This is a genomic window from Rubripirellula lacrimiformis (assembly GCF_007741535.1).
GTDB lineage: Bacteria > Planctomycetota > Planctomycetia > Pirellulales > Pirellulaceae > Rubripirellula > Rubripirellula lacrimiformis.
In genome coordinates, this window is record NZ_CP036525.1 from 230,687 (window position 1) to 288,357 (window position 57,671).

At 58.3% G+C, this 57,671-nt stretch carries 46 protein-coding genes and 1 tRNA gene (2 of these 47 running past the window's edge); 25 read left to right on the forward strand and 22 right to left on the reverse strand.

The annotated features are described in order from the left end of the window. Nucleotides 1–462, reverse strand: partial view of an SHD1 domain-containing protein gene (locus K227x_RS00815; protein ID WP_145167610.1) — the start only. 1,197 nt of this gene lie to the left of the window's left edge; only the first 462 of its 1,659 coding nucleotides appear in the window; the start codon lies at nucleotides 460–462; the stop codon falls past the left edge of the window. A gap of 362 nt (nucleotides 463–824) precedes the next feature. On the opposite strand from K227x_RS00815, the gene K227x_RS00820 reads away from it, so the two are divergent. Further along, complete coding sequence (locus K227x_RS00820) at nucleotides 825–2,645, forward strand: sensor histidine kinase (RefSeq protein WP_145167612.1); 1,821 nt, start codon at nucleotides 825–827, stop codon at nucleotides 2,643–2,645. A gap of 150 nt (nucleotides 2,646–2,795) precedes the next feature. Here K227x_RS00820 and K227x_RS00825 read toward each other — a convergent pair whose 3' ends face one another. The 3 genes from K227x_RS00825 to K227x_RS00835 form a co-directional block, all read right to left on the reverse strand. Continuing rightward, nucleotides 2,796–3,935, reverse strand: a complete 1,140-nt coding sequence (locus K227x_RS00825; RefSeq protein ID WP_145167614.1) for a Gfo/Idh/MocA family protein — start codon at nucleotides 3,933–3,935, stop codon at nucleotides 2,796–2,798. Between the two features lie 100 nt (nucleotides 3,936–4,035). Next, a complete protein-coding gene (locus tag K227x_RS00830) occupies nucleotides 4,036–5,091 on the reverse strand; it encodes a sugar phosphate isomerase/epimerase family protein (protein ID WP_145177013.1) in 1,056 nt (351 codons plus the stop codon). A gap of 129 nt (nucleotides 5,092–5,220) precedes the next feature. Further along, nucleotides 5,221–6,471: a cupin domain-containing protein gene (locus tag K227x_RS00835; RefSeq protein WP_145167616.1), complete on the reverse strand. Its 1,251-nt coding sequence runs from the start codon at nucleotides 6,469–6,471 to the stop codon at nucleotides 5,221–5,223. Nucleotides 6,472–6,651: 180 nt separating this feature from the next. On the opposite strand from K227x_RS00835, the gene K227x_RS00840 reads away from it, so the two are divergent. After that, nucleotides 6,652–7,830, forward strand: coding sequence for an aldose 1-epimerase family protein (locus K227x_RS00840; protein ID WP_145167618.1), 1,179 nt, complete (start codon nucleotides 6,652–6,654; stop codon nucleotides 7,828–7,830). 153 nt (nucleotides 7,831–7,983) lie between these two features. On the opposite strand, the gene K227x_RS00845 is transcribed toward K227x_RS00840, so the two are convergent. The 4 genes from K227x_RS00845 to K227x_RS00860 form a co-directional block, all read right to left on the reverse strand. Next, the gene (locus K227x_RS00845) at nucleotides 7,984–8,568 is read right to left on the reverse strand and encodes a DUF3299 domain-containing protein (protein ID WP_145167620.1); all 585 of its coding nucleotides are present in this window, start codon (nucleotides 8,566–8,568) and stop codon (nucleotides 7,984–7,986) included. Between the two features lie 193 nt (nucleotides 8,569–8,761). Further along, on the reverse strand, nucleotides 8,762–9,577 hold the full coding sequence (locus K227x_RS00850) for a sugar phosphate isomerase/epimerase family protein (protein ID WP_145167622.1): 816 nt from the start codon (nucleotides 9,575–9,577) through the stop codon (nucleotides 8,762–8,764). A gap of 113 nt (nucleotides 9,578–9,690) precedes the next feature. Next, nucleotides 9,691–10,626 carry an aldo/keto reductase gene (locus K227x_RS00855; protein WP_145167624.1) on the reverse strand — a complete coding sequence of 312 codons (936 nt, stop codon included), beginning with the start codon at nucleotides 10,624–10,626 and terminating at the stop codon, nucleotides 9,691–9,693. Nucleotides 10,627–10,899: 273 nt separating this feature from the next. Further along, entirely contained in the window at nucleotides 10,900–12,573 is a 1,674-nt protein-coding gene (locus tag K227x_RS00860) for a sigma-70 family RNA polymerase sigma factor (RefSeq protein ID WP_145167625.1), read from the reverse strand. A gap of 1,074 nt (nucleotides 12,574–13,647) precedes the next feature. Between K227x_RS00860 and K227x_RS00865 the strand changes: the two genes are divergently transcribed. After that, nucleotides 13,648–15,063 (forward strand): sulfatase, encoded by a 1,416-nt coding sequence (locus K227x_RS00865; protein WP_145177016.1) that lies wholly within the window; start codon nucleotides 13,648–13,650, stop codon nucleotides 15,061–15,063. Nucleotides 15,064–15,135: 72 nt separating this feature from the next. On the opposite strand, the gene K227x_RS30125 is transcribed toward K227x_RS00865, so the two are convergent. Next, a complete protein-coding gene (locus K227x_RS30125) occupies nucleotides 15,136–15,309 on the reverse strand; it encodes a hypothetical protein (protein ID WP_218933668.1) in 174 nt (57 codons plus the stop codon). A gap of 519 nt (nucleotides 15,310–15,828) precedes the next feature. Here K227x_RS30125 and K227x_RS00870 point away from each other — a divergent pair. The 6 genes from K227x_RS00870 (at nucleotide 15,829) to K227x_RS00895 (ending at nucleotide 23,827) form a co-directional block, all read left to right on the forward strand. Further along, nucleotides 15,829–17,295 carry a hypothetical protein gene (locus K227x_RS00870; RefSeq protein ID WP_218933669.1) on the forward strand — a complete coding sequence of 489 codons (1,467 nt, stop codon included), beginning with the start codon at nucleotides 15,829–15,831 and terminating at the stop codon, nucleotides 17,293–17,295. An 82-nt stretch (nucleotides 17,296–17,377) separates the two neighbouring features. Then, nucleotides 17,378–18,379: a hypothetical protein gene (locus K227x_RS00875; RefSeq protein WP_145167629.1), complete on the forward strand. Its 1,002-nt coding sequence runs from the start codon at nucleotides 17,378–17,380 to the stop codon at nucleotides 18,377–18,379. Nucleotides 18,380–18,654: 275 nt separating this feature from the next. Further along, nucleotides 18,655–19,797 (forward strand): GTPase ObgE, encoded by a 1,143-nt coding sequence (obgE, locus tag K227x_RS00880; protein WP_145177019.1) that lies wholly within the window; start codon nucleotides 18,655–18,657, stop codon nucleotides 19,795–19,797. Nucleotides 19,798–19,799: 2 nt separating this feature from the next. Continuing rightward, nucleotides 19,800–20,687: a type III pantothenate kinase gene (locus K227x_RS00885; RefSeq protein WP_218933670.1), complete on the forward strand. Its 888-nt coding sequence runs from the start codon at nucleotides 19,800–19,802 to the stop codon at nucleotides 20,685–20,687. 4 nt (nucleotides 20,688–20,691) lie between these two features. Next, nucleotides 20,692–22,416, forward strand: a complete 1,725-nt coding sequence (locus tag K227x_RS00890; RefSeq protein ID WP_145167633.1) for a hypothetical protein — start codon at nucleotides 20,692–20,694, stop codon at nucleotides 22,414–22,416. Nucleotides 22,417–22,648: 232 nt separating this feature from the next. Beyond that, a complete protein-coding gene (locus K227x_RS00895; protein ID WP_145167635.1) occupies nucleotides 22,649–23,827 on the forward strand; it encodes a M20/M25/M40 family metallo-hydrolase in 1,179 nt (392 codons plus the stop codon). A gap of 50 nt (nucleotides 23,828–23,877) precedes the next feature. Here the strand turns inward: K227x_RS00895 and K227x_RS00900 are convergent, their stop codons facing one another. Next, a complete protein-coding gene (locus K227x_RS00900; protein WP_218933671.1) occupies nucleotides 23,878–25,287 on the reverse strand; it encodes a 2Fe-2S iron-sulfur cluster-binding protein in 1,410 nt (469 codons plus the stop codon). Nucleotides 25,288–25,735: 448 nt separating this feature from the next. Between K227x_RS00900 and K227x_RS00905 the strand changes: the two genes are divergently transcribed. After that, nucleotides 25,736–26,002 (forward strand): hypothetical protein, encoded by a 267-nt coding sequence (locus K227x_RS00905; RefSeq protein ID WP_145167639.1) that lies wholly within the window; start codon nucleotides 25,736–25,738, stop codon nucleotides 26,000–26,002. A 194-nt stretch (nucleotides 26,003–26,196) separates the two neighbouring features. Then, nucleotides 26,197–26,781: a hypothetical protein gene (locus K227x_RS00910; protein WP_145167641.1), complete on the forward strand. Its 585-nt coding sequence runs from the start codon at nucleotides 26,197–26,199 to the stop codon at nucleotides 26,779–26,781. A 62-nt stretch (nucleotides 26,782–26,843) separates the two neighbouring features. Here the strand turns inward: K227x_RS00910 and K227x_RS00915 are convergent, their stop codons facing one another. After that, entirely contained in the window at nucleotides 26,844–28,841 is a 1,998-nt protein-coding gene (locus K227x_RS00915; protein ID WP_246146413.1) for a sigma-54-dependent Fis family transcriptional regulator, read from the reverse strand. A 185-nt stretch (nucleotides 28,842–29,026) separates the two neighbouring features. Here K227x_RS00915 and K227x_RS00920 point away from each other — a divergent pair, with 185 nt between their 5' ends. The 5 genes from K227x_RS00920 (at nucleotide 29,027) to K227x_RS00940 (ending at nucleotide 33,280) form a co-directional block, all read left to right on the forward strand. Beyond that, a complete protein-coding gene (locus K227x_RS00920; RefSeq protein ID WP_145167643.1) occupies nucleotides 29,027–29,842 on the forward strand; it encodes an enoyl-ACP reductase FabI in 816 nt (271 codons plus the stop codon). Between the two features lie 138 nt (nucleotides 29,843–29,980). Further along, a complete protein-coding gene (locus K227x_RS00925) occupies nucleotides 29,981–30,574 on the forward strand; it encodes a thioredoxin family protein (RefSeq protein WP_145167645.1) in 594 nt (197 codons plus the stop codon). Beyond that, nucleotides 30,571–31,506, forward strand: a complete 936-nt coding sequence (locus K227x_RS00930; RefSeq protein WP_246146414.1) for a prenyltransferase/squalene oxidase repeat-containing protein — start codon at nucleotides 30,571–30,573, stop codon at nucleotides 31,504–31,506. The genes K227x_RS00925 and K227x_RS00930 overlap by 4 nt, the downstream gene beginning before the upstream one ends. 12 nt (nucleotides 31,507–31,518) lie before the next feature. After that, nucleotides 31,519–32,205 (forward strand): ABC transporter ATP-binding protein, encoded by a 687-nt coding sequence (locus K227x_RS00935; RefSeq protein ID WP_145167647.1) that lies wholly within the window; start codon nucleotides 31,519–31,521, stop codon nucleotides 32,203–32,205. Nucleotides 32,206–32,320: 115 nt separating this feature from the next. Then, the gene (locus K227x_RS00940; RefSeq protein WP_145167649.1) at nucleotides 32,321–33,280 is read left to right on the forward strand and encodes an SHD1 domain-containing protein; all 960 of its coding nucleotides are present in this window, start codon (nucleotides 32,321–32,323) and stop codon (nucleotides 33,278–33,280) included. Between the two features lie 1,451 nt (nucleotides 33,281–34,731). Here the strand turns inward: K227x_RS00940 and recG are convergent. The 3 genes from recG to K227x_RS00955 form a co-directional block, all read right to left on the reverse strand. Then, nucleotides 34,732–36,900: an ATP-dependent DNA helicase RecG gene (gene recG / locus K227x_RS00945; RefSeq protein ID WP_145167651.1), complete on the reverse strand. Its 2,169-nt coding sequence runs from the start codon at nucleotides 36,898–36,900 to the stop codon at nucleotides 34,732–34,734. Nucleotides 36,901–37,005: 105 nt separating this feature from the next. Then, on the reverse strand, nucleotides 37,006–37,983 hold the full coding sequence (locus tag K227x_RS00950; protein WP_145167653.1) for a carbohydrate kinase family protein: 978 nt from the start codon (nucleotides 37,981–37,983) through the stop codon (nucleotides 37,006–37,008). Further along, nucleotides 37,944–38,504, reverse strand: coding sequence for a hypothetical protein (locus K227x_RS00955; RefSeq protein WP_145167655.1), 561 nt, complete (start codon nucleotides 38,502–38,504; stop codon nucleotides 37,944–37,946). Before K227x_RS00955 ends, K227x_RS00950 begins: the two co-directional genes overlap by 40 nt. Nucleotides 38,505–38,619: 115 nt before the next feature. On the opposite strand from K227x_RS00955, the gene K227x_RS00960 reads away from it, so the two are divergent. Continuing rightward, nucleotides 38,620–38,693 (forward strand) — tRNA-Ile (locus K227x_RS00960). A gap of 81 nt (nucleotides 38,694–38,774) precedes the next feature. Next, nucleotides 38,775–40,409 carry a sulfatase gene (locus K227x_RS00965; protein WP_218933672.1) on the forward strand — a complete coding sequence of 545 codons (1,635 nt, stop codon included), beginning with the start codon at nucleotides 38,775–38,777 and terminating at the stop codon, nucleotides 40,407–40,409. Between the two features lie 171 nt (nucleotides 40,410–40,580). Here the strand turns inward: K227x_RS00965 and K227x_RS00970 are convergent, their stop codons facing one another. Beyond that, nucleotides 40,581–41,120: an AlkZ-related protein gene (locus K227x_RS00970; protein ID WP_145167657.1), complete on the reverse strand. Its 540-nt coding sequence runs from the start codon at nucleotides 41,118–41,120 to the stop codon at nucleotides 40,581–40,583. 301 nt (nucleotides 41,121–41,421) lie between these two features. On the opposite strand from K227x_RS00970, the gene K227x_RS00975 reads away from it, so the two are divergent. After that, the gene (locus K227x_RS00975) at nucleotides 41,422–42,777 is read left to right on the forward strand and encodes a sulfatase family protein (RefSeq protein ID WP_145167659.1); all 1,356 of its coding nucleotides are present in this window, start codon (nucleotides 41,422–41,424) and stop codon (nucleotides 42,775–42,777) included. 201 nt (nucleotides 42,778–42,978) lie between these two features. Here K227x_RS00975 and K227x_RS00980 read toward each other — a convergent pair whose 3' ends face one another. After that, entirely contained in the window at nucleotides 42,979–43,359 is a 381-nt protein-coding gene (locus K227x_RS00980; RefSeq protein ID WP_145167661.1) for a hypothetical protein, read from the reverse strand. Nucleotides 43,360–43,770: 411 nt separating this feature from the next. Between K227x_RS00980 and K227x_RS00985 the strand changes: the two genes are divergently transcribed. The 4 genes from K227x_RS00985 (at nucleotide 43,771) to K227x_RS01000 (ending at nucleotide 45,608) form a co-directional block, all read left to right on the forward strand. Next, entirely contained in the window at nucleotides 43,771–44,205 is a 435-nt protein-coding gene (locus K227x_RS00985; RefSeq protein ID WP_246146415.1) for a CsbD family protein, read from the forward strand. A gap of 8 nt (nucleotides 44,206–44,213) precedes the next feature. Further along, nucleotides 44,214–44,591, forward strand: a complete 378-nt coding sequence (locus tag K227x_RS00990; RefSeq protein ID WP_145167663.1) for a hypothetical protein — start codon at nucleotides 44,214–44,216, stop codon at nucleotides 44,589–44,591. Between the two features lie 216 nt (nucleotides 44,592–44,807). Then, nucleotides 44,808–45,320, forward strand: a complete 513-nt coding sequence (locus K227x_RS00995) for a phage holin family protein (RefSeq protein ID WP_145167665.1) — start codon at nucleotides 44,808–44,810, stop codon at nucleotides 45,318–45,320. 45 nt (nucleotides 45,321–45,365) lie between these two features. Beyond that, entirely contained in the window at nucleotides 45,366–45,608 is a 243-nt protein-coding gene (locus K227x_RS01000) for a hypothetical protein (RefSeq protein WP_145167667.1), read from the forward strand. 906 nt (nucleotides 45,609–46,514) lie between these two features. Here K227x_RS01000 and K227x_RS30130 read toward each other — a convergent pair. Then, nucleotides 46,515–47,171 carry a hypothetical protein gene (locus K227x_RS30130; RefSeq protein WP_218934105.1) on the reverse strand — a complete coding sequence of 219 codons (657 nt, stop codon included), beginning with the start codon at nucleotides 47,169–47,171 and terminating at the stop codon, nucleotides 46,515–46,517. Nucleotides 47,172–47,638: 467 nt separating this feature from the next. On the opposite strand from K227x_RS30130, the gene surE reads away from it, so the two are divergent. Beyond that, a complete protein-coding gene (gene surE / locus K227x_RS01010) occupies nucleotides 47,639–48,376 on the forward strand; it encodes a 5'/3'-nucleotidase SurE (RefSeq protein ID WP_145167669.1) in 738 nt (245 codons plus the stop codon). A gap of 78 nt (nucleotides 48,377–48,454) precedes the next feature. On the opposite strand, the gene K227x_RS01015 is transcribed toward surE, so the two are convergent. The 4 genes from K227x_RS01015 to K227x_RS01030 all read right to left on the reverse strand — a co-directional run bounded on the left by K227x_RS01015 (nucleotide 48,455) and on the right by K227x_RS01030 (nucleotide 52,803). Next, entirely contained in the window at nucleotides 48,455–48,688 is a 234-nt protein-coding gene (locus K227x_RS01015; protein ID WP_145167671.1) for a carbon storage regulator, read from the reverse strand. A 392-nt stretch (nucleotides 48,689–49,080) separates the two neighbouring features. Continuing rightward, entirely contained in the window at nucleotides 49,081–50,109 is a 1,029-nt protein-coding gene (gene mtnA, locus K227x_RS01020) for an S-methyl-5-thioribose-1-phosphate isomerase (protein ID WP_145167672.1), read from the reverse strand. Nucleotides 50,110–50,299: 190 nt separating this feature from the next. After that, a complete protein-coding gene (locus K227x_RS01025) occupies nucleotides 50,300–51,289 on the reverse strand; it encodes a M90 family metallopeptidase (RefSeq protein WP_145167673.1) in 990 nt (329 codons plus the stop codon). Between the two features lie 68 nt (nucleotides 51,290–51,357). Next, nucleotides 51,358–52,803 (reverse strand): sulfatase family protein, encoded by a 1,446-nt coding sequence (locus K227x_RS01030; protein ID WP_145167674.1) that lies wholly within the window; start codon nucleotides 52,801–52,803, stop codon nucleotides 51,358–51,360. A gap of 246 nt (nucleotides 52,804–53,049) precedes the next feature. Between K227x_RS01030 and K227x_RS01035 the strand changes: the two genes are divergently transcribed. Beyond that, nucleotides 53,050–55,602 carry a U32 family peptidase gene (locus K227x_RS01035; protein WP_145167675.1) on the forward strand — a complete coding sequence of 851 codons (2,553 nt, stop codon included), beginning with the start codon at nucleotides 53,050–53,052 and terminating at the stop codon, nucleotides 55,600–55,602. 44 nt (nucleotides 55,603–55,646) lie between these two features. Here K227x_RS01035 and K227x_RS01040 read toward each other — a convergent pair whose 3' ends face one another. Continuing rightward, nucleotides 55,647–57,671: the 3' portion of an EAL domain-containing protein gene (locus tag K227x_RS01040; RefSeq protein WP_145167676.1), read on the reverse strand. 15 nt of this gene lie beyond the right edge of the window; 2,025 of the gene's 2,040 nt are visible here — the last part of the coding sequence; its start codon lies beyond the right edge, outside the window — the gene reads right to left on this strand; it ends in the stop codon at nucleotides 55,647–55,649.

Genomic DNA, 57,671 nt, shown 5'->3' on the forward strand with positions numbered 1-57,671 from the left:
GCTGGGGGCAGCGTCCGAAGGCGAATCGATCGGTGCCGATTCATGCGAAGTCGAATCGCCAGCGTCGTGCGTGTGCTCGCTTGGCATCGCGTCGATGATCACGCCTTCGTGATACACATCACCATGGATCATCGGTGATTCGATGATCGATCCGTCGATGATGACTTCGCCCATGGGGATGCCCATGTCGATTGACGAGGTTGCACCGCCACAGCACGAATCCGATTGCATCCCAGTCGCTTGGACGGGTGCTTCACAGCAGGCGGTCGGCGGTGGGCAACACGGAACCACCACAGGCGGGCACGCAGGAACAGTCGGGCAGGCTGGTTGGCAAGGCTTGGCCGCATGCTTGCACTTCAAGTGGCTTCGCAACCAACCGGCCGAAACAGGGCTGGCGCCGAGCATGACGGTCAGAACGCCGACGAGAGACCATTGAAAGGTTTGTCGAATCGTACGATTCATAGCTAATTTTTGGCTCCTCTGCAGTCTTGCTGCAGATTACTGGTCGGCGCTTCGAGGGATCGGCTCGAAGCACCCTGATCGAGTAGGGGAATTTCCGTGGGTTTGGTGCTTTACGCAGCCCTCATGCTAGTTGCACGAAAATCGGGCGGCAAGAAGCGAGGGCTGGCTAATATACGATGGTTGGGTTGTTGGGTTTCGATTTTGCCGATCGTAGCGACCGAATTCGGGTGCCGCCCAAGCGAGGAATCCGTCAAACTCGCCGTTTCGAGCCCGAACCAGACGGACTCGATTGTGATCAATGACCTGGACACCTTCACCACCGCGGCGGGGGGGTGGATAGGTTCTCCAACGGACCAATGCTGATGATTCGCCTGATCCAAGGCCTGTTTTCGTCGATGAGCTTAGAACGGAAGTGCCTTCTGTTCTTCGGTTCAGCGCTGATGGTTTTGATGTTTGGGGCGTTCTTGGTCGTAGAGATGTTGGGCCAGAAATTGGTCAAGAACACCACCCGAACGCGCGCGCGAGATTTTTACGCCAACGAGGTCCTGCGGCTTCACAACGACGCGATCTGGTCGGCCGACCTGGCCAGCGATCTGGTCCGTTCCAAACGAGAAGTGCTGACGGGACTGCGCGGGATCCTGTTCGACGAAGAGTACGAGAAGCTGGAATCGAACATCGATTTCGAAATCATGGCGCTCAAGGACCCGGTCCAGTACGTGAATCTACCGGCGATCGCCTTGCCGCACAGCGAAGAAGAAATTGCACGCTTGGATGATCTGGAAGCCAAATTTCGCAACCGGCTGGCCCAGCGCATCGCCGTCGATCGACCCGATGTGTCGACGCCTTTGGATCTTGCCGAAGACAAGCCGATGAACCAAATCGGGTCCAGCCTGATCTCGATGACCGAGCCGGTCTTTGACGAAGTCGGTCCGGTCGACGGTCGGTTCGTCTACTACACACCGATCTTCTTCACGCATGATTGCATGTCGTGCCATTCGTTGCCGGGAACGTTTTCGTTGGACAACGACGAAGATCCGGTCAAATTGGCCCAACAGTATCCGTTCCGCGTGATGAAGGTCACGATGCCTTATGAACTGACAAACCAGTTGACGACGATGATCCGCGCGATCGTCGTTTCATTGTGCATGTTGATCATCGCCGTGACTTTATTTGTGTTGCACGCGATCGTACGTCACTTGGTGCTGTACCCGATGTATCACCTTCGCGACGTCAGTGATGCGATTACCCACGGGGATACCAACCAGCGTGCGGTGATCGAAACCGAAGACGAATTCCGCGAACTGGCAGACGCGTTCAACCGGATGCTTCGTCACTTGACCGAGACTCAAGATCAAATCCAAGAGGTCAACAAAGAACTGGATGCTCGAGTCGATCAGTTGGCTCAGTTGAACCTGCAGCTGTACGAGGCCAACCGCTTGAAGAGCGACTTCTTGGCCAACATGAGTCATGAACTTCGCACGCCACTGAACAGCATCATTGGGTTTTCCGAAGTGCTGCAGGGCATCGATTCGTTGAACGACAAACAGCGACGGTATGCGTCGAATATCCAAAAGAGCGGTCGACTGCTGTTGGAAATGATCAACGACATCCTGGACCTGGCCAAGGTCGAGGCAGGCAAGATGGAAGTCAAACGCAGCGACTTCGATCTGGCCCGCTTGGTGTCGGCCCAATGCGACATGATCCATTCGCTAAGCGAAGACAAAAACATATCGCTGTCGGTGCAGGTGCCCGGGGGATTGCCGCAGGCACACCAAGATCCCAACAAATTGGGGCAGATCATCAACAACCTGTTGTCCAACGCGATCAAGTTCACGCCCGAAGGCGGCATGATCACGGTGTCGGTCACCAACCTGGATCGCGGCCGATTCCGTTTGGAAGTCACGGACACCGGCGTGGGCATCGCCGAAGAAGACCAGCCGATCATCTTCGAAAAGTTCCGCCAGAGCCGAAAGGTGCTCGACGGCGAAGGGCTCACACGCGAGTATTCCGGCACCGGCTTGGGGCTTTCGATCGTCAAAGAACTTGCCAAACTGCTTGGCGGCGAAGTCGACTTTCAAAGCGAACTTGGCCGCGGCAGTTCGTTCTGGGTCACGTTGCCATGGCAACTAAGTGACCTGCGAACGATCGAGATTTCGACGCCAGCGGAAACCGTATCGGCTTGACGTCTCGTCACTCGTCCGCTGTCGTTTAGCCGCGTGCCCAGCGGGCCGCGCGTTTGTTCGGATGCTCGCGCGGGGCGATGCCCACGCGGCTAAACGATCGGTCCGCAGATGCGGCTGGAACACAACGCATGGTAGATCGTCCGCTGTCGGCTAGACGTTCTTCCAGAGGCCTTCTTTGGCACTCGATAGCACTGCATCGCAGACCTGTTGAGTCTCCAACGCGTCGCGGAAGTTTGGATGCGCCGTTTCGCCCTTGTCCAACGCAGCGATGAAATCGGCGACTTGGTGCACGAAGGTGTGCTCGTATCCGATTTGCAAACCGGGGACCCACCATTTGTCCATGTAGGGTTGATCGCCCGAGTGGTCCGAAACATGGACCGAACGCCAACCACGAAGCCTGCCTTCGTCGTTGTTGTCGAAGATTTCCAAACGGTGTAGGTCGTGCAGGTCCCAACGCAGCGAAGCGTCGTGCCCATTGATTTCCAACGTGAAGAGCGCTTTGTGGCCACGGGCATAACGCGTCGATTCGAACAGTCCCAGCGAACCGTTTTGGAAGTGACACATGAACGAACAGGCATCGTCAATGCTGACGGGTTCAACCTTGCCGGTTTCGCTGTGCATCCGTTCTTTGACGAACGTTTCGGTCATGGCGGTCACGTCTTTGATCGACCCGTTCAACCACAGAGCTGCATCGATACAGTGGGCCAGCAAATCGCCCGTGACTCCGGATCCGGCCGCCGCAGCATCCAGACGCCATAGCGCCGCGCCACCCTGAGGCAGGTCTTCGCTGATCGTCCAGTCTTGCAAGAAATTGGATCGGTAGTGGTAGATCTTGCCCAGCCGTCCTTCGTCGATCAATTGCTTCGCCATCGTGATGGCGGGTACGCGGCGATAGTTGTACCAGACCATGTTGGGAACGCCGGCCTTCTCGACCGCCTCGCACATCCGCTCGCCCTGTTCAGGGTTCAGCGCCAGCGGCTTTTCGCACAGGATCATCTTGCCCGCTTCGGCTGCCGCGATCGCGATCTCGGCGTGCGAATTGTTGGGCGTGCAGATGTCGATCACGTCGATGTCTTTGCGTGCGATCAACGCCTTCCAGTCGGTTTCGATCGACTCGTACTGCCATTGGTCGGCAAAGGCTTGGACCTTTTCGGCGTTGCGTCCGCAGACGGCTTTCAGCACCGGGCGTTGCTGAAGTTCAGGGAAAAAGTCGTTGGCGCGTTTGTAGCCGTTGCTGTGCGTACGGCCCATGAAGCCGTAGCCAATCAATCCGATATTCAGAGGTTTCATAGTGTCTTGCAGAAATCAAATGGAAGTAGACGAGAGGCATCGCGAACCGAATCGATCGCGATGCACGAAAATGGGATAGGTCGTTGAAATCGAGAGCTTCCTACTCGTTCCAGCCGTGGGCGTCCTGGACCGACAACATGGCTGCCAGGATGCTGTTCCATGTGTCGGGTTTCGTCATCACTTCGTTGGGGAACATGCAGCCGTCCCAACAAATGTGACGACAGGTCTTCAACACATCGCCATGTTCGTCACGCAGCCAATGACCGGCATCGGTAGCGATGTCCAGCTTGCCGTTGGGATCGTTGGGCAAACAGTGTCGTCCGGTCTTGTCGTGCGACCCGGTACCGTGAACGGTTGCGTCGTTTTGGGCGACGTGGAAATCGATCGTCCAAGGACGCAGCGCGTGGGTCAGTTCCTTCAGCGCGGCGGCTTTCTTTTCCTTGTCGTTCCAATCGAAGTCCTGTGGCAGGATGGCGTCTTCGGGAGCGTTGTAGCCAAGCAGGTACAACAACGTGTGCGCCATGTCGGCCTGGAACCCGAATCGTTCCGGATGACCGACTCGTTCCAACAGGTCGACCATCTTGCGCCAACTTTGCATCCCGCCCCAGCAGATTTCGCCTTCGGCGGCCAAGCGTTCGTCGTACTCTTCGGCGATGTCGCAGGCGGCCTTCAACGTGTCGGCAATCTTGGATTGATTGGCATCGGGATCTTTGACCCATTCTTCGACCGAAGTGGCCGTGTCCAGCCGCACCACGCCGTAGGGGCGGACGCCCAGTTCACGCAGTTTTTTGGCGATCGTGCAGCCCTTACGCACCTGTGTCAGGAACGCTTCGACCTGATCGGAATCGCCTGCCGCTGGTCCGCCGCCGGTTGGTTCCCAAACCGGGGCCACCACGCTGCCGATGACCAGTCCGCGACTGCGAACCCGGTCGGCCAATGATTCCAGTTCTTTGTCGGTCGCGTCGATCGACACGTGCGGATCGAACAGGAAGATGTCGACGCCATCGAACTTGCGTCCATCGACTTCTGCAGCCGCCGTCATATCCAGCATGTCGTCCAACGGGATGCAGGGATCGTCGCCCTCGCCGCCTTTACCGACGACGCCTGGCCAAGCCGCGTTGTGAAGTTTCGGGAATTGGTTGGGATGGTTGGTCATAGGAATCATGTTGGGTTTCGAGGACGTTCGCCGCCGAAAAACACAAGGCTTTTCGGCGGCGCTGGGCTGCTGGGTAACAACGAGGGTGAAGCAGCACTCGGAGGGCTGCGAATCCTTCGACGACGAGGATCAGTTTCCTGCTTTGGGAAGTTTGGCGTGTGAATCGGGGCCAAAGTAACGCAATCCGACCAGTGGCTCTGAACCCAAGTTTTCAATCTCGACGCCCGCGGTAGCCGCGGTGTGCGAGATGAATACTTCGTCGGTCGTGTTTTCGCCAAAGTGAATCATCGCGGGCGTTTGAAGATCCAGTTTGCCGATCCGGCCGCGACCCTGGACGGTGATCCAACTGCTGGCTCCGCCATCCTTCAAGGTGCACTTTGCCCCGGGCTGGATGGTCAGTTCTTTGGCGCTAAACAGTTGGCGTCCTTCGACCGTGCCGTACACGATCCAAAGATCCTCGTACCCGTCGCCACTGCGTTCTTCATCACGCACCGGTTCGAGGTAGTTGCTGTTTTTGAAGTGCGTGTCGACGTTCTTGTCCCAGTCCAATTGCCCAACGATAAAGTCCAGGTCTTGGTGCTTGTCCTCGGGCATATCCTTGACCAATAGCGACCAAGGCACGTAGCGACCTTCGACGATCGATTGATACATACCGAACACGTCGCTGCCCCATTGGGGTTCATACGTGCACAGCGATCCGGGGGCGTGCAGAACGCCGGGTGGGATCAACCATCCGGTGCCCCGTTTCAGTCGGTAGGCGCGGCTGAGGTCCAGGATGCCGTTGTCGCCTGCGTTCCAGTTTTCTAGGCAACGGCGTACGTCTTCCGGTTGGGTGCCGGGTTCCAAGCCCATGAACGTGTAGGCAAAGTTATTGTCGACGTTGTTCAGTTGTGGTGGGAAGTAATAACTTTCCGGCTTGCCCTCTTGGCCAACCAAAGCGGCGTCTTCGAAACTTTGGTGCATGTGGTGGGGAATCGGGCCCATGTTGTCGAAGAACTTCGAATACACCGGCCAACGTTCGTATTTGTCGTAGATGCTTTTGCCAACCAGGTCGGCACCACGTTCGGCCACGGCATCACGCAGCAAGAATTTCTTTCCGTCGTGCAAACAGAAACTCAGCCCTTCGTGCCAAACACGGCCTTCGTTGGCCGCTTCGGTCGTGCTGCCGAACCAGCGTTCGTCGATCCCGCCCCGGTCGGCGCCAAATCGGTAATAGTCACCAGGGTGCAACTTGATTCGTCGGCCGGGGTGCAGGAACGACCGGGGCACCCAAGTGGGGGTCAGCCGCAGCAGACCGTCACCATCATTCATGGCTGCGTCCAAGAGGGCGGAAACGCTATCGCCCTGGATCAGGCCTTCATCAAGTTTGACGTTGCTCATTGCTGGATTGACTTTATTGAAAGGTTTGACTGAAGATGAAAGTTGTTTTCTTTGCCGTTCGGTAGCGTCAGGCGGTGGCAAATGTTTTATTACCTGTCCCTGGCTGGGGCAAGAATGCTCGATTGTCGCAGCGAGTCTGATCTAGATGTCCGTCGATTTCCAACTTGGTTGACCTGATTTATGCCCACGCAAACCGTTTCAGCCCGCAGCCACCGCGATCCCGCCCAATCGATTCATTGGTTTCCCGATTCGCCGCTATCGATGAAAATCGAAACTCGGTTGGGAAATATCGAAACCCGCTACGGGCGATTCGTAGGCGGGCCGGCGGATCAGGTCGAAGTCATCGAAATCGACACCGGCAAGGTCCGTGCCATGATTCTACCGACTCGGGGCATGTCCATTTGGCGTCTAAACGCCGGGGACGTCGCGTTCGGATGGAATTCGCCCGTCGCTGGGCCTGTGCACCCCGACCAGGTGCCGATCTTTGACCCCAGCGGCATCGGGTGGCTGGAGGGATTTGACGAATTGGTCGTTCGCTGTGGCCTGGAAAGCAATGGGGCCCCCCAACACGATGCACAGGGGACTTTGGTGTACCCGCTGCACGGCCGGATCGCCAATTTGCCCGCCACATCCTTGTCGATCGAATTCGACGAGGCATCCGGGCGGATCGAAGTGATTGGCGAAATGTTGGAATCGCGTTTGTTCATCAAGCGGCTGCGGCTGCGAAGTCGGATTCGGTTTCATGCCGGCAGTGCGGATATCGAACTGCTCGACGACGTGACAAACGACCTGTCGACGCCGACCAAGATGCAGTTGCTGTACCACATCAACGTCGGTTCGCCGGTCCTTGGTGACGGAGCCACACTGGAGGCCCCGATCGAAACGCTTGCACCAAAGGACTCTCTATCGGCAAGCGAAATGGATCAGTGGAATCAATTTGGCCCACCTCAGCAGGGTTACAGCGAAAGAGTGTATTTTGCCAAGCTGCGCAGCAATGAAAGCCGCATGACCTCGGCAATGCTCCGTGCCGCGGACGGGGAATCCGGACTGGGCGTGACCTTCAACACCAAAGGGTTGTCGCGATTCATCTTGTGGAAAAATACCGCTGCCCAAAGCGATGGGTACGTCACCGGGATGGAACCGGCCACCAACTTTCCCAACACACGCGAGTTCGAAGAATCGCATGGTCGCGTCGTTGAAATCGCCGGCGGTGAAACCGAATCGTTCCGCGTCACGCTGCACCCGTTGGTCGATGCGGAATCGGTCCGCGAGATGTCTGCCAAAATCGACACGCTACGCGGGCACGATCCACCCGAAATCAACGACATGCCAAAACCAGGTTGGTCGCCGGGCGCGTGATACCGACCGTAGTGGTTGACCCGAATAGCGGGGGATTTTCATCCGCTTGGTCGCGGCCGGACGCTTGAATCGGGCTGGCGGTTCACATCCAAAATCTTGGCGGCTTCGGCGCCGGCCAGGCTCTGGTTTTCATGCCTGCAAAAGCACTCGCCGTTATTTGACCGACATGCCGTCGATCTGGAAAATCGCCAAGTGGGTTGCCCCTTTGGGACCCACACCGGTCGGGTACTTGTAGGTTTCCGTGTCGATCTTGAACTTGCCTTCGACGGTGACCGGGCGGGTGACGAAGTCCGTGGTCCGGCCCGGCATCATCTGAACCATCACGCAGTCGAACAGGGCCGCACCCGGGCCAAAACAACATTCTTGGTTGTCTCGCACCAGCACAAATTGGTTGATGCCTTTTTCTTTGAACAGCGTCGCGGGCAAGATGTAGCCACGCAGCTTCACTTTCTTGCCGTCCAGGCTCTTCACGTCCGGGCTAAGCATCCGGGGGGCAAAGGCCGCGTCCTTTTCGATGTCGAACTTCAAATCATCAAAATTGATCTCGCCCTTGGCCTTCGACGCGGCACTGCTGGACTGATCGATGACTTTGACGCCGTTCCCGCCGCCGGTTTCGTCCTGCTGAGCCACGGCTAGCGACGAACATCCCAGCACGGCGATCGCGACTATCGCGACGCGGGGGACTTCGAAACAGCGGACCGCTAGACGGCCAATCGTTGGCAGGCAGATCACAGGCATGGTGGGCTCTCCGAAGAAAGATAGGGCAGGGCGTTCGTCTCGATTATACCCAGGCCCAGCCGACAGCCGACACATCAATTGACCCGCCAGCGCTCAATCGCCCGTGATGACACCCAAATCCGCTGATTTCGTGCCGTCGCCGTGACCGTTGCCGATCACGGCGATTCAGGTTTTGCCCCTTGCCGGTGCTGGACTAGCTTTGTGTCCAATACTTGAACGCACGCATGGTCTGGCGGGCTGCTTCGTGCGGGTCGGGGTAGGGGAACGCTTCGGCGCACAGATATCCGTCGTATCCGATCTGGCGTAAGGCTGTGATGATTGGCCCGTATTGCATGTGCCCCAGTCCAACCGGACGGCGGTTGCTGTCGACAAAGTGGATGTGACCGACCCATTTTCCACCGGCGATCAATGCGTCGGCGATGCTGGTTTCTTCGATATTCATGTGGAACAGGTCGCACAGCAATCGAACATTGTCGGTCGAAAGCGATTCCAACATCGATACACCATCAGCGACGGTACAACACTGACGCGTTTCGTATCGGTTCAGCGGTTCGTAGATCAGCGGTACGTTGTACTGGGCTGCATGCGATCCGCCGTCTTCCAACGCTTCGCACAAATAGCCTCGTGCGGTATCTGCGTCGCCGGTATGACCGCTGGGGCCTTGCATGGACCCGATGATCGCTGCGGCACCAAATTGACCGGCACAGTCGATGATCGTTCGCACAAACTTACGAGCTTCTTCACGACGACCAGCATCGGGGTCGGCCAATTGCAATTTGTGTTTGACCCAACCGGCACCGGTTCCCAAGGCCGCCAATTTCAAGCCAGCCTTGTCCAGCATCTTTCCCAAGGCGTCCGCGTCGATGACTTCGACACCGGGCGCGAAGATTTCGACGGCGTCGTAACCCAGTTCGGCCGCAAAGTCGATGGACTTTTCAAGACCGTCCCAAAGGACAAACGGGCCACCGCGAGCTTCTTCGACAAGACTGATGGTGATGCAGGATTTCATGTTGCTTCTTTACCGGTAAGCCGTCCAACGCAACTGCGCAGCACGGCGGGAAGATCAAAGGATGTTAGTGGTCCGACGCGTCGATCTCTTCCTGCGCAGGCCACGGTTGACGTTTACGCGTCATTGTTTTCGGGGCGGCCTTCGACGTAGACCCAGTTGTGAATCGGCTTCAAGATTTCCTTGACTTCGGCCACCAACTTCTCGTCCATCGGTTCGGCTAACCAATCGCACCACTGCGACACTCGATCAGGGTTCGCCGATCCTGTCACGCAGCTGGCAAAGGACGGATTGGCGCAGGAATACTGCAGTGCCAGTTTGGCGATGTCGGTTCCCGCGGCTTTGCAGTGGGCGGCTGCTTGGGCGGCAACTTCGCGGACTTCCGGCGTTGCTTTGTGCCACTCTGGAAGCGGTGCGCTGGTCAACAGACGAGCCGAGAATGGGGCGGCATTGATCAGGCCTACGTTCTTGGCTTTGCAGGGTTCGACCAACGACAACGCCATGTCGTTCTGAAGCGTGTAATGGTTGTAGGTCAGCACGACGTCGATGTCGGTGCGCTCGATCATCTCGGTGAAGATCTTCATCGGATAGCCGCTGACGCCGATGTAACGGACCTTTCCCTTGGCAACCTGTTCACGCAGTGCCGGCAGCGTTTCATCGACAATTTGGTTCAGGTCGACAAATTCGATGTCGTGACAGAACACCATGTCGATGTGATCGATCCGCATCCGTTCCAAGGACATGTCGATGCTTTCGGCCACGCGGCGCGCCGAAAAGTCAAAGTGGGCTGGGGCGAATCGGCCCAGCTTGGTGCTCAGCACGTAGGAATCTCGCGGGATCTCGGGCAGCACCCGCCCCAACATCAACTCGCTCATCCCCCGACCGTAATAGGCCGCGGTGTCGATGTAGTTCATGCCGCGATCCAACGCTACATGAACGGCCTTCAAGGCGTCGCCGAGATCGATCTGTCGAAACTCGGCACCGATCGACGAGGCTCCGAATCCCAAGACGGGCAATTCTAGATCTGTGCCGGCAAGTGGACGTTTTTCCATGGTTTCTGATCTGATCGAAAAGAGGCGAGTTCTGGCAATGGCGATCACGGAAGTGTGAAGGTCAGCTTAGCAAATGCCAGGTCGGTTGTCGGGGGATCTACATCCCCGCGGATTTCACAGGCAGATCCACAGGTCAGACCACAGACTCTCTATCGCTAGTTACCGACCCGGCCGGGATGGTTACCGACGGTCCACAAAAAAAGCCAAGCTGGAACAGGTTCCAGCTTGGCGTGATGTCGGATCCGAAGATGGCCGCAGGGTCGGCCCTTGGCCCTAGGCGCCCAATTCGATATCGATTTTCGCTTCGTCGGCTGCTTCACGCAGCTTCGTCAACGCACGGGCTTCCAATTGGCGGATGCGTTCCTTGGTAACGCCCATTTCTGCGCCGACTTCTTTTAGCGTCAACGGTTCGCTGCCGCGGCCCAGTCCGAAGCGAGCGGTGATGATCTTCTGTTCGCGTTCGTCGAGTCGGTTCAGGATCTTCGACAGTTCGCGTTGCCGCGTCTTCTGAACGGTTTCTTCGGCATAGGGATCCACCCGTTCGTCCTGACGCGACACGAACAATTCTTCGGTCGTCGTGCGGAATCGATCGCGATGCTTGAATTCGCTTGGAATGGTGCGAGCGAAGTTTTTCATGATCGCCCATGACGCATAGGTGCTGAACTTGTTGCCCCGCGAGTAATCAAATTTCTCGACGGCTCGGATCAACGACATGTTGCCGTCCGACACCAACCCAAAGAAATCATCCGTGCTGGCCACGTGCCGCTTGGCAATCGAAACCACCAAACGCAAGTTGCTTTGCACAATCTTGTTCTTCACCAACACTGCGGCTTCGTACAGATCGTTGATCTCGTCCATGATCGCCGTCTTGTTGCTGTCAGCCGAATCCAGGCTATCACGCAACCGACTGGCTTTGTGCTTGTAATAGTTCATCTGGCGGAACAAGTGGTATTCCTGTTCGCGTGTCAGCAGTGCGACGTCGTACAAGGCTGCCAGATAACTGGGCAAACCAGTAGGAACGCGAACCTTCCGCGGTGCCGTCGCTGGCTCGGGCAGCGGACCAAGGTATTCGGCTTCACGCGATGCATCGTCAAAGTCTTCGTTGAAGATGTAATCGAGTGGCAGTTCGGCGATCTGATCCAACCGCATGTCCAGCAAAATTCGTTGGATGCTGGTGCGGGCACGGTTGAAACGTTTGCACAAGTGTGGCACCGAAGCACCATGGGTATACAGCTTGAAAATCGCTCGCTTGTCGTCTTCGGTTAGTACGCCGCGGTGATTCGGGAAAATCGCCAACGACTGGTGATCGGCGTCAAAGTTCTTCAGGGTGTAACGGATCGTTTCGGGGCTGCGGCCCATTTGGGAGGCCAACTGTCGGGTCACTTCGGACAAACTTGCGCCGCCTTCGACCATCTGTCGAGCACGCTCGATCATCTCGCTTTTTTCGTCCTCGGACAGCTGGCTGAAACGCTCGCCACGACGAATCTTGTCCCGGTTGCTGGCGACAAATCGTTCCACACTGCTGTGCAGAAAACCGACTCGCTTGCGTCCACCGAACAACAATCGACGGCTGACCAAACCAGCGTCACGCCAACGGCTGATCGTCTTGGTGGAAACACGAAACATCTTGCTCAGTTCATCCACGGTATGAACTGGTTCAGCGACCTCGCCCACTTCGACGTCGGCGGAATCACTGAGGTCTTCGATCAACAAGCGAAGATCGTGCTTCAGGTCGGCTTCGGCAACGCTGTGGCGGCTCGCCTTTTCGGGGCGATAATTGGTGATCCGGAAACAGAGATAATCAAATGCGTATGAACGATCGGCTTCGATCTCGCCGTATAGTTTTTCAGTAAGCGAGGCCTGTTCCAACTTCTTTGCCTTCGGGGCAAAGCGAGTCAGTTGGTCTCGAAGTTCCTTGATCTTTGCGTCGCGATAGTCTTCGTGCATCGCCATCTCTCCCAGTGCTGGTTTGCGGTCGATTCCGTTTCCCTGCGACCCCGGCGGATCGCTCGACTGCTTGCCAAATGTTTGCCCGGGTATCGCTCAATCCGTAAAGCGATTTGTTTCAGGGGTGTGATAAACGAATCGGATATTGGCGTGACACGTCTGGTCACCCCCGTTACCAGAGCCTGGTAACCACCGATTTTGCCTTCTCACGCATGAGCGACTCCTTGTCGCCCACTCCATTGTCCACTACGCGTCAATCATTCCGCGTAGTTATTAACCAAGACCCGCCAGAAATCCACAAAGTTCACGGAAATTGTCGGTGTAAATCGTCGCATCGGTGTCATCGTCGATGACTTTGATGCCAGATTTACGCTCATCCGAATCCGTGAAAACCTCCCAGATGCCCAACTGACCAGCGGAGGGTAGAGGGAATTCCGCGCCAAACCCAGAAAAATCTCGGTTTTTTTGCTGCGGTAGAACCGTAAGTCTCGTCCGCCAAACAGTTTAAGTGTCGTTTTCCTGTTTGGGGGTGCCCGGCTGGCTTGCTGGAATTGACGGCACCGCTTGTAACATTTTCGCGCGATTGAAAATTTAGACTGGTCCAATCCGGCGCTCACCGGCCCATCCAAGACGAATGGGCCGAAGAATAGGGGGAATGGGTAGGATGGTTTGCGTCCGGCCACCCGGATCGCTGCGTGCCAGCGGGAGACTCGGAGTGGTTAACCTGGGGCTTCATCGAAAATCGGCTTTCAGGGCTGCCCCCACCGGAATTCCTGTCGGGGGCGCTGGTCCGCTTGCGTGTCCATGGATTTCAACGTCCCGGTCGCCTGGATCAGTACGAACCTGGACCCACACGCCCCCGAGTCGAATTGCGATGAATCGCTCGTTGATAGAACACCGCTTGGAAGTCTGACAATGCATCCGAAGTTGACGATGAAATCTGATCCAACACCAGCCGCAATCCACCAGGGCGTCGGGTCCCGTCTGGCAACCACGCCGGACGCCATCGGGGCGACGTGGATTCCAACCCGGTCGTCTTTGTGGTCGATGGGGATAACCCTGGTCGTCGGGCTGATGGTATTGGGTGGCGATCGGACCGCTGGCTTTGCCGCAGAGAAACCCAACGTGGTTGTTTTTCTGGTGGACGACCTGGGGTACATGGACATCGGCGCCAACAACGCTGACTGTTTTTACGAAACGCCCAACATTGATTCGTTGGCTGATTCGGCGATGCGTTTCACAGACGGCTATGCGGCCAACCCGGTCTGTTCGCCGACTCGCTATAGCTTGATGACCGGAAAGTATCCCAGCCGCGTCGACGCAACCAATTTCTTCTCCGGTGCACGTAGTGGTCGTTTTCGGCCGGCACCCCTGAACGATCAAATGCCGTTGGACGAAATCACGATCGCCCAGGCGATGCGTTCCGGCGGCTACGCGACCTTCTTTGCCGGCAAGTGGCATCTGGGCAGCAGTGAAGAATACTATCCCCAGCATCGTGGTTTTGATGTCAACATTGGCGGATACCATCGTGGCGGTCCCTACACTGGTAAGAGGTATTTTGCACCGTTCGAAAACCCGCAGATAGAAGTTGAGAGTCCAGCCGGCGACCATCTTCCCGATCGGTTAGCACGCGAAACCGCGAAGTTCATCGCTGATCACAAGGACCAGCCCTTTTTTGCTTACCTGTCGTTCTACTCGGTACACACTCCGCTGATGGGGCGTCCGGATCTGGTCGGAAAGTACAAGGCCAAGGCCGCTGCGATCAACGGGATCGAATTTGCGGACGAAGAACAAGTGCTGGGGGATCAGCCCCGGAAAGTTCGAATCCTTCAGAAACATGCGGTCTATGCGGCGATGGTCGAAGCCATGGACGAAGCGGTCGGAAAGGTGTTGAAGCAATTGGATGATTCCGGTGTGGCTGACAACACGATCGTCATCTTCACCTCGGACAACGGTGGTCTTTCGACCAGCGAAGGATCGCCCACCAGCAACCTGCCGTTTCGCGGTGGCAAAGGTTGGGTCTACGAAGGAGGGATCCGCGAACCTTGGATCGTCCGCTATCCGGGAATCACCAAGGCCGGTTCGATCAGCAGCGAACCGATCTGTTCGATCGACCTGTTTCCGACCGTCGCTGCCGCCGCAGGCGTTGCCCCGGATCATGAAATCGATGGAGTCAATTTGTTGCCCGCTTTGAAAGGCGAGCCGTTGGAACCACGACCGTTGTTCTGGCACTACCCGCATTACAGCAACCAAGGTGGAATCCCGGGCGGTGCCATTCGGGAGGGCGACTACAAGTTGGTCGAACGATACGAAGACGGCCGAGTCCATCTTTACAATCTGAACAGGGATGCGGGTGAACAAACCGACCTCGCCAAGCAGCAACCGCAGCGAGTCGATCAGATGCGCCAGCGTCTGCACGCGTGGTACAAAACCGTCGACGCCAAATTTCTGCAACCCAAAGACGGCGGCCCCGATCCTTGGCGACCATAGTTGCTTGGCGACCATAGTTGCTTGGCGACCATAGTTGCTTGGTGACCCGAGTTCTCAGTTGACCATCGCCCTTCACGCCCCCAATCCATCGCCACCGTTCGCTGCCCGGCGATGCATCCAAAACTGCAACAGTACCAATGATCCGCTAGCCGTGACGCCTCGGACAAGTCTGCCAAATGCTGCGGCAAACAGGTTGGCGAGGTCATGTCCCGAACTGTTTGCACCATTTGTTTTGTTTTCGCTCAAGTTGATCTCAAGGCAAAAGGTTATCCGGGGTAGCCCCAAAACGAGGGCGTCGATCAGGGATTGCCGAAACGACGGGCCCCAGAGTGAAGCTCATTCAGGCTTCATCCCTGCCACTCCCTTTTTCGATCGCTACAACCGTTAGAACCCGGCAACCAGACGCCATTTCGATCATCACGACGATTCCGCCTAACACACTCGCGTGCCGAATCATCTTCGCCGCCGCGACGATCTTCTGGTTCGGTCCGATTCCTTGGGGCGAAGTGCTCTTAGCAAGCGGTGGGCGTGGGATTTTAAAGTCGCCGGAAGTTGACGGATCGATGCACTGAATGATCGTTGGACCAGTCCGGAGAGACGGTTGAGATACAGGTTCCCCGAATATTCGATTCAACCGATTTGGGAGAAAGGTCGATGGAACCTATACCGTCGTTTCATGACTCTCACTTCGCCCGGTCGCCGATGTCCGTCCAATCGAATCGAATCTCGACAGATCGCCGTCGTTTTCTTCTTGCTGCCTCGGCCTTGGCCGCTTCGACCATGGGAGCTGGGCCGCTTGGCTTGGAATCCGCTTGTGCGGCCGGTGATGCCGGACGGACGGTCATGTTGCGGCCCACCGGCCGACACGATCTGTATCGGGTGCGCGTCGAACTGGAAGTCGAAGGCAACGTCAACGTGCCTAAAAATCCGTTGGTGTCACGCAAGAGTGACATGCAGTTGCCGATCACCAGCACGGCGACGATGGATTACGAAGAACGTGTGTTGGGCGAAGACCCATCGTTGGTGGGTGCGGGGCGGATTCGCGCAGCCCAACGCTACTATCACGTTGCCAAAAGTGAAAGAACTCTGAATCGAACACAGAAAGACAGCCAGCTGCGTGATTCGGTTCGCGAAACGGTGGTTCGCCGGGATGTCATGCCCGAAGTGGTCTATGCGGTCGACGACTACTTTGACCGCGACGAACTGGAATTACTGCGGCTGCCAGCGTCCAGTCTGGGCATGGACGATCTATTGCCAACCACCGCGGTCTCGACGGGGTCGAAGTATTCGCCATCGTCGGACGCCATGTTGTCGGTATTGGGTTTGTCGTCGGTGGACGCGACCGAAGTGGTCGGCGAAGTCGTCGAGATCACGCCCGATCAGGCCAAGATCCAGTTCACTGGCAATGTGCATGGTTCGGTCGAAGGTGTACCGACCATGATCCGCACCGTCGGCAAACTGACCTTCGATCGGAAATTGGGAGCCAGCACTTGGTTGGCGATGGCCGTCCACGAGACTCGGGAGATCGGCAAGGCCGAGCCTGGGTTCGATGTATCGGCGACCATCAAAATGCTTCGCAAACCGCTGGACAAGCCGATCGCGCTGGCGGCCAAGGCGACCACTTCCGTCGCCAATGGCCCGATTCCCGAAGAACGTTTGTACGTGGATCTGAAGAGCAACGAATTGGGCCTGGGCGTCCTGATGGATCGCCGTTGGCGGATGATGACGGACGTTCCTGGGGCCGCGATGATGCGGATGATCGAAGACGATCGCAGCATCGCCCAGTGCGATTTCCGGCCCTTGGCGTCGCTGCCCGCCGGAACGCAGTGGACCTTGGAAGCGTTTCAGGAAGACATTCGAAAGACGTTGGGCGAACAGTTGGCCGATCTGGTTTCCGCCGAAGAACGGGCCAGCGAGACGGGCCTGCGAGTATTGCGGGTGACCGCGACCGGAGCCGTCGAAGGGGTCCCGATCCAGTGGATGTTGATGCATTTGTCGGACGATTCGGGCCGCCGAGTGTTGGCGACGTTCACGATGGAGGCCAAAAATTCGGCGACGTTTGCCGGTTCGGATCACCAGTTGGGGGCCTCGCTTCGGCTGCTGGAACGGCGTTCACCGAAGCCCGAAGCGGTGACGAAAAGCACGGCGGCCGACCGACCTACGCGAATTGCCCGGGCAAATCAGCGCGATTCCAATCAGGTCGAAGTACAATCAGCGAGTGACTTGAAATAAACACGGCTCGCCCGTTTCGGCTGGCGGTGGCTATTTGGCTTTCCCAACGGCCGTTTTCGGTAATTGAATTCGACGGTATCAAATGATGTTTCTTGGACGATTCGCCCTATTCGTTGTGATCTCAACGCTAGTGACGCATGGACTGACACCATTGGTGCTAGCCCAGGATGTTACGAAGAAAGATCCGTCGACGACCGAGGAAAGTCGCTTTGCGCCCGGCGTGTTGCGGGTCATTCCGCCGGCTCCGGAGCCCGAGGAGACGTTTGACGGGCCACAGACGCTGCAGTCCTTGCTGGACAGCCATCCCGAGATCCAGTTTGGCGGTGAATCGCACCCCAACAACGAACCGCACTTTGACCCGCGCAGCCGAACCTTGGTCGAAATGGCCAAGCAAGTCATCCTGCGTCGCGAGATCTATGCTTTCGAATTCGCTTTCAAGCCACTTCGCCAGATCTATCTGGATGTGCCTCGGCCGGACGGCCGGATGCAGCGAAAATTGGTCTGGTACATGGTTTATCGTGTCCGCTATCGAGGCGGCGATTTGCGGCCCGCTGCTGACACCGTGGGCGGTGTGCCGATCTACAAACGGGTCGAAGAGATTCACTATGATTCGCGGCGATTCTTTCCCATGTTGACGCTGCGTGACCAGGTCAGTGGCAAGAAGTACGTTGACCAGATTCTGCCCACCGCCGTCGATAAGATCAAAATTCGCGAACAGATCACCGCACCTTTGTACAACTCGGTCGAGATTTCGCGAGTGAAGGTTCCCTTCGTCGGCGACGATGCGGGCGACGGAATTTGGGGCGTCGCGACTTGGGAAGATGTCGATCCCAACCTGGACTTTGTGTCAGTCGAAGTCTTCGGTCTTACCAATGCGTTCCAGCAGGACGGCGAGGGTGCCGAGGCTCCTTATCGCCGCAAAGCCCTGCAATTGAACTTCTATCGTCCCGGGGACACGATGAACCAAATCGATGACAAGATCATCTTTGGTGTGCCAGCCTATGCGGACGAACAGCAACAGAAGTACATCCTGGACCAGTACGGTTTGGACGAACGGTTGGATTATCGCTGGGTCTTCCGATAGGTCGACCAGGCGGGAGACCACGCGGTTTGCAAGCTATGTTTGACGCTGCCCATGGCATGGTCGCACCTGAAATCCTCGGGTTGCACACCCCAGGTGGCGGTCGGCAATCGCAGGTTCGTCGCTGGCATCAGGAAGGGACGGCTACGAATTCGCGTCCCGTGTGGCTATGATGAAATGATGAAATGGCAACGGTTGGCCTTCTAAGGTCGGCCGTTTTCCCTTTGCCAATCATGCATTTCCCCCATCACCTGTCTTTCCATCAGGCCATCGCCAGTATGTTCGTCGATCGAGTCCAAATTGAGTTCCAGGCGGGCAAAGGCGGCGACGGCTGTTCCAGCATGCGTCGCGAAAAGTACGTCCCTCGCGGCGGCCCCGATGGTGGGGATGGCGGCAATGGTGCCAGCATCATTTTAGAAGCCCGCTTGGGCGTCAACAGCCTCGCAGCACTGTCGAATCGTCAGTTCATCCGCGGCAAGAACGGGGGTCCCGGCCAAGGGTCGATGTGTTACGGACGGGGGGCCAAAGACGCGACCTATTATGTTCCACCCGGAACCGCGGTGATCGATGCTGCCGGCGGGTTTGTGATCAAAGACCTGAAGGAACCCGGGGATTCGTTTGTCGTCGCTAGAGGCGGCAAGGGTGGACGCGGCAACGCACACTACAAAACAGCGACCGACCGAGCGCCGCGACAATGCGATGCCGGCGATGCGGGCGAAATTCGGAAAGTCATCTTAGAGCTTCGGTCGATTGCGGACGTCGGTTTGGTCGGCATGCCCAACGCAGGCAAAAGCACTTTGCTAAGCCGAGTCAGCAGTGCTCGCCCTGAAATTGCGGACTATCCCTTCACGACCAAGCATCCCAATTTGGGGATCGTTGATGTGGGCGAACGATCGTTCGTGCTAGCCGACATTCCCGGATTGATTGAAGGGGCCAGCGAAGGCATCGGGTTGGGGCACGAGTTTCTGCGCCACGTGGAACGGGCTGGATTGCTGGTCCACTTGGTCGAACCGTTTCCGATGGATGGAACGGACCCGATCGAAAACTATCAAGCGATTCGAGCCGAACTAGCCGAATATGATGCGTCGTTGGCCGAGCGTGATGAGATCGTCGTTGTCACCAAAAGTGAACTCGATGGCGCCGGCGAAGTTCGGGACGCGCTACATCAAGCCTCGGGCAACGAAGTCTTTTTAATCAGTGCGGTTGTGGGATCGGGCGTGACCGAATTGGTCGCCGAGATTCTAAGCCGGGTCGAAAAGCGTCGCACCGCGATGATCGCTGCTGGCGAAGAAGTCACGCTGCTGCGCGAATCCGACGTGCAACCGGTCACCGAAGGTCGCCCCCGACGTGTGCCGCCACACTTGGCCGGACCGACGTCCGAGATGGATCACGAACACCAAGCCAAGGACATCGATCTGTGAGGTTGACCGCTTGTACCGTCGCGGTTGACGTTGGGAATACCGCGGTCAAGCTGGCTGTCCGGCAGGGTGATTCGATTATCGACCACTGGATCGCGATCAGTTGTTCGGATTGGCATCAGCGCACCGTCGAATGGGTGCGCGACCGACTGGGGTGCAAAGACACGCACTGGCGAATCGGTAGCGTTCACCGCGGCGCGGCCCAGCGGTTGATGGAAACCGTCGACCGGACCGCACCGGATGCGAAGATTGATCTGGTGACCTTTCGTGACGTGCCGATGGAAGTCGCCGTGGATTCTCCCGAGCGTTTGGGGATCGACCGTCTGCTAGGCGCCTACGCGGCCTACCAGACCTGGGGACGATCCGCCGCAGCACCGATGGTGGTGGTCGATGCGGGATCCGCCGTGACCGTGGACTGGGTCGATGCCAAGGGTTGTTTCTGTGGCGGAGCGATTCTGCCAGGGTTGAGCTTGCAGTCGCGGGCTCTGGCCACGGGAACCGATGCGCTGCCAGATATCCAGTGGTCCGATCGGGCTCTGCAAGGCGACGTGCCGCTGCCGGCCAAGAATACAGCCGATGCGATCTATGCAGGTGTCCTGATCGGCGTCGCCTCGGCAATCGACGGGCTGACACGGCGATACATCGATGCTGCGGCGGGCCATTGGATGGCGACGGCCTCCAGCAAGATGGCCCCCGGCAAAATGGGTGCCAGCGCGATGGATGCAGTCGGCGGCAAAGAGGTAGCGGAATCGGTTCCGCAGCCGGACGCCGGATCGGTGCTATTGGTCCTGACCGGCGGCGACTCGGCCACGCTGTCGCCTTATGTACAATATCGTCATCACCAAAAATCAAATCTTGTTTGTCGCGGTCTATTAAACTTACCCCATCTGTAGTTCCATGGCGGCCCAAAAACTATCGGATCTGTTGCCCATCCAAGAATCGGCGTCATCGCCGCACGCCTATCAGGTCTTTGGGTTGACCGCTGGCGAGCAGGACCCAGGCAAGATCAATGCAGCGGTGCAAGCAACGGTGGCTCGCTTGCGGGGAATCAAAGCAGCGACCGATCCGACCCTGTGGAAACGGGCGGCCGGATTGGTCCAGGCGGCTCGCGTCACGCTGGCGGACCCCGCAAAAAAAGCGGAACTGGACGCCCGCTTCGGAATCATTCCGGTGGATCCGCAGCCTTCCCCTACGCAGCCTTCCCCGACGCAGCCGGCAAGTGTGCAGCCAGTACCCGCGCAGCCGGACAGCCGTCAGCCGAAGTCGTCGCCGAGCCCCAAGTCCGATCCGTTGGCCGGCATGCTGCCGCCGGTCAATCCGATGGCTCCCGTGATGCCAGCGGCCAGTCCGTCGCCATCGGCTCCCCACCCATTTCCGATCCCGGGCGGTGCTCAGACGCCCAATCCGTTGGGCGGGGTTCCATCGTCCGCTCCGGTGCACCCATCGGGTTTCGGAGATGTCGGGGGGCCATCACCATCGCAGATGCCCGTTTCGCCGGTGGTTGCGACACAGGGCTCGCCCCGCCCGGTCATCCGCAGAGCCAAGGTGGTCAAAACCCGTCGCAGTTCGTTGATTGGCAACTTGGTGATGGCAACGGTTCTGTTGGGCATGATCACGTTGATTGGTTCGTTGGCTTACTTCCTGTTTTGGGGGCCGGGAACTTTGGCGATCAGTAGCCAAGGTGGGGCGCTGACGATATCGACCCAGCCCCAAGGTGCGGCAAGCAGTTCGGGCGTTTCGACTCCGCGACCGATCGATGATGGACAGCGCCGATCGGCCAAGCTGCCACGACGTTTCGACCCGGTGATGGGCGGGATGCGAGACGATGTCCCGACAACATCGAATGCGACCAGTGTTCCACCGCCGGATCTGATGCTGGATCAACCGATCATGGTCGGGGGCAATGCGGCGATGACACCCGCGACACCGCCTCCACCGGCGATGATGGGAACACCCACTGCCGATGATGCAATGGCAACTGTGGAAACGGGGTTGGGCGAACCCGTCAATGGCGAGCCGTCCATGCAGATGCCCATGGACAACACGGCGATGTCGCCGCCACCCATCGAAACCAGCGACGCCGACGTCGCAACGGCTGACGCCGCGATCGAAAAAGTCGGTGAAGTCATTCGCTCGCATCAATGGGATCAGATGAAATCAGTGGCCGAGGCGACGTTGTCTCTGCCGATGAACGCGGACCAGAAATTGCTCGCCGAAGGCCTGTATCAGCTGGCCGATTTAGCATCCTATTACCAAGGCGGGATCCAGCGAGGCGTTGCGGATCTGCAAGTCGGAAACGACTTCGAAGTGCGTGATGACTTTCGCGTGGTGATTGTCGAGAAGGGCGATGATTTTTTGGTGGTGCGATACAACGCTAAGAATCGCACCTTCAAGTTCGACGAGTTTCCGTTTCCGCTGGCGGCCAAGTTAGCGGCGTTTTCGATCGCCGAAGGCCCGACACGCCAGGCGGCGATGGTGATCTATCAAACCATCGCGCCGATCTCAAACGAAGGTTATCGTGACGAAGCCATCGAAGTGCTGGGACGCTTGGACGGGCAGGTCGAAGACGCCGATACCAAGTTGATGCAGGACGCGATTCGGTATCTGTACCCGGGCGCTTAGCAACGAGCGATCAATCCGTGTCGCGATAAAAGTCATCTGGCCCCCGCCTCGCAGCGGTTTGCGGGGGGAGAGAGTTAGAGAGAGAGGGGGAAGAAAGAAACGACACTTTTTGATCGCTCGTTGCTTAAAGCATGCGTGTTTGAATCGTTGATCCGGAATCTACCTCGACGGGTTGCCGGATTCCGGCGGTGCGGGATTGGTGCCAGAGCGGTGCGGCTTTAGAATGACGCCCATGTCCAATCCAAGGCTGACCGAAATCCTGCTCGACCTGATCCGTTTTCCCACGGTCAGCGCATTGAGCAATGCAGATATTTCGGATCGGGTCGCCGAACTACTGACCGATCGTGGGTTCACGGTCGAAGTGACCAGCTATGACGATGCGGCTGGTGTTCGCAAAGTCAACTTGGTCGCCAAACGAGATCCCAAGCGGCCCGGCGGTGGTCCTCATTCCTCGTCGATCAAACCGGCCAGCGGCGGGCTCGCCTACTTTTGTCACACCGATGTGGTGCCAGCGGTGGCGTGGACGGGACCCGGGGGAGATCCGTTTGCGGGGGTTGTCGCCGAAGACCGAATTTTCGGTCGTGGTGCGTGCGATATGAAAGGGTCCCTGGTCAGCATGTTGGGGGCGATCGACGAGGTCGATGTCCACCAACAAACCGCTCCGATTTGGGTGGTCTGCACGGCCGACGAAGAAGTCGGATTCGAGGGCGCGGCGTACTTGGTCAAGCATTCCCAGGCCTATCGCGAGATCGTCGCTGCCCAACCGCTGGCGATCATAGGTGAACCGACTCGATTGCGAGTCGTCCACGCTCATAAAGGAATCTTGGGACTTTCGATTCTTAGCCAGGGCAGGGCGGCGCACAGCAGCACTGATGGCGGCATCAATGCCAACGAAGCGATCGTTCCTGTGTTGGCAACGCTGCTGGAGATTGCCCAACAGACTCGGGCAGACGCGTCGCTGCATGACGAACGTTTTGATCCACCCCATTTGTCGTGGAACTTTGGCGTCAGCGATGGGTGTACCGCCGTCAACATCACCCCGGGGCGATCCACCGCTTGGTGCAGTCTGCGGCCGATGCCCCGAATCGATGGCGAAGCCTTGATCAAGCGAGTCGTGGACCAGGCCGAGGCAAATGGATTGTCGGTTCGTCGGATGCGTGGGGGACGTCCGGTTTGGATCGACCCGCAATCGCCCTGTATCGTTGACATGTGCCGCTTGGCGGGTGGGCCGCCCATCACGGTGTGTTATGGGACCGACGGCGGTGAGTTTTTTGAACTCAATCAACGCGTGGTCTTGGGCCCCGGAGATATCGCTCAGGCGCACACGACGGACGAGTACATTTTGTTGGAACAGTTCAACCGTGGTCCCGTGTTGTACGCCGAGGCGATTCGTCACTGGTGCACCGGTTAGCCAGCGTGTGAATCGGATACTCTGGGTGAATTCTCCAGCAGCCGATCCGGCTATTGCGTCGACTCAATTTCGACGTCGGATGTGGGGCGTGCCACGCACATCAGTACTTCGCCGGCGTCCACGTCATGTTCCGGTGGTTGATCATAGGCGACCGTCCCCCGTTTCAGCCTGCAGACACAGGCACCGCAGGATCCGCTGCGACACGAGGATTCGATTTCGACGCCGGCGTCTTCGGCTAGATCCAGCAATGATTCTTCGCTGCCCGTCCAGGTCACGGCCTGGTCGGATTCGGCAAAGCGAACTTGAAACCGTTCGGTCGACTTGCCGGCTGCGTCGTCTTGCGAACCGGCGGCGATGGCTCCGACGCCTTTGGACTTCCCGCCAAACGATTCGTAGTGCACATGGTCTTCGGGCACGCCCGCGGTCACCAGTCCTGCGGCGATCGATGCCATGAACTGGTCCGGTCCACAGATCATGCACTCGCCGTTGGTCTGGCCCACCTGTGTCAGGATGTGATTGGCATCGATGCGCCCGATTGAATCGTCGGCTTGGGTGGGTTCCTCGGCTGGGTTGCTAAAGAAGACATGCAGGTTCAGCGGCAGCGTCCGACTGCATCGTGCAACCACGCTTCGCAGCGATTCCAAGAAAGGTGCGTTGGCCGGTGTTCTGAGTTGATAGAAAAGATGCACCGGGCGTTGAGGCGACGTTTCTAGGTTTTCCAACAACATCGACAGCATCGGAGTGATGCCGATGCCAGCGGCGATCAGGACCAAAGGGTCGCCGTCATGTTGCGGGTTGCAATGGAACCCACCGCGCGGAGCTTGGACCCAAATGGTGTCGCCCACCGCGGCGGTGTCATGCAGCAGGTTGCTGACCTTGCCGCCGGGAACCCGTTTGACGGTGATTCGGTAATGAGGTTCTTCGGGGCCGCCCGACAGGCTGTAGCATCTAGAAACTCGTTTCCCGGTTGCCGGGTCGGTGATGGCGACCAGAATCGACTGGCCCGCGCGAAAGCGAGGCAGCGGTTGACCGTCGGAATCTGGAATGGCCGTGAAGCGGAATGAACGGCAATCCGGTGACTCGTCCACGATCGCATCGATTCGAAGCAGTCGCCATCCTTTCCAGGTTCCGTCTTCCAAGCCAGCGTCGGGGATACGGGCCGGAGGCGGTGCGGTATCGACCCGGTTGGCATCCGCAGGGGGTTGTCGCCGCAGGGCTGTGGACGAATCCGAAGCGAATGTGAGGTCCTTGCGGTGCCACATCCGCTCTTCGCGTCGCGACATGAACTCAGCAACCAGTTGGTAGATCAGGAACAGGCCGAACAACCCCAGCATCAGATGCCCGAGTGCCAATTGTCCCAGCACCAGTTGTCCCAGCACCAGTTGTCCCAGCATGGGGTGCCCCGGTAGCGGTGTCTCGAACAGGTTTGGTCCAAGCGTAGAAAGGGATGCAAGATGCATGGAATCGAATTGTCGGCGGTATCGTTTGCGCGGCTGTGTGTCGGCCAGTGTTCTGCGCATGAACCGGTGCCTGCCTGTCATGGCAGGCGGTGATCCAGCGAATGACTCTTCCAAAACTAGCTTATGAACCGGGGGTGATTTGCCAGAAACGTTGCGGGAACCCAAGGAAGAAATCCGCGACACTTTTTTCAGATTCTTTCCGCACGCTGTGTATTTCCGACGTAGCGTTTAGATACGGACGTCTGTCCGGGCGGCGATGGTGTGCTGGACGCATCTTGCCGCAGCAACGCGAGAGGGGGCATAGCACCGGGGGATACGCACGGGTGATTTGCGCAAGGGGGGGCAGAGGGGTAGGAATAATGCAGCGGGGGGAAACCGATGCCTAGATTTCGTTCATTTCAGCCGGTCAGTCGGCTGAGGTGAGTCCCACTTATAAGTGTGTATTGTCATGATCGATTCACTCGGGCCGACCAACGGGCCCAACGCAATTCGAGTCGCACCGCCGCCAAGTACTGCGGACGTCCAGTACACGTCCCAAAGCACTCAGACGCAGGCCAGCGATGACCGCAAGGCGGATGCCAGTCCGTGGGGGCGTGCAACCTTGCCGGACGCGCCGCGTCAACAGCGTTCCAGCATCACTGCGGTTGAACTGGTCAACAAAGCGGTGGAACTGCAGCAGCAGTTAGCCGCCGGTTACCTGGACATGATGATGTAGCCGATGTCCCGGTACCCGTTGCCCATGTTCAAGCCGCAATCACGGTCATCAGCCGGCGTCGTTCGGATTCTGGCGACCCGATTCTGGCGACCCCCATCGTGACGGGTTACCGGGATTTGCCTTGCCGGCGGGGGGGAGGATTTGGTACCCGACGGGGCACCATCTTGTAGTCCTTTCCTAGAAAGAGTGCCAACGTGATTGATACGACGCCATTTACACCAGGGGAGCGAGTTCTGTACGACGCTCTGTTTGGTGCCAGTCGGTTCGAGCTGAAAATCACATTCTGGGATCTGCCCGCCCCGTCCATCGCTGATGTGGCTGGCGAATACGATGCGCTGCTGCTGAACCAGGGTCATTGGATCGAATCGCGTTTGATCCGAGCGGCCTTTGGGTCACGAGGTCCCTGGTTCGGGAAAGCGTTCCGGCCGATCAATGATTTCGTCGGCGAAGGGTACAACTGTTTTGGGACCCATGACGCGCCGATTCAAGACCTGATGATGGATACCTACATCGACCATTCTCATCTGGTGACCGGTCCGTCTTTCATTCTGGATTACCGACAACGCAATCAGGGGATGATTCGCCACTTGGTTGGCGAGCTGCGTGTGCTGTCTCCGTCGATCTTGTTGGGGATGGGGACGTTCGGCCCACGGGGTCGACGACAACGCCGGTTGCGACGTGTGATCCCGTTTGCCCTGATCCAATCCGGCCGCCCCTATTGCATCGGCGATTCAACGACAGCGCTGGCGACCGATGCGTCCACCCCACAGGCCGCCTGATCGAATCGGTTGCAGCTAGACGTCCACGATCGGGACGTCACGATCCGCCATCGGTGGGCCGATCATTCGCTGGACGTTGGCATGCCCAGTTGCCGCATTTTGCGATACAGGTTGGATCGGTGCAGCCCCAGTCGGCCTGCGGCGTCCGTCATGTTCCCACCGCTGGTCTTGATCGCTGACTCGATATGGTCGACTTGGAAGATGCGGGTCGCTTCGTTTAATTCGATCGGCATTTCGGCGGCCGGTCCTCCCTTCAAGCGTTGGGCCACCGCTCCGTTGATCATCAAATCATCGGGATGAATGACGTCTTCGCTGGTCAGGTAGCAAACCCGTTCGATCGTGTTTCGCAGTTCGCGGATATTGCCTGGCCATGAATGCGACAGCAGCGCCGACTCGGCTGCCGGGCTCCACTGGGGAACTTGGCGTCCAATCTGATAGCAGAACTGTTTCAAGAAGTGGTTGGCCACCATCAATACATCGTCACCCCGATCGGCCAACGGTGGCAGGGTCAGCGAAACCACGTTCAGGCGAAAGAACAGGTCTTCGCGAAAGCGTCGCGCGGCGATCAATTCTTCTAGCGGTTGGTTGGTGGCCGCGATCACGCGAACGTCCACGGGGATCGGTTGCGACCCACCGACACGGACGACGACTTTCTCTTCCAGCACCCTCAACAGTTTGGCTTGTCCGCCGGGGCTCATGTCACCCACTTCGTCCAAGAACAGCGTCCCGCCGCTGGCCAGTTCGAACTTTCCGATATGAGTTTGGTTGGCGTCGGTGAAGGCACCTTTTTCGTGACCAAACAACTCGCTTTCCAGCAACGTTTCGACGAGCGCCGCGCAGTTGACCGCGACGAACGGGCCGCTGCGCCGATCGCTTTCGTAGTGAACGTGGCGGGCCAGGACTTCTTTGCCGGTTCCGTTTTTGCCCAACACCAAGACCGTCAGGTCAGTCTTGGCAACCTTTTCGGCACTTCGTCGGACGGTTTCGATCGATGGGTGGTTGCCAACCAAAGTGGTTGCCGAGGCCGCGTCTTGGACCAGCCGGTCACGTGAACTGCGCAGTCGTTGGCGGGTTCGCAGCGACTCGATCGCCACCGCAGCGTGCGTGGCTAGGTCGGCCAGCAAGACGGCGTCAAACTCGTCAAATTCGCCATCGGTTTTATTGATCGCTTCGAACACGCCGATCAGTTTTTCGCGGCGATGTTCGTCGCTGCCGCTGGACATGGGCACGGCGGCCAGCGATCGGGTTTCGAATTCCAGGCTTTCGTCGACCTTGCGATTGACTCGCGATTCGTCGTCGCTGCCAGCGTTCCAGATCTTGGGTTCGCCGCTGCGGAGGACTTCGCCGACCACGCCGGCGTCGTCATCGACTTCAAGCGACCCGCCTTCGATCCCCAGGGCCGGCCGACCGATCAGTTTGCTGCGGCGGCGATCCCACAGAAAAATACTTGCCCGTTCACACTCGATCAACGATGTGGCGGTATCAGCGATTTTTCGCAGCAAGGCCTCGTCGTCGTCCAGACGCTGCCACTCGGCCGCCGCGGCCAACACAGCCGTCAGCTGTTCGATCCGTCTGGCTTGCCGCATTTGCGTTTCGATGCGTTGCAGGGCCGATGCCAGCAATTGGGCGGTGCGAATCATCCGTTGGGCGCGTTCTTCGGATTCTCGAACCGCCGATTCTTCGGCGTCGGTCATTCGGATCACCAACGCCGACGGGGTGTTCAGCCCGCCCGTGCCATTGTCGGACCCGATCGGGGTCACGCACCAACCATCGGCAATTTGGGACGGGGCGGACCCATCGGTACCGATTCGGTCGATCGCGTCGGTGATCAGGTCAATTGGGAAGTTCGTTTTTTCCCCGACCCAGGGGGCGCAATGCCAAGATCCCTGCCGTTGCGAGACGAGACCGCCCATTTGGCCACCCAACATCCGCAGCAGCTCGGGCAACACGGACTGCAGAAAGGTCGGCCCGATCGTCTTGGCCTGCAGCGCGCGTGACATCTCCAAGGCCAAACGAATTTCAGTCGATTCCGGTGGGCTGGAAATGGGAGTTCTGTTCACGGGAATACTCGCAAATGTCTTGTTCAGTGATGGTCCGGCGCTAGGCTGGCTCTGGGGCACGAGAGCAGAATAGCGCGACGATCAACCGGTTATCGGCGGAAGGTAAATAGACGAACCCGATGGCTTGCCGGTATGTTGGGCGTTTCGACGCTCACGTTTGACTAGCCAACTAGGAATCGCTGCACATGCAATTCAATGGGAAAAAAGGACTGATTCTGGGGGTCGCCAACGACCATTCGATCGCATGGGCGATCGCCAAGCAAATCATGGATGCTGGCGGCCAGTGCGGTTTCACCCACCTGCCCGATCGCCCGGACGATGAACGGCAACGGAATCGTCGCCGAGTTTCGCAATTAACGGACAAATACGAGAATGCAAAGTTTCTCGTACCCCTAGATGCGCAAGACGACGGCAACATCCGCACCGTTTTCGAGACTGCGGCTGAAGAATTTGGGAAAATCGACTTTTTATTGCATTCGATCGCCTTCGCAGATCGCAACGATCTGGCTCGTGACACGGTTTACACATCGCGTGAAGGGTTCAAATTGGCGATGGATGTCAGCGTTTACACGCTGATTGCCTGCACCGCGGCGGCCAAAGAAATCATGAACCCGGGCGGATCGATCGCCACGATGACGTATTTCGGCGGCGAAAAATGTGTGCCGGGCTACAACGTGATGGGCATCTGCAAAGCGGCCTTGGACGCGACTGTGCGATATCTGGCCTACGACATGGGGCCGCAAGGTGTGCGGGTCAACGCGTTGTCGGCAGGTCCCGTGCGGACTTTGGCCGGGCGGGCGGCGGGTGTCGAAGAAATGTTGACCCTGTACGAACACATGGCCCCCTTGGGACGCAACGTCAGCCACGAAGAAGTTGGCCGAACCGGTGCGTTCCTGCTGAGCGACAATAGCGAAGGCATCAGCGGCGAAATTCTGCACGTCGATGGTGGCTATCACGCGATGGGCAGCCCTGGACGGTTGCTAGAAAAATTGAAGTCCTAATCTCTCGATGGGCCAGCCTGACGCTGGCTTGACGGGGTGCGGATCGCCAGCGAGGCGACATCCGCACAGCTACAACGGGCAGCATCCGCTGCCACGTTTCACCTGATCCATGACACCTGTTAACTGAAACTGAATTCAATGGTCCGTACCGCCAGCACGATGTTGCCACTTGGCACTTCCGCACCGACGTTTGCGTTACCCGATACTGACGGAAACGTCGTTTCGATCGAACAGTTTGCTGACTCCAAAGCGTTGCTCGTGATCTTCATGTGCAACCACTGTCCGTACGTCAAACACGTGGCCGACCAATTGGCCGCTTTGGCCAACGACTACATGGGCAAGGGAGTCGCGGTGGTCGGGATCAGCAGCAACGATGCGGATAACTATCCCGACGATTCCCCCGCAGCGATGGCCACCGAAAAGGCGGCTCGCGGGTACAAGTTCCCGTACCTGTTCGATGGTGACCAAAGTGTTGCGATCGCTTACACGGCCGCCTGCACGCCGGATTTCTTCCTGTTCGATGGGGATCAGAAATTGGTCTATCGGGGACAGTTGGATTCCAGCCGACCCAAGACGGACATCCCCGTCACGGGCCAGGATCTTCGCGCGGCCATCGACGCTGTGCTGGCCGGTCAAGCACCGGACCAGCAGCAGCGACCATCGATCGGTTGCAACATCAAGTGGAAAGCGGGCAACGAGCCGCAGTACTTCAACCCGCTAGGGTCTGCGTGAGTCTGCCGTACCTGCACGAGCTGACGTTGCGGTTGGCGATGGGAGCAGCGGGGCTGGATGACGATTTCAGGGGACGACATGTCGCTTGGTTGGCGTCCCAGCAACGCCCCGATGGTGGTTTTGCTGGTCGCGAAGGCGAAAGTGATCCCTACTACACCGCGTTCGCCCTGCGCGCCCTGTGGATTGTCGGCGGGTTGGATGAAGCAATCGGAAAACGAGCCGCTGACTTTTTGCGTTCTCGGCTGCAGAAACGTGAATCGGTGATCGACCTGATGTCGTTGATCTTTGCAGCCGCCATCTGTGAAATGGCGATCGGCGAAGTCGTGATCGCCGATGACGATTTGCAGTGGCGATCCAACGTTGCCGGATTGTTGGCGTCGCTGCGGACCGACGATGGCGGATTCGCGAAAACACCCGAAGGTCGCGCTGGCAGCACCTATCAAACGTTTTTGACCGTGCTGTGCCATCAGTTGATCGAAATGCCAATCGACGCACCGGAGAAGATTCAGTCGTTCTTGAAATCGCAGGCCCATCCCGATGGCGGATTTCTAGAGATTCGTGCGGCCAAACGACCGGGCGTCAATCCGACCGCCGCCGCAGTCGGAACCATCAAGTCGCTGGACCTGATCGATCAGTTCGACTTCACAGACACTGCCGAATTCCTTGCCGAGATGCAGTCGGACGAAGGCGGGCTGACAGCCAATACACGCATTCCATTTGCAGACTTGCTTTCGTCATTCACCGGGCTGTTGACCCTGTCGGATTTGCAGGCCCACGACCGTGTCGATATCCCCGCGATTCAGCGATACGCGATGTCGATGCAGTCACCGTCAGGTGGGTTCGTTGGCTTCTCGCTGGATCAGACGGCCGATGTCGAATACACCTTCTATGGTTTGGCGACCCTATCGCTGTGTCAAACACTTACTCATTGATGTCTTGATTCCATGAACGATGCGTCCGCTGATCCGTCGCTGGTTGTCCAGGGACTTTCCAAATCGTTTCCCACCGGTGGCGATCCGCTGCGGGTGTTGTCGGACTTGGATCTGGAACTTCACAGTGGCGATTCGTTGGCGGTGGTGGGGCCAAGCGGCAGCGGGAAGAGCACGCTGTTGCAAATCCTAGGGACCTTGGATCGTCCCGATTCGGGCTCGGTTCGAATCGATCAAACCGACCCGTTCGAATTGTCCGAATCTGGGCTGGCCGCATTCCGCAACCAGAAAATCGGTTTCATCTTTCAAGACCATCACCTGTTGCCTCAATTGACGGTGATCGAAAATGTGTTGGTGCCGGCTTTGGCAATCGGCAAACCATCCAGCGGCGATCTCCAGAACGCACAGGACTTGTTGAGCCAGGTCGGGCTGACGCAAAGGCTGGGGCATCTGCCCAGCGAGCTCTCCGGCGGCGAACGGGAACGCGTGGCCATCGCACGGGCGTTGCTGATGAAACCGACGCTGATTTTGGCAGACGAACCGACCGGAAACCTGGATCGTAGCACCGCCGAAACGATCACCGCTCTACTGCTGACGCTGCAGGCGTCGGTCGGTGCGATTCTGATCACGGTCACTCACAGCGAAACCCTGGCGGCGGCTATGTCCCAGCGAAAGGAACTCGTGGACGGTAAACTGGTCTAAAGAACCGGGGTGACGCACCCCCTTACCTTTCCGCAGTTTCGGTGACGGGATCGTCACAGCCATGCCGGTGGTTTCAAGACTGAATCTGATTCTTCGATTGATGGAGACGGCCAGAATGAAAATTTTTGTACAACTGATCATTGGTTTGATGACGCTGGCGGTTTCTAGCGAAGCCATGGCCCGGTCATGGACCAGTGCCGCGGGCGGATACACGTTGGAAGCCGACGAGATCGCGTCCAGCGATACATCGGTCATCTTGAAGCGGGCTTCGGGAAAGCTGGTCGTGGTCGCGCTGGACGAACTGTCCAAGGCGGACCAGGATTACATCGCATCCAAAGAAGTCGTCGACAAGCTGCGTGAATCGGCTGCGAAGATGCAGACTTGGACGTCCGCCGATGGTCTGAAGATTCGCGGCCGTGTGGTGGCCTACGGCCGGAAAGATTTGTCAATCTCGCGACTGCGTGGGAAAGTGGTCATCAACTCGGTGCTGTTCGAACGCCTGGACCCGTTGCATCAAAAATTGGTGCTGAAGATCATGTCGGAATTGGAGGGGGAAACTTTCCAAGACGAACAGGGGCTGAACCGATGGGCCAAGGTGTTGGGGGCCGAGCCGAAGGTTTATCCGCTAGAAGGGGTGCTGTTGGAACTGGAAACCGGCGACCGGCTTGCCGTGCCGTTCTTTCTGTTCAGCGAAGCTGACCTGGAGGTGCTGTCGCCGGGCTGGGATGCCTGGTCAAAGTCCAATGACAACGAAGCGGCCCAGGCTCAAGAGAGCTTGATGATGCAGACCGAAGCGAGGCATTATCAGGAACAACGTCAGCAACAGGAGCAGCAGCAAGAACAGCAGCGGGATTACCAGCGACAGCAGATCGAAGTCCTGAAGCTGAACATGTTGGCGGCCGCAACGGGCGTGACGTCGATCTGGGAAGTCGGGCTGCAGCCACCGCTGGGAGCCTACGGGCGCCGCATGTCGGTGATGGTCACCGCTCAAAACAGCGACGTGGCGACCCGAATGGCATTGGCCCAGTACCCAGGCTACCGAGTCTTCGGCGTCCGTAAAGCAAGCCGGTTCTAGTCGCCAATCGTTTCACCGCATGGGCAACGCCCCGCGCGCGAGCCAGCTAGAAAACGCGTGGCCTCACTGGGCACACGGTGAAACGCCAGTGGCCCATGCGGCGCAAGAGTCTCCCCCGCGGCCGCAATCGTTTAACCGCGTGGGCAACGCCCCGCGCGCGCAAGCCAGCTAGAAAACGCGTGGCCCGCTGGGCACACAGTTAAACGACGGTGGCCCATGCGCCGCATAAGTCTCCCCCGCGGCCGCAATCGTTTAACCGCGTGGGCAACGCCCCGCGCGCGCGCCAGTTAGAAAACGCGTGGCCCGCTGGGCACACGGTTAAACGACGGTGGGCCATGCGGCGCACGAGTCTCCCCCGCGGCCGCAATCGTTTAACCGCGTGGGCAACGCCCCGCGCGCGCGAGCCAGTTCGAAAACGCGTGGCCCGCTGGGCACACGGTTAAACGACGGTGGCCCATGCGGTGCACGAGTATCCGCCGCGGCCGCAATCGTTTAACCGCGTGGGCAACGCCCCGCGCGCGCAAGCCAGCTAGAAAACGCGTGGCCCGCTGGGCACACGGTTAAACGACAGCGGGCCATGCGGTGCACGAGTCTCCGCCGCGGCCGCAATCGTTTAACCGCGTGGGCAACGCCCCGCGCGCGCGAGCCAGTTCGAAAACGCGTGGCCCGCTGGGCACACGGTTAAACGACAGCGGGCCATGCGGTGCACGAGTCTCCGCCGCGGCCGCAATCGTTTAACCGCGTGGGCATCGCCCCGCGCGCGAGTTAGAAAACGCGTGGCCCGCTGGGCACACGGTTAAACGACAGCGGGCCATGCGGTGCACGAGTATCCGCCGCGGCCGCAATCGTTTAACCGCGTGGGCAACGCCCCGCGCGCGCGAGCCAGTTCGAAAACGCGTGGCCCGCTGGGCACACGGTTAAACGAAGGTGGCCCATGCGGTGCACGAGTCTCCCCCGCGGCCGCAATTGTTTAACCGCGTGGGCAACGCCCCGCGCGCGCGAGCCAGTTAGAAAACGCGTGGCCCGCTGGGCACACGGTTAAACGACGGTGGCCCATGCGGTGCACGAGTCTCCGCCGCGGCCGCAATCGTTTCACCGCGTGGGCAACGCCCCGCGCGCGAGCCAGTTAGAAAACGCGTGGCCCGCTGGGCACACGGTTAAACGACGGTGGCCCATGCGCCGCATAAGTATCCGCCGCGGCCTCAATCGTTTAACCGCGTGGGCAACGCCCCGCGCGCGCGAGCCAGTTAGAAAACGCGTGGCCCGCTGGGCACACGGTTAAACGACGGCGGCCCATGCGCCGCATAAGTATCCCCGCGGTCCATGCGGCGCATGAGTATCCCCCGCGGGCCATGCGCCGCGCGAGTCTCCCCCGCGGGCCATGCGCCGCGTAAGTATCCCCCGCGGCCCTCTCTGTCGAATCACGCGTCATCCCCCTTGCGCTCGCTGGATCAGGCCGCGTCGCCCAGGTCCAGACGCTTGGCGTAGCGTCGCATCATTTGGTCGCGAAGTGCCGACAGTTCGCCGTCGGATAGATCCGGATCCTCGTCGATCATTTCCTGAGCCATCGCGCGGGCGACCGCTAGAATTTCGACATCGCGGTTCAGGTCAGCGATCCGCATCGGTGGCAATCCGCTTTGCTTTCTGCCCAGCAGGTCACCCGGGCCGCGAATGCGAAAGTCTGCTTCGGCCAATTCAAAACCATCGTCCGTTTTTTCGAACACCTGCAGACGTTCGTTTTCGTCCGGTGAACGCTCGCCGTCGGTAAACACGCAGACGTGCCCGGCATGTCGTCCTCGCGATACCCGGCCTCGCAATTGGTGAAGCTGTGCCAGCCCGAATCGTTGGGCGCCCAGGATGGTCATCACGGTAGCGTTGGGGACGTTGATGCCGACTTCGATCACGGTCGTGCTGACCAAAACGTCCGTGCGTCCGGCGGCAAACGATTGCATGATCGCTTGCTTTTCGTCATTGGCCATTCGTCCGTGCAGCAACCCGACGCGGTAGTTCGAAAGCGGGCCGGTGCTGAGTTCCTCGAACACGGTTTCAACGGACGAAACATCCTCGCCCTCATCTTCCTCCGACGCGGTCACTCGCGGGGCCACGACGAACACTTGGCGGCCTTCATCAAGTCGCTGGCGGACAAACGACCACCAACGATCCTTCCATCCGTCGTGAGCCAGGTATGTATTCACCTTGCCGCGGCCCGGCGGTTTTTCGCGGATCGTGCTCAGTTCGACATCGCCGAACATTGTCATCGCGATCGAACGCGGGATCGGTGTCGCCGACATCACTAGCGAATGCGGCGCGACCCCGCCACCACGCAATTGGACTCGCTGGCCGACGCCGAACTTGTGCTGTTCATCAACGACGCACAACCCAAGCCGATGGAATTCGATGCCGCCGTACAGCAATGCCTGCGTACCGACCAGCAAATCGATCTCGCCCGACGCAGTACCGGCAAAGACATCGCGTCGCTGGGCTGCGGTCAACGAACCGCACAGCAATCCGATCCGCACTCGGCTGCTTTCCAGCATTTCCGTCAGGGTATCGTAGTGTTGGCGGGCCAGCACTTCGGTCGGCGCCATCAACACCGCTTGATGATTGCCGGCCACTGCCAACATCATCGCGTACACGGCAACGACTGTTTTGCCACTGCCGACGTCTCCTTGCAGCAATCGGTTCATCGGGAACTGACGCGACATGTCGGCCCGGATCTCGTCGATGGATTTCCGTTGGTCACCGGTCAGGGAGAATGGCAATCGGTTGGTGATCCGTGCGTCGACCATGGCGGTGGAGGGCAGGGGCGGGGCCTGCAGTTCGGTGGTCGATCGGCGGCGCTTCATTGCCAATGCCAATTGCATCACCAACAGTTCCTGGAACACCAGACGCGTCCGAGCCGTGAACATTTGGGCGTCGCTATCGGGTTGATGCAGCTGCCGAAGCGCCGCGTCGATCGCCGGCAGGTCGCCGACGACATCGATTTGTTGTTCACGAAGACGCTCGGCGGCCGCCTTCCGGAGCTCCGCCGGCATCACTTCCAGCAGCCCGTCGGCAAGCGGCAGGAATTGTGCAGCAAGGTTGCGCAGTTCGGATTGTTTGACGCCATCGGTCAACGGGTAGATGGCCAACATCCGTGGTTCAGGCAGATCCTCGCTCTTGTCCAGGATCGTGACCTTCGGATGAACGAACTCGAATCGCAGCCCATTCAGTTTGGGGGTGCCCGAGATGATCACGCGTCGTCCGACGGTCAACTGGTCGGCACGAAAGGCTTGATTGAAGAACAAAATGCGAACCGCACCCGATTCGTTTTCGACAATGGCACCGAAAACGGATTTTCCGGGGGTCCGCGAAGCCACTTCACCTTCGCTGATCGTTCCCAACAGCGACGCTGGTTCGCCATCGCGAAGCTGATCCACTTTGGCTGGCGGGGCAGGCCGTTCGTAGTCGCGGGGAAACAGGAACAGCATGTCCTGGATGGTTCGAAGCCCCAGTTTGGCAAACCTTGCCGCTCTCGCTCGACTCATGCCCGGCAGGGTTGCCAAGGCCGTCGAAAGTGCTGGACCGGCATCGGGTGACGATGCGTCCGCGTTTTTCGATTTGGATGATGTGTCGGCCATGACCGAATCCTAAACCATCGGTGCCCTCGAATTCACCTCCCCATGGAATCACAATTTTGCAGCACCACCTTCGAGGGGCTTTCCGTGCGCTCGGCAGCAGGCTGGTTAGGCGATCGAATCCAGTTCGTCTAGCAATCGACGTCGGTCGAACCCCAGTGCTCCCAGCCCTTCGGCATTGCGGGCGGCCACGATTGCGGCCAGTTCAGAGCACCGCCGGGGTGGAAAACCAGCCGCCATGCCATGCAAGAATGCGCCGTGGAACGTGTCCCCACATCCGGTTGTATCGATGGCGGATGACGCTTTGACCGCCGGTTGGTGCCAATGATCGCCGTCATCGGTTCGAAACCAGCTGCCTTGCTGACCAGCGGTCACTCCAACCAAGCTGGCCCCAAAATCGTCCATCAACAATCGGGCCAATCGATCGCTGCTGGGTGGTTGGACGGATTCGTGGTGAGGTGGCTGGTCTTGGCGGGGTGGCTGGGATCGGGCCCAGTGAGCCGCGGCGAAATGATGCGACACGATCAGGATGTCGGCTTGGGAAACGATCGGTAGTACTTCGTCGCGGTATCGATGGGCGCCGCCGTCGAAAGAGACCAGGACGTTGTTTTGCTTGGCGATCGGGATCGCTTGCAGGCAGACATCCAGATGACGCCCGTTGCAGTGCAGGATGGTGGTGTCAGCGACCGCCGCCGCGATTTTGTCGTTCCACGCCAGCGGTGTTTCACCGCCGGGTGAGAACACGATCGTCCGCGAACCGTTGGATGCATGGACCCACACCGTGGCGACCGATGCGGTCTGGTCAGCGGCGATTTCGATCCGGCTGACATCGACTCCGGAGGCCGCAAGTTCGGCGGTCAGCGCGTGTGACATCACATCGCTGCCCAAGCGATCCGCAAACCCCACTCGTCCACCCAGGATCGCCGCCGTCGCCGCAGCAACAGCAACTGGGCCACCAATCGAAACACGCCGACGCTCGGCCCGCACGACCGATTCTTCCTCGGGCAACGCGTCAACGACCATCACCACATCCAGGACCGAAACGCCTATGCCAAACAAAGTGAAACGCTTGTGGGTTGTGTCCATGTTCTAGCGTCGGTGACAGATTCGAAGTGGAGCGACGGATTCCGAAAGCGGGAGTAAAACCGCCACGAGTGATGGCCCTCCAGCATACCGATTGGGAGAAGTTCAAGTTCAAGTTCAAGTTCGAGTTCAAGTTCAAGTTCAAGTTCAAGTTCAAGTTCAAGTTCAAGTTCAAGTTCAAGTTCAAGTTCAAGTTCAAGTTCAAGTTCGAGTTCGAGTTCGAGTTCGAGTTCAACGAGAGCTGACGCAGTCCTGTCTCCCCTCTCCCCCGCGTTGGTCGCGAGCTCCACTCGCGTCCGACGTGGGGGAGAGGGGCCGGGGGTGAGGGGGGGGAAGTTCAGGTTGCAAACCGCGACACGTTCCAAAAACTTAAACTCGAACTTAAACTCGAACTCGAACTTTGCTCCCCCCACGGCAAACAGAGCCCGCCAACGCCCACCTGCCGTCCACAACGCCCGGAACCCCTGGCCCCCTCTGACCACCGCACCTGCACCCGCACCCGTTTCCCCGCCATCTCCAGCCACCGGGTCCAATGGGCGGCAGACGCCAGATCGGCCATCCCCCAGGCCACGCGGATGCAGCGCCCCAAACGGCTGTAGGAAAAAGCCGGACTTCCGCCTAAACTGTGGTCCATCACCCGGGGCGGTAGCTCAGTCGGTTAGAGCAGGACACTCATAATGTCTTGGCCGGGGGTTCAAGTCCCTCTCGCCCTACTTTTGGTATCGGACACAATCGGTGCACACCGCGTGCACCGGTCGCGCGATCCGGTTGGCGTCATCTCGCCATTGAACTCAATGGCTTTGCACGCCTTCGATGCAAGCGAGGAACCGATCACGGAAGATTGGGCAAGGACATTCAGTGTTCCTGGCAAACACGGAAGCGTCCTGGGCGGGCCGGTCTTGTCGTATCCCGCTTTGTTTTTTGGTGGGAACGTGTCGTCGTCTGTTGAATCGGAATTCGGAAACACCATGTGCCGCAGCTTGTTTTGGATCGTTGTTGGGTTGCCTCTGTTCTTGGGCGTGATGCCTGTTGGATGGGCGGCGGATAAGAAGATGAACGTGCTGTTCATCTCGGCGGACGATATGAATTGTGACCTGGGCGTGTATGGGAACTCGCAGGTCAAGACGCCGAACCTGGAACGGCTGGCCAAGATGGGTGTGCGCTTCGATCGCGCCTATTGTCAGCAGCCGCTGTGTGGACCGAGCCGGGCCAGCATCATGACTGGGCTGCGTCCGGATACGCTGGACATGCACACGCTGAAGCATGAACTACGCGAGAAGAATCCGGATGTGGTCACGCTGGGGCAAATGTTTCGAAACAACGGCTACTTTTCGGCGCGTGCTGGCAAAATCTATCACTACGGGAACCCGGCTCAAATTGGAACCGACGCCAATGACGATCCGGCGACATGGGACGTGCGATTCAACCCGCGGGGGATCGACAGTCTTCAAGAAGAAAAAATCACACGTTACGGATTGGGGCGACAGAAAGCGGGACTGGGCATCTCCATGGCGTGGTGGGATCCGGTTAGCCGCGATGAAGAGCACACCGATGGTTTGGTCGCTTCGCAGATCATTGAACTGATCGAGCAGAAGAAGGACGAGCCGTTCTTTTTGGCGGCCGGGTTCTTCAATCCGCATTGCCCCTACGTGGCACCGAAACGATACTTCGACATGTATCCGTTAGATGAGATCACGATGCCGGATCTGGAAGCGGCCAAGCGGGACTTGGACGACGTTCCCCCGATGGCGATTAGCCGAGACACCAAGGGTTGGCCGTATTACTTCAAGGACGTTTCCGTCGAAGAGGCGCGGAAGTGCAAGCAGGCCTATTACGCCTGCAATTCATTCGTGGACGCGCAGGTAGGGCGATTGCTGGATGCGTTGGAACAGAATGATCTGCTGGACAGCACCGTCATCGTTTTCTGGTCCGATCATGGATATTTCCTGGGCGAAAAAGGGTTGTGGTACAAGCGAAAGGCATTCGAGCGTTCGGCAAAAATGCCGTTGATCATCGCCGCCCCAGGCTTGGCCAAAGATGCGTCGACGCAAAGCACCGTTGAACTGTTGGATGTGTACCCGACGCTCGCGGATCTGTGCGGGATCGCGCCGCCCGAGAATCTGGAGGGGCAATCGCTGCGGCCTCTGTTGGCTAGTCCGGTAAGCAGTCAATGGAACAAGCCGGCGGTGACTCAGGTCTGGCACGGCAAAGACGCCTGGGGCTATTCAATCCGAACCGACCGCTACCGTTACACCGAATGGCTGGAAGGGAAGGCGGGTCGCGAACTGTATGATCACGCCAACGATTCGGATGAGGTGCACAACCTAGCCGATCATGCTGATCAAGCCGCGACCGTCCGCCAGCTTTCGACGCTGCTGAAGCCCTACGTCCGCCTGCAGCCTCACAAGCGACCGGCCAGTCGTAACTGAAGACGTAGCGGAAGTCGTCAAGACTTTCGTAGATTGAGTGAGCCGCGACGCGTAAGCGGCCGGGAATTCCACCGCTACCCGTGGCCTCACGGCCAGCGGCTCACCCGGGTCGTTGAAGGTTTGACTCAATCGACGAGCCGTCGACGAGTTCCGCGATGCGCTAGTCTTTTTCTATTCGTGCAGTTGCACAAGATCCAAATGGACCTCGCGCATCGGGAGCCAGAAATCGTTCTTGAGTTTGGGATCGTTCGAACGAACGATGTTCAGACTGACCTGCAGCTTTTTCAGGGCGGTGTCGAACTGGCTTTTGGTGCAAGCGGTCCGCTGGATCACTCGTTTTCGTAACGGGCCGGTGTAGGCCGGTTCGAGTCGGATGGCTTGGTACACGTCTTGCGCTAGCGAATCCAGTTGGATGACTGGCTGGAACGTGCAGGGGTAGTGAACGCTGCGGAAGTGTTGCATTTCCATCAGCACCGCATCGCCACCGGGAACTTTGCCGTAAAAGATCGCTTCAGGATAGGTTTGCGGAATGCGGGTTTTCCAATCCCAGACCGCCATCACCTTCGGGCTCCAGCCACCCGCCTTGGGCTTCTGTTCGGACAGGTCGGTGTTGTCCCACAGGGAGGGGTGGGGCGAGTTCTTGCTGCCAAACACCGTGCAGATTTTCTGGTCCAGGACGAAACGATAGGCATCGTCGAATGTCGTTAGCATGATCTTGTCCAGGGCGGATCGTGAGTGGGGCGTGGCTGAGCGTGCTTTTGCCGGATCCGGGCGCACCAACGATTCCCAGCCAAAACTGCGTTCGGACGGGGCGTTGGGCAAGAGAGCGGCGGAGACAAGATGCCAGATCTTCGTAACGGTCATGCATGGACAAAACTGTAACCAACACAGCGGGGTCCGAGCACAGGTGGCGATGATTTTGTTGTGTACGCCAGCGTGATTCAGTAAGCTCACGTGCCTGTGTTTCCTGTTTTGCAACCGCGTATTTTGACTTCGATCCTAGGGATTCTTCATGTATCGATCGGCGGCTTCGCTCTTGTTTGTCTTGATGGTCTCGCTGGTTGCTGCCGCAGCCGATCGGCCGAACATCGTTTTGATCTTCAGCGATGATCAGGGAGTCGACGATGTCGGTTGCTATGGAAGCGAGATCCCGACGCCGAACATCGACCGCATCGCCAAACAGGGCATCCGACTGACCAACTGGTATTCGGCGTCGTCGATCTGTACGCCGTCTAGATACGGATTGCTGACGGGGCGGAACCCATCGCGATCACGGGATCAGTTGCTGTCGGCACTGATGTTCTTGTCCGAATCAGACGCCCATCGCGGCATTCATTCGGACGAACAAACCATCGCCGGTGTGCTCGGCCAAGCTGGCTACACGACCGCTTTGTTTGGGAAATGGCATCTGGGTCACGGGGATCCCGCGTTCATGCCCATGAACCACGGCTTTCAGATCTCCAAAGGCCACACCGGCGGCTGTATCGACTACTTCACGATGACGTACGGCATCCAAGATGACTGGTACGAAGGATCGAAACTGGTTCCCAAGAACGGCTATGCGACCGAACTGATTACCGAGGAAGCGACCGAGTTCCTGGAATCGCAACGGGACGCGACGAAACCGTTCTTTCTGTACCTGCCCTACAACGCACCTCACTTCGGGAAGGGTTGGAATCCGTCGAAGGGCGAGACGGTCAATATCATGCAGGCGCAGGCAAAGGATCTGCAGCGAGTGGCATCGATCCGCGATAAGGTCCGACGCGAATTCGCCGCGATGGTGGTTTCGTTGGACGACGGAGTCGGCCGGGTCATGCAATCGCTGGATCAGACCGGACTGGCCGACAATACGCTGCTGATCTTTTTGACCGACCATGGTGGCGATCCGACCTATGGGGGCAGCAATCGACCACTTCGCGGCGACAAGGCGACATTGTTCGAAGGCGGATTGAAGGTTCCCTGCGTGATGCGATGGCCACAGAAGATTCAGCCGGGGACCGAGAGTGATGCCGTGTTGTCGTCACTGGATCTGTTCCCGACCTTCTGTGAAGTCGCTAGCGTAGACGTGCCGGCGAGCGCGGTGGATGGTCAATCGCTACTGAAACATCTAGTCGACGGTGACCCCGTGCCATCACGCGATCTGTTCTGGCAGACCGGGCAACATGCCGAACTCGATCGTGGCAGCTGGACCGCGCTGCGGCGAGAAAACTTGAAGTACATTCAGGATCAAAAGGGACGCGAGTATTTGTTCGACCTGAAACGAGACCCCAACGAAGAAATGAATCTTCGCCAGCAGGATCCTGTCGCCTTCGACCGAATGCGTGGTCACGCCCGGCAGTTGGCGGGATCGCTCGCGCCGAAAGAGTGAGCGGTGAGGCCGAGTGAAGAAATATACACGCCGAATGCAACGCGGGTTTCTCCGGTGGAGATACCCGCGGTTGCATGTCGCGTGCTTGGACGGGCGTTGAAAATTTGCCCGGCCGGAAATTTGTCCAAGCCGCCGTTTTCATCGTCGGCTTTGGATCCCTAGATGACCACCAAGTGAAGTGGGCAAGGGTGTGACCCGCGATCATTCGGCGGTGTCGACTTCTTCCAGTGCATCCGCTTTCTTCTCGCCTTGCTCTTCGATGGCGTCTGCCTTTGCTTCGCCACTTTCCTCCAGTCGGTCGGCTTTGGTTTCACCCACTTCTTCCACTTGATCAGCTCTCATTTCGCCTTGGTCTTGGACGCTTTCAAGGCCGTTATTGGTCCGGTCGCGGATGTCTTCTGCTGTTTGCTGGGATTGGTCGCGGACATTCTCGGCTTGCTGCTGAGACGCGTCACGCACGTCCTCGGCAACTTCCTGCGATCGGTCGCGGATTTGATCTGCCTCTTGGTCCAGAGCGGACTCGTCGCATCCAACGGCGGCAAGGGTGATCAATGCAGCAAACGGGATGGCGTAAATCTTCATAATCAGATTCCTTCGTAAGGGAGGGGTTAGCAAGCGAACGATGGCTCGCCTGCGATGGCTTTACTGACGGCGAGGTGGAAGCGAATGCTGTGCCAATGGCGGCCTCCAAATTCTGCATCGGATGCCATGCTTGCTTTTTACCGTCCGTGTGGCCGCGGGATGAAAACCTTTGGTCCGTGATCGATCAGGCTGGTGGGTCAGCGGGCACCGGTCGCCGTGGTGGTGGCAACTCTTGAGAAGCCGACTCGGCAATTATCAGGCAAAAAAGGCCTGATTCACGACAAAATGTTGCACCGGCGGACGAATAGGGCTGTCGCCCAGTCGTTTGGCGCGGCGTGTGCATCTGTTGTTTGCATGACGACACGTTCGAGTGGCGTCGCAAAACCGAACACCATGCATACAGGAGAAGCAATGATGCCTAATCGAGAACAAATCAAAGGTCACTGGAACGAAGTCAAGGGACGTCTACAGGAACACTGGGGCCAATTGACGGATGACGACCTGCAACGTGCGGAAGGGTCCGCTGAACGTTTGGTGGGTGTTGTGCAGCAAAAGACGGGTGCCACTAAGAACGAAATCGAAAAGTTCTTGGATGGACTGTTTGGCCAAAGCGTTTCCGATCAAGCCAGCGAAGCGGTTCATCAGTACGCCGATGCCGCACAACAGGCTGCGTCGGAGGCTGCGGTCTACGCACGTGACCACTACCGTCGCCTTGCGTCCCAGACCGAAGACTACTCGGCGAAAATGGTCGATACCGTGCGTTCGCGTCCGGCCGAATCATTGGCGATTGCTTTCGGTGTCGGCGTCGCGGCCGGTGCGTTGTTGTTCTTCGGTAGCAAGAAATAGTCGCTGTTATGACGACTGCAACCCAAGAAAAGTCGGAAGCGATTCGGCGGCGGATGAGCGAAATTCGTTCGGAGCTTCCCTGCGATGTCGATGATGCTCGCCAGCGAGTGCGTCAACTGTCGGATTGGAAGTACCACGTCGCGAAGCGTCCGTTGCCCGTGCTGGCGATTGCTGCGGTCGCGGGTTACTTGCTGATGCCGGCAAAACGCCCTGTCGATCGAGTGGTGATACGCCGCGAAGGTGATGCGGAAGTTGCCGCCACGCCCGCCAAACGAAGTGTGGTGGGTGGCATCGTCGGTGCCCTGGGCACGATCGCTGCTAGACAAGCGACAGCCTACGCCACCGCTCGAATCAGCCAGATGCTTCAACCTGAAAGGCCATCATGATTGCTCCCGCACATTCCATCAATCGATTGTCACCGCCCTACCAAGCACGGATGGTTCGCGTAGCCCGCGCACAGTCCGAACTGACGCAGCCGGAGCCTTCCAAAGCAGAATGGATCCGCCAGACGGTCGGGCGTCACCCTGCCGCAGCGGTAGCGACCGCCTGCCTTGTCGGCTTGGCCATCGGCTGGTTCGTTAAACGAAGAAACGTATAGATCCATGACCAGAAACAATAGTATCCAACGTGTCGCACGCGACGTGATTGACCTTTGCGAATTGCAAATGCAATTGCTGGCCGTCGATAGCCAAGAGGCACGCCGGAAAGTAACCAGTGCCGCGATCCTGGCCGCTGTCGCAGTCCTCGTGGGCGGGTCCGCGATCACAGTCCTGATGATCGGATCGGGGCTGCTGCTGGCCGAGATGACGGACTTATCAGCCGGCGGTGCGATGATGGTGGTCACGTTGTTGGCTTTAAGCTTGACCGCATTGTTTCTGGTGTTTGCAAACAAGGCGCTTCGAGCGGCGACTGCGGCACTAGGCGAAACCAAGTCGGAATTCTCGGCCAACCTGAAATGGTTGAAAGCCACGTTGGTGTCACCAGACGAATTACCGCCGACACCGGGTCGAAGCGGCCAACAAGCTCGGTACGAAAATCCAGACCAACCAATCTATCCTCCGTCCGCCCGACAGTCAGACGACTTCTATTCGTCGAACATGTCGGCACGCCGATAGCGTCAGCACCCCGTAATCGACCTCCATTTTTTCAAAGGAATTCCCATGAGTGAAGCACAAACCTCGAATCCGAACCGATCGGACATGTCTGACCAAGCACGTGCGGCAGCCAACCGCGTTGCGTCCGGAGCCCTCGAATTTGGGCAAGAATCGGCAAAGCACTACGTCCGCGAACCGGCGAAGGATCTGATCTCGTTGGCCAAGGCCTACGCCAAAGACAACCCCGACGTCGCAGCATGCTGGGCGTTCGGTCTGGGCATCGTCGTGGGTTGGAAGCTGAAACCGTAGGACGCAGCGATGCATTCGAAGCGGGGCATTTGGCGGTGTTAGGCAACCTCGCTGTGAAAATTGTTATGCCGTTGAGCGCTGCATTGCACGTTGGCGCGAACGGTTGCCCAAACGAATGATCTCGCACCGATCGTTTGATCGTTGGGTAGTGCCCTACGCGCTGTTGTGGACGCGCGGCCCGATGGGCACGCGGTTAAACGAGTGTTGCCGCTCCGATCGTGTGATAGTGCCCGACGCGGTGGTGTGGGCATGCGGTTCACGAGTGGTACGAGACCAATCGTTTAACCGCTGGGCATCGCCCCGCGCGCTGTTGTGGACGCGCGGCCCGATGGGCACGCGGTTAAACGAGTGATGCTGCGCCGATCATCTGATCGTTGGGTAGTGCCCGACGCGGTGGTGTGGGTATGCGGGCACATGAGTGATACCAGACCAATCGTTTAACCGCTGGGCATCGCCCCGCGCGCTGTTGCGGACGCGCGGCCCGATGGGCACGCGGTTAAACGAGTGATGCCGTACCGATCGTTTGATCGTTGGGTAGTGCCCGACGCGGTGGCGTGGGCATGCGGGCACATGAGTGATACCAGACCAATCGTTTAACCGCTGGGCATCGCCCCGCGCGCTGTTGTGGACGCGCGGCCCGATGGGCACGCGGTTAAACGAGTGATGCCGTACCGATCGTTTGATTGTTGGGTAATGCCCCGCGCGCTGTTGCGGACGCGCGGCCCGATGGGCACGCGGTTAAACGAGTGATGCTGCGCCGATCGTTTGATCGTTGGGCGACAGCTTGCGCGTTGGTGTGGACGCGTAGTCCGCTGGGCACGCGGTTTAGCGCGTGTTGCCAGCGGCGAGTTGGATGTCGGAGCGTCGGCGGACTCTAGAGCCTGGTTTGGCCGGCGACGCCCTGGGTTACTTCGCGGGTGGCGTGGCGGTGGGCTGCTTTGTTGGACCGACGGAGATGACCGTCGCTCCGTCGGGTAACACCATGCCAGGACGAAGTTCCGATGTCGCTGGGTCAAACGGCTTTACCACTACCGCCGAGCCGGCATAGGGATAGGCTGCGCGATAGGGGCGGGTGGTGGGTGCATAGTTGTAGGTCGTCGATGGGTAACTCGAATAACCTGAGTAGCCCGACGAGTACGGATATCCATAAGAGCGGTAACCGAGTCCGCCGTATCCGTAACTGCTGCTTCCAAAGCCGTAGCCGCCAATGCCGCCATAGCCGTACGGATAGCCGCCGCCAATCGACAAGCTGAAGCCGGGTCGCAAGTACCCGAAACTGGACCCGTGGTTCAAGTGGCTACTTCCTGAGTGGCCTGGATGCGACATCCCGCCGCCATGGTGCACGCCACCGCCCGGATGCCCTCCGCCGCCAACATGACCTCCACCGCCAACGTGCCCTCCGCCACCCGGATGTCCTCCGCCGCCAACGTGTCCACCTCCACCGCCATGCCCGCCACCTCCATGACCACCACCGGACCGCTGGGCCATTGCCGCGGGCGCCAGCGAGCTGGCCAAAATGACAGTGAAGGCGAACAGGCTTGGACGAAAGAATCTCATCAACATGACAAACTCCTCTGCGGATTCCGCAGGGTAAAGGGGGGGGGGCAACGCGGTGTGGGTGAGGAAGTTCGAGCTTGTGCGGAGTCTCAAGAAATGAGCAACGCACGATCATTCATTGTAGAAGCTAGTGGCGCGGATCAGGCAATGAATCCCCTCGCCCGCGTTGGCAAGACAAATTCGTGCCCTCGTCCACTCTGACAGGTATTTCCAGAGCATCACCAAGTGCATTCCATGTACCAGTTCGCTACCAATGGGTAGGAATCAAAGCGTTTTGTTAGGCTGAGCCGAAATCGAATCTGGTGTTCGTGTGAGAAGAGATCGAGTCCAGCATCGTCAAGATAGACTGCGCTGCGACGAATCGAACCACTAGGGTTCAGTAGCGATTCAGCACGAGCTAGATTGAACCAAGCGTCATTTCGTATCGTCGGGCGGGCCGAGCCCGCTAGTTTCAGGATCGGGGAAACGAGCCATTGAATATTTTGCTGACCAACGATGATGGGATCGATGCGCCCGGCTTGGCCGCGTTGTACGAATCGATCCAACGTCATATCGATTCATCGATCAGCGTGGTCGTTGTTGCACCAGACCGAGGCCGCAGCGAGTGTGGACACAGCGTCACCACGTCGCGGGCATTGACCGTACAAGAGGTTCGCAAGAATTGGCACAGCGTCGATGGCACACCGGTGGACTGCGTCCGCGTTGCCACCGCGACCGTGCAGCCAGAGATCGACTTGGTGATCTCGGGGATCAATGCGGGCGCCAATCTGGGCGCGGACCTGTTGGTCAGCGGAACGTTCGCCGCGGCCCGCGAGGCGTCGATGCAGGGAATCCCAGCGATGGCGGTATCACACTACCGGCACCCTGAAATCGAATCGACCTGGGATCACGTCGGTGATTGGCTGGGTGACACGATTGCGGAGTTTCTGCGATTGGCGGAGTCGAAGCAACCAATCCCATCTGTCCCGCTGTGGAACGTAAATCTGCCAGCGATCAATCCGAGCGGTCCCCGACCCAATCGCGTGGAATGCGACGTTGACCAACTGTCGATGATTCGCACTGCCAAACGCACTAGCCGAGCGGAGCCTGATCGCATCGAAGTCTGTTTGTTAACCGATTTTCACCGCCGCCCACGAGCGGAGGGCAGCGATGTCGATTTATGCTTCGGCGGACAGATCACGCTGAGTCGCTTGAACCCGCGAATCGTTTGATCCAAGCAACGCGCCGGGCGGTGCGAGAAGCAAACTTTTATCTTGAATCGTACGATTCAACCTCTGGCAGGTTTTCGTTCAATCGTGAGGTTTGCTAGCGACCGCGACGTTGGTTTCGTCCATCGACATGGCCACAGGGGCGGAGCCTTTGGCCGAGATCTCGTGTCGGTTCAATTCGCCGCGAACGATCCGTACGTCGCGAGGCGCTTCGATGCCGATGGCAACGCGGTTGCCGGAGATCCGGTTGATGGTCAAGACGATGTTGTCACCGATGAGCAGTTGTTCGCTTTCTTTGCGGCTTAGGACCAACATGATTTTACTTCCCTGAGAAATTGTGTGATTCGTTGAACTGGACTTAGTACAAACGCCGTGCCAAACCTTCCGATTTTGGGCTCATGATCCGACGAACTGTTGATTCTTTAGCGGAAAACCGCAAATTGCGGATCTTTTCGCTCAAGTTCGTTCCAACAATTTTGCGGTCTGAACCCCATCCTGGATCTGGTGTAGTGGTTCGAATGCGACCACAAAGCGCGATTTGAACCAACCGTCTCGCTTTGAGACACTCTTGGTTGCTTCCCCGCGACACAAGTACTATCGCTGTGCCCTGTGACACGTCTGGTCACAGGCCCTAAAAGAGAGGTTTGCAGTTGAATGCTTGCAAATAGAGGCGGATCACAGTCCGCGGCACGGTGGGTTCACGATGCTCACTGCGACGCTAGGTGCGAGGCCAGCTTGGTGGTCGTTGGCGAGCGGACGATTCCCCGTTCGGTGATGATCGCCGTGATCAGCTCGGCCGGCGTGACATCAAAGGCCGGATTCATCACTTTGGCGGCGTCGGGAACAACTTGAATGCCACCTGGATGGCTGACTTCCGCCGTGGATCGTTCTTCGATCGGAATTTGGTCACCGCTATCGATGGCCAGATCAAACGTGCTAGAGGGAGCGGCGACGTAGAAGGGGACATCGTGATACTTGGCCAGCACGGCCAAGGGATAGGTTCCAATCTTGTTGGCCGCGTCTCCGTTGGCCGCGATGCGATCGGCGCCGACGATGACTGCGTCGATCCGGCCGGTTCGCAGCAGGCTGCCCGCCATCGAATCGGTCAGCACGGTTACCGGGACGCCCGCTTGGCTCAGTTCCCACGCGGTCAGTCGTCCGCCTTGCATCAGCGGGCGGGTTTCATCGGCGAACACTTCGATGGCATGGCCGGATTGGTGCAGATGGTAAATCGGCGCCAGCGCCGTGCCCCACATGGACGTCGCCAAACCGCCTGCGTTGCAATGAGTCAAGACAGCTTTGCAGTCGGCCAGCAGCGTTGCACCGTGACGTCCAATGTCGCGGCACATTTGGCGATCTTCGTCGTGGATTCGAATGGCTTCGGCCAGCAACGTGGCGGCCAGTTCTGCATCGTCGTCGACCGACTGCAGGACTGCTTTCATCCGATCCAGTGCCCAGAACAAATTGACAGCGGTCGGACGGCTGGTCGCCAGGTGATCGATCGCATCCAGGAAGCCTTGCCGAGTGGCGGGGTTGGCTAGGCAGACGCCGTAGGCCGCTGCGATGCCGATCGCGGGGGCGCCACGAACCACTAACCGGCTGATCGCATCGTGGGTCTGGTCGACAGAGTCACAAATGAACGAAACCAATTCGCCCGGCAACTTGGTCTGATCAATCAGAATCAATTGACCATCGACGAACTGAAGAGTTTCGGGGGCTTGGGATGCAGTCGGCATGACACAGAACAGAAAGTGAGGTGCAAGCGAGAATCGATCAGCCGGTCAGTCGACTGATCGGCTGGTCGACTGATCGACTGGTCGACTGGTCGACTGGTCGGCTGGGCAGGCGGTCGCAAAGTTTGACGGATCCACGTGCCGTTTGCGACCAGGGGCATGGTCAGGGCGACGGGCCGCGCCACGCGTCCGATCACAGCCGGCGCCGTCGACGATGCATGCAGCAATGTTTGAACTTTTTGCCACTGCCGCAGGGACAGTCATCGTTTCGTCCGACGCGGCGTTTGCGGCGAGGAACATTGGCTAACAGCCGTTGTGGATCTTGGCGATAGATCTTTTCTAGCATCTGATAGACCTGAGGATGCTTTTCGGCCAAGGTGGCTGGTGAATCAAAGAAGTATTCGGAAAGGACGGCGAAGTACTCGGCCGCGTTGGTGTAGGCATAGTCATTGATGTCTTCGTCGTGCCCCGGTTGGCGGCGCAGTTCCTGTGCGACCCAGTGAATCCAGGGGACGGCGGCGTCATGGCCGGCGACTTCGGCTGCGCCATCGATCGATCCATCTTCTTTGTCGACCAGGTGCGAAAATTCGTGGATGCCGACATTTCGTTTGTCGGTACGGTTGCTGAATCCGGCGATCAAGTCCGGTTTGGACAGGATCATCACACCGCTTAGATGGTAGGCGCCGACCATGCCTAGGGTTCGTCGGTCGGCCCCATCGTCGGTGCTGAAATTGTTGTCGTAGGCGCTCGGGTAGATCAGCACTTCGCCCAAGCCCGAGTATTCCCAGTGGTCGAATCCGAAGATTGGGATCACGGCGCTGGCGGCTACCAGAGCCACGGTGCGGTCATCGACATCGGTGCGGATACCGGTGATGGCGACCTCGTCGACAAACACTTTGACGAGGTTGCGAAACTTCTGTTTGCCTGGATCGTCAAGAGCTTGAAAGAAGGCGACGTCCGTCTGCAGCGTCCGTTCCCAGGTGTCGGGGAACGCGGTCGCGATCACGCGAACCCGACGAAGGGTCGAACGCCTGGACCATGCAAAGGCGACCGGGGCCAACAGTCCCAGCGCCAACCACCACGGTGACGCTAGCGACAGGGCGACCGCGACCGCCCCGACCACGCCGGCGTATCCCAAGGAAATTCGAAAGTTGCGTTGGTCCGATTGCGGGGTGACCAGCATCGTGTGACGTTCCCAGGGATGGTTGGTTTGGTGTTCGATTCACCGTTTGTTTGGAAGGGCAGGGCGGCTTACTGGCTTGGCGGTCGGAACCGATGATTGCCCTGTTTGGCTGCCCGGTGGGTTTCGCGTGTGTCCTGTTCGATGCCCGGGTCACCTTGCGATTCCAGCCATCGATCCAGTTCTTGGGACAGTTCGCTGCGGATCGCCTCGGTCGCGTCGGACTGGCTGGTCGCCAGGTTCTGCATCTCGTACGGATCGGTGCGAGTGTGGTACAGGGTTTCAAAGGGACGTTTCTGGTACCGCTGGACCAACCCGTAGATTTCATCGGATTGGGTCGAGTCCCAAACCCAGGTTTGCCAATACTTGCGTGAAAGCTGGTCCAGGTTCTGGTGCGACATCACGTGCTTTTCGATGTACAGGTTCTCGGGGATCAGGTTGCGGATGTACCGATACTCTCCGTTGCTGATCGATCGGATCGGATAGGGAGGTCCTTCGGGGACGTTGTTGTGGACCGCATACACATATTTTCGATGCGAATCGCTTTCGCCTCGCAACACGGGCAGAAAGCTAGTGCCGTCAAAGTTGTTGGGTTGTTCGCTTCCCCCAGCGACATCCACCAAGGTTGGCAAGACATCGGCGTATTGGACCAATGCATCGGTTCGCTTGCCGGCGGGAACCACGCCGGGCCATCGAGCGATCAACGCGGTATGCAGTCCTGTGTCCCAGTTGGTCCATTTGTTGCCGGGGAACTGCGACCCTTGTTCCGAGGTGAACATCACCAGCGTGTCGTCGGCTTTTCCGGTTTGGTCCAGTGTCGCCAAGATCTCGGCAACTTGTCCGTCCATGTAGGTGACTTCGGCTAGGTAGTGCGAATACGCATCGCGGGTGACCTTGGTGCCGGCAATGTTTGGCGGCAACACGATGTCGTCGGGCGGATACGCCGACGCATCCCCCATCACCCAGGGGACATGGGGATCGACCAAGGCAACCACCAAGCAAAATGGTTCGTCGCCACTGCGTGACATGAATTCTTTGACACCGCCCAGGTCGTGGCTGCGGGTCGGATTGCGAACACAGTTCGGGTCAAATCCCGCGACCGGTTCAAAGGGAAACGCTTTTTTGGGCAGAACGTGTACCTTGCCGGCGATGCCAACGCGGTAACCGAGGCGGCCCATGTGTTGGGGCATGCTGGTGGTTTCGGGCAGGCTGGACGAATGGTTCCACGCACAACCATTTCGCATCGGATATTGGCCCGTGTACAGCTCGGCTCGGCACGGTTGGCACATCGCTTCGGCCAGATACGCATGGTTGAACACCAAACCTTCGCTGGCCAGACGATCAAGGTTCGGGGTTTTCGCGTTCAGCCCACCGTACAGCGACAGATCGTTGTACGTGCAATCATCCGCCATGATGATCAACACATTGGGATGGTCTTGGCCAGTGGCGGACGCTGGAGGCGTAGCGGCGCACAGCAGGCAGGCAACAGAAGCACAGAGCAGGCGGAGTGTTGTCATGGATATCACAGGACACAGAGGATCAGGGCGGGTAGGATCAGGGCGGGTTCCGCCACCCAGTCTAGCCAAATGGGATGCCGGAATCTTGGGCCGCTGCGGAGCGATCGTGGGGGATCGGGTTTCCGCCGGCGAGGCGCTTGGCGACGTGCCTGTGTCAGTGGGGGGGCACACCGCGATTGGGCTTTTCGGCCTGGCAAGACATTCTTTCGATTCCCAATTCGCGTTGGCGACGTCATAATGCCGCCAATGCAAACTTCATCGCCTACTGCCGAATCGTCCCGAACCCGCCAAGCTCCCGAATTGCTGGCTCCCGCCGGCGATTGGCAGTGTGTTCGCGCAGCGATCGAAAACGGCGCCAACGCCGTCTACTTTGGTCTCGATTGCGGTTTCAACGCCCGTTATCGAGCCCAGAATTTTGGTTTGGCAGATTTGCCAGACTTAAGCCAGCAACTGCGGCAGCGCGGCGTAAAGGGCTATGCGACCCTAAACACACTGGTGTTTCCGTCGGAGATGCCGGCATTGGTCAAGGTGGTCGAAGCGATCGCCAAGTCGGGCATCGATGCCGTGTTGGTCCAGGACTTTGGTGTCGCTAGGTTGGTCCGCCAAGTCTGTCCCGAACTAGAAGTGCACGCGTCGACGCAGATGAGTTTGACCAGTGCCGAAACCATCGAAGTGGCATCGGACTTGGGATTGTCGCGAGTCGTGTTGGCGCGTGAATTGTCGATTGACGAGATTCGTAAGATCGCCGGTGCGACGGAGATGCCGCTAGAGATTTTCATTCACGGGGCGTTGTGTGTTGCCTATTCGGGCCAATGTTTGACCAGCGAATCATTGGGCGGACGCAGTGCCAATCGAGGCCAGTGTGCACAAGCTTGCCGATTGCCCTACGAACTGATCGTCGATGGCGATGACCGTGAACTCGGTGACGTGAAGTATCTGCTGAGCCCGCAAGACCTGGCCGGGTATGCTGCGATCCCGGATGTGATCGATGTGGGCGTCGCGTCGATCAAGATCGAAGGTCGATTGAAAACGCCCGAGTACGTGGCCAACATCACCGGTCACTATCGGCGAGCCATCGACGAGGCCATGGAACGCGGCACCGTTTCGATCGGCGATGATGCCAAGCAAGAAATGGAACTGTCGTTCTCGCGAGGATTCTCCCCTGGATGGCTTTCCGGCAACGATCACAAGCGGCTTGTCCCCGGTCTTCATTCGGCAAAACGGGGAATCGAAATCGGATCCGTGCTGGAAAGCTCGGGCCAATCGATCAAGGTTGCTGTGTCCGCGCCGCTTGCGCTCGGCGACGGTTTGGCGATCGTGGGTTTTGATGGTCAGGGGCAACAAGGCGGACGAATCTATTCGCTGATGGACGAAGATGGCCAACGCTGCAAATCGGTGGGCGCCGGCTGCACCGTATGGATTGGATTTGGCAAGGGCGAACTGGATTGGTCCCAAATCCAACTGGATGCCACGGTATTCAAGAACGATGATCCACAACTCAATCGCCGGTTACGCCAATCTTTCGCCGGCGAAGACCCACGTAGTCGACAACCATTGGACATGCATGTCGTTGCCACCGTGGGCGAACCGCTGGTGGTCGAAGCACGTTTGGCCGATGGACGCCGTTTTTCAGTCACCGGTGATCAGCCATTGTCGGCGGCTCGCAACCGACCGGCCGATGAAACGGTCATCCGCGAAAAGCTTGGTCGATTGGGCGGGACAGCATTCGTGCTGCGCGACCTGACGTTGACCGCCACGGATCAGCCAATGGTTCCGATGGGCATGCTGAACGCGATTCGGCGTTCGTTGGTGGTGACCATCGACCATGCATTGGCCGCGACGCCGAAGCGGACCGTTGCTGCCGAGGCTGTGCATTCGTGGTTGAAACCGATTGAATCGGGCGATGACGATCAGACCAGCGACGCTGTGGTCGATGCGGGAACTCATTTGGCCGTGTTGTGTCGGACGCCCCAGCAGCTAGAGGCGGCCTGTGGTCTGGATGTCGACATGTTGTACGTGGACTTTCATGACGTACGTCTGTATCGCGACGCGGTCAAGCTTAGTCATGACCATGGCAAGCGGATTGGGATCGCGACGGTTCGGATCCAGAAGCCGGGTGAGATGGGCCTGCTGAAAGTGCTAACCCGCATTCAGCCTGATGTGATTCTGGCACGCAACTTGGCGGCGCTTGATTTTGCGAACCAAAATTTTGAATCCGTGATCGCTGATTTTTCGTTGAACGTTGCCAATCATCGTTCGGCACAGTGGCTTCGCGAACAAGGTGCTCGTCGAGTGACTGCGTCTTATGACCTGAATCGAGAACAGTTGATCGATTTGGTGCAATCGATGCCATCGTCGTGGTTGGAAGTCGTCATGCACCAGCACATGCCGATGTTCCATATGGAGCACTGTGTGTTTTGTGCGGTGATGTCGCCGGGGACGAATAAGACCAATTGCGGACGTCCCTGTGATCGTCACGTGGTCCAGCTGCGTGATCGAGTCGGTGCCGAGCATCCGTTGCACGCCGACGTCGCCTGTCGCAACACGCTGTACAACGCGACACCCCAAAGCGGAGCCGAAGTGGTCGACGATCTGAAACGTCGTGGTATCCAATGGTTCCGCGTCGAACTATTGGAAGAGGATGCGGATGCGACGCGGTCGACATTGTCGATCTATCGACGTCTGCTGGCCGGTCAAGTCAGCGGAGCAGAGGTTTGGCAATCGCTCAACGCAGCCAACCGTTTGGGAGTCACCCGCGGAACGCTCGAAACACAGCGGAATCCACTGGCGATTCTATAAAACGCCATCCCACGACGAGAGGAAGGATTGAATCCATTCGTTGTTTAGACGGATGCGTTGTTGGTCAGGATCGTGTTGGCAAGCTGGCTGACGATGATCGGGGTGTGAGTCTTCTGTCGCAGTTGTCGGATGCCGTCACACTGCATTGGATCGGCCAACAGCTGGAACATTCTTTCGCCAGTCAATGGTTGTGAAAAGTAGTATCCCTGAGCCGAATCGCAGCCCCAGCTTCGCAGCAGGTCAAGTTGTGCTTTGGATTCGACACCCTCGGCCACGATCTCGGCGCTAAGGTGATGGGCCAGTTGCACGATTGCTTGAGTGATCACAGCGTGGCTATGGTCCGTCGCGATCGACGCGATGAAGTTGCGGTCGATCTTGACCGCTTCGATCGGATAGTCCTTGAAGCATGAAAGGGACGTTTGCCGCTTTCCGAAGTCGTCAATCTGCAGTCCGACGCCTGCTTCATGCAATTCCAGCATCGTGTGCAACGCTTGGTCACCGTGCCTGGGGTCGTAGGATTCGTTGATTTCAAGTCGCAATCGCGATCGTTCGAACCCTGTTTTGGCAAAAATGTTTTCAAGACGCTGCATGAAGTGGGGATTGCTCAATTGGCGACGCGACGTGTTGACGCCCATGTACAGGCCCTTGCACGCATCGCTTGGCAATCGTGCCATCATTTCAGCGAACATGGTCATCGAGTGTTCCAGCACCCATTCGCCCACTCGGTCGATCAGTCCGATTTCTTCTGCCATGGGGATAAAGTCGCCGGGCGATACCCATTGTCCATGTTCGTTCTTCCATCGCATCAGGACTTCCATCCCTTGGACGCAAGCGTTCTTGATGCTGACGATGGGCTGATACTTCAGATCAAACGCTTCGGCATCCAGTGCACGACGGAACTGATTCTCCATCTCCATGCGGGCGACGACGTCGGCGTGCATGGATCGGTCGAATACCGCAACCCGGCCTTTGCCACTGTTTTTGGCTCGATACATGGCTGTGTCGGCGTTACGCAGCACGACGTGTGCATCGGCAATGTCGCCGCTAAAGTAGGCGATGCCTACGCTGGTGCCGACGTTGACAAGTCGCCCGTGGAACTCAAACGGTTCGGCGATTCTGGCAACAATCCGATTCGCGACGGTAAGCGCGTCGCGGGTGTGTGACAATCGTTCTAGCAAGACCACAAATTCATCACCGCCCAAACGGACCGTTTCGCTAGGTCCGGCGGTACAGCGTCCTGCGGTGTCATGTTCGCGAACACATTCCTGCAGTCGAGATGCAACCTGATTCAATAGATCGTCGCCGGCGTCGTGCCCGAGGCTGTCGTTGATGATCTTGAAGTTGTCCAAGTCCAAAAACAGGACCGCGTTTTGGGTGGCATCCGATGGCACCTGATCTCGAATGATCTGGTTCAGTTTGTTCAGCAGGAACGGACGGTTCGGCAGTTGGGTCAACGCATCGCGATGCGCCATCTGACGCATCTCGTCCTCGGCGCCACGCCTCAGCGTCACCTCTCGTTTTAGGTCGGTGATCTTTTTGAGTTGCAGTTTTTCCAGCCGCCACTTTTCGCTCAGCGCCAACGCCAACTGTCTCGCTTCGTCCGATTCGAACGGCTTCTTCAACAGCAAAAGCCGGTCGTTTCGCCCCAATCGATCCAGCACCGTTTCCCAGATATGGTCACTGTGTGCGGTGCAGACGACCATCTGGATTTTGGGATCGATTGCCCAGATGGCTTCGACGGTTTCCATTCCGTCCATCCCGCGTGGCATTCGCATGTCCACAAAGGCCACCGAAAATGGTTTGTTGTCTTGTAGCGACTGCCGAACCAAATCGACACCGCTTGCGCCATCCTCGGCGTGGTCGATCTCGTAGTCTATGTTGTCATTGGCTGCATGCGGACGGACATCCGTGGGGCCACTGGATCGTGGTTTCAAGAACTTCGTTTCGAACGCCGATAGCGAAGCGTTGACATGGGCACGCTTTTGAAACAGCCGATCGAAGGTGTCGTGGATCTGTTGCTGATCATCGACAACCAGGATGCGTCGACTGGTTTGCGTCGGCGTTTGGGT

What these genes read in the sequence shown, in the direction of transcription:
- K227x_RS00925 (WP_145167645.1), top strand. Translation starts at nt 29,981, where the DNA reads ATGGTCCGTACCGCCAGCACGATGTTGCCACTTGGCACTTCCGCACCG.
- K227x_RS00855 (WP_145167624.1), bottom strand. Translation starts at nt 10,626, where the DNA reads ATGGAAAAACGTCCACTTGCCGGCACAGATCTAGAATTGCCCGTCTTG.
- K227x_RS00875 (WP_145167629.1), top strand. Translation starts at nt 17,378, where the DNA reads ATGATGTTTCTTGGACGATTCGCCCTATTCGTTGTGATCTCAACGCTA.
- K227x_RS00900 (WP_218933671.1), bottom strand. Translation starts at nt 25,287, where the DNA reads ATGCATCTTGCATCCCTTTCTACGCTTGGACCAAACCTGTTCGAGACA.
- K227x_RS01000 (WP_145167667.1), top strand. Translation starts at nt 45,366, where the DNA reads ATGAGTGAAGCACAAACCTCGAATCCGAACCGATCGGACATGTCTGAC.
- K227x_RS00920 (WP_145167643.1), top strand. Translation starts at nt 29,027, where the DNA reads ATGCAATTCAATGGGAAAAAAGGACTGATTCTGGGGGTCGCCAACGAC.
- K227x_RS00980 (WP_145167661.1), bottom strand. Translation starts at nt 43,359, where the DNA reads ATGAAGATTTACGCCATCCCGTTTGCTGCATTGATCACCCTTGCCGCC.
- K227x_RS01025 (WP_145167673.1), bottom strand. Translation starts at nt 51,289, where the DNA reads ATGCTGGTCACCCCGCAATCGGACCAACGCAACTTTCGAATTTCCTTG.
- K227x_RS01035 (WP_145167675.1), top strand. Translation starts at nt 53,050, where the DNA reads ATGCAAACTTCATCGCCTACTGCCGAATCGTCCCGAACCCGCCAAGCT.
- K227x_RS00975 (WP_145167659.1), top strand. Translation starts at nt 41,422, where the DNA reads ATGTATCGATCGGCGGCTTCGCTCTTGTTTGTCTTGATGGTCTCGCTG.
- K227x_RS00840 (WP_145167618.1), top strand. Translation starts at nt 6,652, where the DNA reads ATGCCCACGCAAACCGTTTCAGCCCGCAGCCACCGCGATCCCGCCCAA.
- K227x_RS30130 (WP_218934105.1), bottom strand. Translation starts at nt 47,171, where the DNA reads ATGTTGATGAGATTCTTTCGTCCAAGCCTGTTCGCCTTCACTGTCATT.
- K227x_RS00970 (WP_145167657.1), bottom strand. Translation starts at nt 41,120, where the DNA reads ATGCTAACGACATTCGACGATGCCTATCGTTTCGTCCTGGACCAGAAA.
- K227x_RS00895 (WP_145167635.1), top strand. Translation starts at nt 22,649, where the DNA reads ATGTCCAATCCAAGGCTGACCGAAATCCTGCTCGACCTGATCCGTTTT.
- K227x_RS00905 (WP_145167639.1), top strand. Translation starts at nt 25,736, where the DNA reads ATGATCGATTCACTCGGGCCGACCAACGGGCCCAACGCAATTCGAGTC.
- K227x_RS01015 (WP_145167671.1), bottom strand. Translation starts at nt 48,688, where the DNA reads ATGTTGGTCCTAAGCCGCAAAGAAAGCGAACAACTGCTCATCGGTGAC.
- K227x_RS00990 (WP_145167663.1), top strand. Translation starts at nt 44,214, where the DNA reads ATGACGACTGCAACCCAAGAAAAGTCGGAAGCGATTCGGCGGCGGATG.
- K227x_RS00890 (WP_145167633.1), top strand. Translation starts at nt 20,692, where the DNA reads ATGGCGGCCCAAAAACTATCGGATCTGTTGCCCATCCAAGAATCGGCG.
- K227x_RS00835 (WP_145167616.1), bottom strand. Translation starts at nt 6,471, where the DNA reads ATGAGCAACGTCAAACTTGATGAAGGCCTGATCCAGGGCGATAGCGTT.
- K227x_RS00845 (WP_145167620.1), bottom strand. Translation starts at nt 8,568, where the DNA reads ATGCCTGTGATCTGCCTGCCAACGATTGGCCGTCTAGCGGTCCGCTGT.
- K227x_RS00935 (WP_145167647.1), top strand. Translation starts at nt 31,519, where the DNA reads ATGAACGATGCGTCCGCTGATCCGTCGCTGGTTGTCCAGGGACTTTCC.
- mtnA (WP_145167672.1), bottom strand. Translation starts at nt 50,109, where the DNA reads ATGCCGACTGCATCCCAAGCCCCCGAAACTCTTCAGTTCGTCGATGGT.
- K227x_RS00865 (WP_145177016.1), top strand. Translation starts at nt 13,648, where the DNA reads ATGGTATTGGGTGGCGATCGGACCGCTGGCTTTGCCGCAGAGAAACCC.
- K227x_RS00825 (WP_145167614.1), bottom strand. Translation starts at nt 3,935, where the DNA reads ATGAAACCTCTGAATATCGGATTGATTGGCTACGGCTTCATGGGCCGT.
- K227x_RS00860 (WP_145167625.1), bottom strand. Translation starts at nt 12,573, where the DNA reads ATGCACGAAGACTATCGCGACGCAAAGATCAAGGAACTTCGAGACCAA.
- K227x_RS00850 (WP_145167622.1), bottom strand. Translation starts at nt 9,577, where the DNA reads ATGAAATCCTGCATCACCATCAGTCTTGTCGAAGAAGCTCGCGGTGGC.
- K227x_RS00820 (WP_145167612.1), top strand. Translation starts at nt 825, where the DNA reads ATGATTCGCCTGATCCAAGGCCTGTTTTCGTCGATGAGCTTAGAACGG.
- K227x_RS00995 (WP_145167665.1), top strand. Translation starts at nt 44,808, where the DNA reads ATGACCAGAAACAATAGTATCCAACGTGTCGCACGCGACGTGATTGAC.
- K227x_RS01030 (WP_145167674.1), bottom strand. Translation starts at nt 52,803, where the DNA reads ATGACAACACTCCGCCTGCTCTGTGCTTCTGTTGCCTGCCTGCTGTGC.
- K227x_RS00950 (WP_145167653.1), bottom strand. Translation starts at nt 37,983, where the DNA reads ATGGACACAACCCACAAGCGTTTCACTTTGTTTGGCATAGGCGTTTCG.
- recG (WP_145167651.1), bottom strand. Translation starts at nt 36,900, where the DNA reads ATGGCCGACACATCATCCAAATCGAAAAACGCGGACGCATCGTCACCC.
- K227x_RS00940 (WP_145167649.1), top strand. Translation starts at nt 32,321, where the DNA reads ATGAAAATTTTTGTACAACTGATCATTGGTTTGATGACGCTGGCGGTT.
- K227x_RS00965 (WP_218933672.1), top strand. Translation starts at nt 38,775, where the DNA reads ATGGCTTTGCACGCCTTCGATGCAAGCGAGGAACCGATCACGGAAGAT.
- obgE (WP_145177019.1), top strand. Translation starts at nt 18,655, where the DNA reads ATGTTCGTCGATCGAGTCCAAATTGAGTTCCAGGCGGGCAAAGGCGGC.
- K227x_RS00830 (WP_145177013.1), bottom strand. Translation starts at nt 5,091, where the DNA reads ATGACCAACCATCCCAACCAATTCCCGAAACTTCACAACGCGGCTTGG.
- K227x_RS00985 (WP_246146415.1), top strand. Translation starts at nt 43,771, where the DNA reads ATGATGCCTAATCGAGAACAAATCAAAGGTCACTGGAACGAAGTCAAG.